Source organism: Methylomonas aurea, from assembly GCF_024505045.1.
Taxonomy (GTDB): Bacteria; Pseudomonadota; Gammaproteobacteria; order Methylococcales; family Methylomonadaceae; genus Methylomonas; species Methylomonas aurea.
Window position 1 is genome coordinate 1 of record NZ_JANIBM010000020.1, and the last position, 57,671, is coordinate 57,671.

The window sequence follows — 57,671 nt, forward strand, 5'->3', positions numbered from 1 at the left end:
CCCCAACTGCTTGGCGCAGGTTTTATAGTCGTCGTGGGTCAGTTTCTTGAAGATTTTGCTGTGCAAGGCCACGCTGCGGCGGCGCATTTCCAGGTAATCGGCGGGGGTAAATACGATTTCATTCATTACGTTCTGGAATGTCCAAGGTAAAAGGTAACTGGTTAGGCCCGCGAGTGCCTTAATTTTTGCTCGATCCGCTCTATTAACCCGGTCCTCTGTTTAAGGCTAAGTCGGCATGCTTCGCTCGTCTTGCCTGTTTTGAGATCGTGCAAAAGCGATTTGAAATGCGCAGCAAGCTTAAGCGCTCTTCGCGCTGCTTCGTCGCTGTCTTGAGTTCTGAGGCTGTGGAAAATTTCGCGAGTTTTGATGATTTCGCGAAGGTCGGCGGGAACGCCGAGGCGGAAATAAAAGACGTTTTTTCGTCTTACGAGGTATGGAATTTTTGCCATAACAACAGCCCCTTTGTAGCACGGTCTTGTAGCAAAAGCCGTTTCTACTCAGGGGTTATTGTCATTAATCTTTTAAAAACAAAGATTTATGTTTTGGCGGAGAAAGAGGGATTCGAACCCTCGATACGTTTCCGTATACACACTTTCCAGGCGTGCGCCTTCGACCGCTCGGCCATCTCTCCAAAATCTTGATCAGCCGCATTGTTGCCGAAGGCAAATTTCGCATTGGCATATTGCTTGCTGATCCAATCCCCATAGGATAATTCAAAAGGTGTCGAATTGCAATCGACGCTTTGATCGGCACTTCAAATGCGAAACCGGCGGTTTGCGGATAAATCAGGCTGGCCGTTACCCGGAGTGCGTCCGATTGCGGCTAGGCGAGAATTTGGCTAATCTTACTTTTGCGCTTCCGCCGCTTTTATGGGAAGCGGCAGTTTGCTCAGCCGAAACGACTTACCTCCGCATGGACGATACCAATCCCAATAAACCCAGAATTCTGATCGTCGACGACGTTAATGAAAATCTGCATACGTTACTGAACATTCTGCGCGGAAAATATGCGATCCAGGCGGCGACCAGCGGCAGTAAAGCGTTGGAAATCGCCAGCCATGTGCCGCCGCCCGATTTGATTCTGCTCGATATTCTGATGCCGGAAATGGACGGCTACCAGGTGCTGCAAAAGCTGAGGAACCAAGCCGCTACCGCCGATATACCGGTGATTTTCGTGACGGCGGCCGGAGAAAATCAGGACGCGGCCCGAGGTTACGCGCTTGGCGCTGCCGATTACGTCGCCAAACCGGTGGTGGCAGAAATCTTACTGGCACGCGTTGAGGCGCATTTGGAACTGGCGGCCTATCGCAAACGCTACGGCCGGCTATAATCAAACGCTTACACCCTCGAACAACCCTTTCCCGAATTCAGACCGATGAGCAGAGACGACAGCGCAGTGCCGAGCGGCAGGCCGACCATTTTGGTCGTAGACGATTTGCCGGAAAACATCCACGGTCTTCTCGAGGCTTTGAAAGACGACTATAGCATTTTGGTGGCGACCGACGGTCCGAAAGCCGTGGAGCTTGCGCAAGGGCCGACACCGCCGGATCTGGTGTTGCTGGACGTGAAAATGCCCGGAATGGACGGTTACGAAGTGTGCCGGCGGCTGAAAAGCAGCCCGAAGACCTGCAATATTCCGATTCTGTTCGTGACTATCGTCGATGCCTCCGGCGAGAAAATTCGCGGTTTCTCGCTCGGCGCCGCCGATTTCATCACCAAACCCTTCGATATCGACGAAGTCCGTGCCAGAGTCAAAACCCATCTCGAGCTCGGCCGCTTGCGCCGGGTGTTGGAAGGCCGGGTGGAGCGGCTCAACGAATACAAACACGCGGCCGACGTATCCAATATTGTTTCCAGAACCGATCCGGAGGGTGTCATCACCTACGTCAACGACGCGTTTGTCGATACCTACGGCTATACGCGCGAGGAACTGATCGGCAAAACCCATCGTATGATCTGCGATCCGAGCACGCCGCCGGGCCTGATCCGGGAGATGTGGAGCACGATTCTGTCCGGAGCGATATGGCGCGGCACCTTCAGCAATCTTAGCAAAGCCGGCGAAGAGGTCTACGTCAACAACACCATCGTGCCGATTCTGAACCCTGATGGCAGCATCCGCGAATTCATTTCCACCAGCGTAAACGTCACTTATCTGATCAAACAGGAAGAATTGATCCGCCAGCAAACCACCGACGCCTTGACCGGCCTGCCGAATCGGGTCAAGTTGATGCAGGATTTGGGCAAGGCCTCCAACCAGGCGATGCTCGGCATGATCAATATCGATCAATTCAAGGCGATCAACGATTTTTACGGGCTGTGCAACGGCGACAAAGTGCTGCTGGAAATCGGCGACCGCCTGCAAAAAATGGCGGCCGGGCGCGCTTCGGCCTACCGGATCGGCGGCGATCTGTTCGCGCTGTTTGCCGAGAACCAGGGCGAAACGGCCGACTTCGAAAATTTGATTGCCGGCATCGTCAACCAACTGGAATCGGTGGCCGTCGATTGCGGCGACGACAAAATCAATATCCGCGTCACCGCCGGTATTTGTTTCGGCCGCGACAATACCTACACCCATGCCGCACTGGCCTTGGAGCGGGCGCGGATCGAGCGCCGCGATTATTTGGTCTATACCGACCAGATGGAGATCAAATCGCATTACAAGGACAATATCCGCTGGAGCCAGAAAATCCGCAACGCCTTGAACGATGGCCGCATCGTGCCGTTTTTTCAACCCATCGTCGACAACCGTAGCGGCAAGGTCTGCAAACACGAGGCTTTGATGCGGATGATAGACGAGGACGGCGAAGTCATTGCCCCGACCTTTTTGCAGGCGGCCAAACTGTCCCGCCAATACGCGGCCTTGACCAAAGCCATCGTCGAGCAGGCGGTGGCGGTTTTGGCAGAGTGCAGCGGCGAGGTCGCCATCAATCTGACTGTGGAAGACATTCTGGACAGCAACACGGCCGCCTTTATCGACCAAAAACTGGCGCAACCCGGTATCGGCAGCCGCGTCGTATTGGAAATAACCGAAACCGAGGGCATCGAAAATTACGAGGAAGTCCGCCTGTTCGTCGACCGGATGAAAACCTACGGCTGTAAATTTGCGATCGACGATTTCGGCAGCGGTTATTCCAATTTCGTGCACTTGCTGCGCTTGAAAATCGATTATCTGAAAATCGACGGCTCGATCATCATGAACATCATCGACGATCCGGATTCGGAAGCGATTGCCCAAGTCATCGTCGACGCCGCGCGCCGTCTGGGGATGCGCACGGTGGCGGAATACGTCGGCAGCGCCGATATTCAAATCAAGGCCAAGGAATTGGGCATCGATTTCTCGCAAGGGTACTATATCGGCAAGCCCTTGCCCAAGCCTCTATCCGGCGGATATGCGAATTAAGGCGGCGACGGCCGGCGGGCGATTTTGGGCCGGCGCTAGTTAATCCGGACCGCGCGATGTCTCGGTTACTGCACCGGTTAGCCCTTGCCACCCTTTGCGGCGGAGTGCTTTGCCCATCGGTTCGCGCCGACATCAGCACGGCGATGATACGCGGCCAAGTCCAGCTCGGCGACGGTGGCGACCAGGCCGGAACGCAGATCATTGTGACCAACCTGCAACGCGGCTTCTCGACCCGTACCTTCCCCCGCGCCGACGGCTCTTACGTACTGATGGCGTTAAAGCCCGGACGCTACCGGCTTTCGGTGCTGGCTGCGGACGGCCGGCGGGCGGAACAGGAGCTGACGCTGCAGGTCGGCCAGACCGCCTTGCTCGACATTACGCTCGATCCGAAACCCGATACCGCCAGCGCGGCCGCCGAACCGGCCGAACAAAATTCGTCGGAACTGGCGACCTACTTGACGCCGGAGCAAATGCAACGCTTGCCGCAAGTCAACCGCAATTTCCTGAATTACGCCGACCTGGCGCCCGGAGTGAATGTCGTCAACGGCGAGGAGGGCACTACCCGCCTACAGAGCGGGGGCCAAAGGCCGGACAGCGTCAATCTGTTCATCGACGGCGTCAGCCAGAAAAACTATGTGGTTCGTGGCGGCGTGGCTGGTCAGGATTCCAGCAAAGGCAACGTGTTCCCGGAATCGGCCGTGGCCGAATACAAGGTGATCAGCCAAAACTACAAAGCCGAATTCGATCAAGTTGCTGCCGCAGCGGTTTCGGTCCAAACCAAATCAGGCGGCAACCGGTTCCAGGGCGAAGCCTTTTACGACCACACCAACCAGGATTTGCGCTCGGCTACGCCCAGTGAACAACTCGCCGGCAAGCGCGATTCCGAGCAGGCCCAGTACGGCGTAACCTTGAGCGGTCCCATCGTCAAAGACGTCGCCCATTTCTTCATGGCCTACGAACGCAAGGTCAACGACGACTTCGCCAACGTCGCCGCCGGTGACGGCGGGCCGCTACCGGCGGCTTACCAGCCTTTACTCGGCGCATTCAACCGGCCGTTCGAGCAGGACTTGTTTTTCGGCAAATTGGATTGGGCGCTCGGTGCCAGGCATCTGCTGGAGGCCTCGTTCAAGTTCCGCGACGAAACCGAAAGTTTGGGAATCGGCGGCATCAATGCCCGCACCTATGCGCTGGAGAAAGGCAACAGCGAGCATCGGCTGGACTTCAAATACCAATATAGCGCCGAACATTGGGTCAACGAGGCCCGCTTCACTCACGAGGACGCCAACTGGCAGCAAACGCCTGCCGAAAACTCGCCCGGCATCTTGTTGCAGCGCCTGGACGGCAGTCTGAGCGGCAACACGCTGGCCAGCCGCTCGGTGTTGAACGCGGGCGGCAGTACCAATTACCAAAAGAAAGGCCAGAACGGACCGGGCCTGCAAAACGATTTAACCTTCAGCGATTTGCATTGGTACGGCGAGCATATCGCCAAAGTCGGCGCCAAACTGAAGCGGATCGAACTCAGTGCGCTGGAGCGCGACCCTTACCATCCGCAGTTCAGTTTCAACTTGAACAACCCGGCCGGCAACCCATACCGGGTGCGCTGGGCTTCGGCGCTGGCCGGTGCCGGCGACGGCAGTACCGCCAGCGATGTGACCCAATTGGGCGTTTATTTGCAGGACGATTGGCAGGTCGACAAACATCTGAGTTTGAATCTGGGTTTGCGCTGGGATTACGAATACAACCCCGGTTACTTGAATTTCGTCACGCCGGCTGACGTGGCGGGCGCTTTGCGCGGCTGGAGCAATCTGCATAACGGCAACGCCGGTTACGATATCGAAAACTTCATCAGCAACGGCGACAACCGCAGCGCCGACAGCAACAACATCGCGCCGCGCTTGGGCTTTGCCTACGATCTATTGGCCGACCAGCGTCATGTCCTATTCGGCGGTTTTGCCCGGGCCTACGATCGCAATATCTACGACGTGTTGCAACTGGAACGGACCAAGGGCACTTACCCGAGCTACAGCGTCAATTTTCAGGGCGATCCCAACTACGATTGCGCCGCGGCAGCCGATTGCATCGCCTGGGCGCCGGAATACCTGAATTACTCGCCGGCGCAGTTGACGGCGTTGACCGGCGCCGTTCCGGGGACCAGCCGAGAAATCAACCTGATCCGCAACAACTTGAAAACGCCGTTCTCCGACCAGTTCAGCCTGGGCATGCGCAACCGGATCGGCGACTGGTTCACCGAAATCGCCTTTTCGCACGTGGTCAGCTACAACGGCGTGGTCGGGCTATTGGGCGGCCGCAATGCCGACGGCAGCTTCTATGCGCCGGGTTCGGCGTTCGGCGGTACCTTCCAGGCCTTGCCGGGCTACGGCCAACTGATTCTGTTCGATAACGGTGTGCAGACCAAAACCAATTCGATCTTCCTGAAAGCCGAAAAGCCTTACCACCCGGACAGCGGTTGGGGCATGACCTTTGCCTATACCTTTACCGATTCGGAAGAAAACAAACCGCAATCGTTTGCCGACAACAGCAGCTACCTGTTCGAATACCCCAATACCCATAGCGTCGGCTGGCTGGACACCGCTGGCGTGCGCAAACATAAAATCGTCGCCAGCGGCAGCGTCGATTTGCCGTGGGACCTGATTTTCTCCGCCAAACTGACCTTGGCCACGCCGGAAACTCGCTCCGGCGTCAACTGCAACGGCGGCTGCCGCTTCGATACCTTTACGCCGCGCGGCCAAGACTTTATTTTTCCCGGCAATTGGTGGGGTTACCGCCAGGTCGACGTCGCCTTGATCAAAAGTTTCGATACTCCGCACGACACGCGTATGAAACTGCGCCTGGATGTGCTGAATCTGTTCGATTTCAAAAACTACGCGGGGTTTAACTCGGATTTCGCCTCGCCGAATTTCGGCTCGCCGCTGGGCACATTGGCCGGGCCGGGATTCACGCTTAAGCTGACCGCGCGGTTGGAGTTTTGATGGCCGATTTCGCACCGACACCGCGGCGACGTTGCCCAGCGCCGATCCGGCTGCTGGGATTGGTGTTCGGCTTGCTGCTGCAGACCGGCCATGCCGACGATGCGGAGGAGGCCAAAACCAAAGCGAACTACCTGTACAACTTTACCAAGTTCGTCGAATGGCCGGCGCCGGCGGCCGATACGCTGCACATTTGCGTGGTCGGTTCCGAAGCGGTCGTCAACATCTTGAGCGACCTGGCCAGCCGCGACACCAAGGGCCGCCTGCTGCAGATCTGGTCGGGAGTCGATGACCCGCACGTTTGCCAGATCTTGTATGTCGAGCGCACGGTCGCGGAATTGCCGGCGCTGATGCGCGAGGTCAGCGGTACTCCGGTGTTGACGGTCAGCGATGCCGACGCTTTTGCCGAGCAGGGCGGGGCCGTCGGATTTTATAGCGAGAATGGACAGATCAAGCTCAGCGTCAATCCGGAAGCAGTACGCAAAGCTCAACTGAAAATCAACGCCCTGCTGATGGAAATAGCCCGTATCGTCCGGTGATGAACGCGAGACCCCAGCCATGATCGATATCAAAAGCGATATGAACATCAAAACCAAACTGGTGCTGATCATGCTGGCGACCAGCTGCGTCGCCTTGGTGCTGGCCGGCGCCGGTTTTATCGCCTACGAGCACGTCCGCGTCAAATCCGACATGGACCGCGATTTACGCTCGTTGGCGCGTATCGTCGCCAACCGCAGCACCGTTGCTCTGTCATTCAACGACAGCGGCGTCGCTGCCGCCACACTGGCCGCGCTCAGCGTGAAAAGCAGCATAGTCTCGGCTTGCATTTACGACCGGACAGACCATTTATTTGCCGAATACCGCCGCGACGAGACTTGCCCGCCGCTATATCCGGGCTTGTTCGGCGAAGGCGGCGTCCTGGTTTACGAGCGATACAGCAACGTCGGCGAGGACATTGTGTTGGACGGCCAGATTTTGGGCAAAGTCTGGATCAAAGCCAGCCTGAACGAACTGGTCGGCTTGTGGCGCGAGTTTCTGCTGGCGGCGGCAGCGATCATCGCCTTGTCGGCGACGATTGCGCTGTTATTGGCTTCCCGCTTGCAGCGCGTGGTGTCGGTGCCGCTGATGCAGCTGAAAAAAACCGTCGAGACCATCAATAGCCAGAAAAACTACACACTGCGCGCCGCGGTGGACAGCGACGACGAATTCGGCGCGTTGAACCGGGCCTTCAACACGATGATCGCCACAATCGAAGCCCGCGACCGGGAGCTGTTGGCCGCCAATCGGCAACTGGCCGAAAACGAAAAACAACTGGCCGGCATCAACGAAGCGCTGGAAGAAAGGGTGGCGGCGCGTACCGCCGAATTGGCCGACAGCAACGCCAAACTGGCGCACAACAGCGTCATCTTGGCGACGGTACTGGACAGCATGTCGCAGGGCTTGATCGCATTCGACGGTAATCTGAAACTGTTGGTATGGAATAAGCAGCTCAGCGAAGTGCGCGGTTATCCGGATACCATGTTGCAGGTCGGCCGCGACCACGCCGAATTCGTCCGCTTCGATCTGGACCACGAAACCCTGCGCTTCAAAAACCCGGACGGCGCCCTTAACGAATTGTTCGCACAGATTGCCCGGTTTCAGCCGCACCGTTTCACCCGCACCCGGCTCGACGGCCGCGTCATCGAAATCGCCGGCGGTCCGATTGCCGACGGCGGCTTCGTCAGTACCTACGAAGACGTCACGCTAAGGATCCAGGCCGAGGCCGCATTGAAAGAAGCCCGCGACGCCGCCGAATCCGCCACCCAGACCAAGAGCCAATTCCTGGCCAATATGTCGCACGAGATCCGCACGCCGATGAACGGCGTGCTGGGCATGCTGCATCTGGCGCTGCAAACCGATTTGAACGCGTCGCAACGCAATTACCTGGCCAAGGCGCACAGCTCGGCGCGAGCTCTGCTCGGGATTTTGAACGACATCCTGGATTTCTCGAAAATAGAAGCCGGCAAACTGGTGCTGGAATGCATCGAGTTTCAGTTCGACAGCGTGGTCGAACAACTGGCCGACACGATCGGCTACCAGGCCGGCCAGAAGGGTATCGAGTTCTTGATCCGACACGATCCGCAAATTCCGCCGATTCTGGTCGGCGACCCGTTGCGCTTCGGCCAGATATTGACCAACTTGTGCGGCAACGCCTTGAAATTCACCGAAGCCGGCGAACTGGAACTGGCGTTTTATTGCACGGCCAAGACCGAGCAGAGTATCGACTTGCGGGTTTCGGTACGCGACACCGGCATCGGCATGACAGCCGCCGACAAAGACAAATTGTTCAAGGAATTCACCCAGGCCGACCAGGGCACCAGCCGCCGCTTCGGCGGTACCGGGCTGGGCTTGGCCATTTGTAAAACCCTGGTGGAAATGATGCACGGCCGGATCTGGATCGAGCATTCGGAGCCGGGCAAAGGCACCACATTCTGTTTTACCGTGCAATTGGGCGTAGCCGGCGAAACCCTGGCCCGGCAACGGGCGATGCAGCGCAGCATCGGCGCGCTGCTGGCCGACGTCCGCGTATTGGTGGTGGACGACAACGCCGCCTCGCGGGAAATCATTGCCGACATGTTGCGGCCGTTTCATTTACGCATCGATTGCGCCGCCAGTGCCGCCGCCGCATTGAATCGGATCGGCCAAGCCGGCGCCGAAGCCTACGATGTGGTGCTGATGGATTGGAAAATGCCCGGCATGAACGGCGACGAAGCGGTGCACCGGATTCGGGCCGACTCCGGACTGGCGCGGCAACCGAAAGTGATCATGGTCACCGCTTACGGCAGCGAAGACGTCATGCACGCGGCGGGCCGAGCCGGAATCGACGGTTTTTTGGTCAAACCGGTATCGCCGTCCTCCTTGCTGGATGCGATCCTGTCGGCCTTGGGCCGCGGCCGGGTGCAGGCCATGGCCGACAAATTCAAACAGATCGGCCTCGGGACCGCCGGCAACATCGAGCATTTGCAGGGTATCCGCCTGTTGTTGGTGGAGGACAACGAAATCAACCGCGAATTTGCGTTGGAGTTGTTGCGCAGCCATGGGATGGAAGTCGACGAAGCGGTCAATGGCGAAGAAGCGGTCAACATGGTGCAGCAACAAACTTACGATGCGGTGTTGATGGACATCCAAATGCCGGTCCTGGATGGCTTGCAAGCCAGCCGCAGGATCCGGGAACTGGCGGCAGTGACCGGCGACGGCCGTTACGCCAGGGTGCCGATTATTGCAATGACCGCGCATGCAATGGCGCGCGACGTCGAAAAAAGCCTGGAGGCCGGAATGAACGACCACATCACCAAACCCATCGATCCGGAGCGGCTCTTGTCGGCACTGGCGACTTGGGTGCCGTTGCCGCAACGCGAAGCCGGCGCCAATCCGAACGGCCAGCCCGATTTACCGGCCGATTTGGCGGGACTGACCGCCGTCGACGCCGCGCAAGGCATTCGCCGCATCGGCGGCAACGCCGACGCCTACCGCAAACAACTGCAACGGTTTGCCGCGCATTATCCCGGCGCCGTGGTCGAGATTGGCCGCTTGGTCGACGCCGGCGACCTGAAAACCGCCGAAGAGCGTTGCCATGCCCTGAAAGGCGTCAGCGGCAACCTGGCGGCAGTGGCGCTGTTCGAAGCGGCGGCCGAGGTCGACAGCCTGCTGAAACAAAACCGATGCCCGGACCCCGGCCAATTGCAGCGGATGGACCGCTTGTTGGCCGATTTACTGGCCGAAATCGGCAATCTGCCCGCCGCCGGGCATGCCGCCACGCCGGCGGAGAACGTAACGGCCAAGCCGCAGGCGGAGATCGCCGTGTTACTGGAAAAATTGGCATACGCCCTGGATCACGATCTGGGCGCGGCGGAAGATTTGATGGAACAAGTGCGCGCCAGTCTGGCGGACAGCCGTTACCGGGCGACGGTGGCCGAAATCGGCAAAAACCTGGACCGCTTTGCGATCGACGATGCCCAAGCTCAACTGGCCGAACTACGCCGGCTGATAGCGCAAGGTTAGCCGCTTGTCCCATTGTTTTTCCGTCTCGCTTCAATGAGGCCCCGGCGGGTGGCCGGGGAATGCACGCCACCGCTGGCTTGGCTTTGCTTTTTGATTGCGCTTCAATGAGGCCCCGGCGGGTAGCCGGGGAATGCTAGAGACTCTACCCTTTCAGGTTGACCTCGACGTTGCTTCAATGAGGCCCCGGCGGGTAGCCGGGGAATGCCGGCTCACTGGCATGTAACCCGCGTCGATATCACGGGGCTTCAATGAGGCCCCGGCGGGTAGCCGGGGAATGCGATATGGGGGTGCTGGTCAAACAATGGACCCATCAAGCTTCAATGAGGCCCCGGCGGGTGGCCGGGGAATGCCCGAGCAAACGCGGCCGCGATGCGCTCGGGTTTCAACGCTTCAATGAGGCCCCGGCGGGTGGCCGGGGAATGCCCGACTCAAGCGCCAAGGCCAGCGCGTCGTATTCGGGCTTCAATGAGGCCCCGGCGGGTGGCCGGGGAATGCGTGGGCATCACCGGCAGCTTGTCGGCCGATCAGATCGCTTCAATGAGGCCCCGGCGGGTGGCCGGGGAATGCGAATTGCTTAAAATTCCTTGCATAGCCAATGCGGCGCTTCAATGAGGCCCCGGCGGGTGGCCGGGGAATGCCCATCGTTCAGCAGTTCTGGGCCATCTTCGACTACTTGCTTCAATGAGGCCCCGGCGGGTGGCCGGGGAATGCACGACTTCGAGATCGCGACCATTCTGGCGTCGCTGGCTTCAATGAGGCCCCGGCGGGTGGCCGGGGAATGCGGCGCTCGCGGTCCGGGTGAGGGGTGTTGGCGTGCCAGCTTCAATGAGGCCCCGGCGGGTGGCCGGGGAATGCGGCAAGCATCGATAAAAGAAGAGAAACTAAAGGAAAGGCTTCAATGAGGCCCCGGCGGGTGGCCGGGGAATGCCCCGAGCAAAGCGCTGTGATTGCCAACCAACAGGCCCGCTTCAATGAGGCCCCGGCGGGTGGCCGGGGAATGCGGCCAAAGAGGCGGAAAACCTGGACGAAGAAGACGAGCTTCAATGAGGCCCCGGCGGGTGGCCGGGGAATGCATTGATAGCCGTTTACCGTGAACAGCCCACGCGATGGCTTCAATGAGGCCCCGGCGGGTGGCCGGGGAATGCCCGAGCAAACGCGGCCGCGATGCGCTCGGGTTTCAACGCTTCAATGAGGCCCCGGCGGGTGGCCGGGGAATGCAAGGCCGCACGCGAAAGACTGTTTAAGCGATTTCACGAGCTTCAATGAGGCCCCGGCGGGTGGCCGGGGAATGCGCCGGTAAGCGAGAGTTAGTCAGAAACTTAGCGGCCCAGCTTCAATGAGGCCCCGGCGGGTGGCCGGGGAATGCCGGACAACTCCTCGGCTGGCGGACTGTTTGCGCCGTTGCTTCAATGAGGCCCCGGCGGGTGGCCGGGGAATGCAGCAAGTACGACCTTCTTCAGGGACCGCTTTGTCATCGCTTCAATGAGGCCCCGGCGGGTGGCCGGGGAATGCTTTGACCGGAAAGAGTTGCAAGACATATATTCAACGCTTCAATGAGGCCCCGGCGGGTGGCCGGGGAATGCCGTCATTGGCTCCGGGTAGGGTGCTGGCATCGCTCGGCTTCAATGAGGCCCCGGCGGGTGGCCGGGGAATGCAGCGGCTCCGACCGCGAGCCAAAGCTGAAAAAGATCGCTTCAATGAGGCCCCGGCGGGTGGCCGGGGAATGCGCCCTGACGTTTTCTATCTGCGCCATAAGCCCTTCTGCTTCAATGAGGCCCCGGCGGGTGGCCGGGGAATGCGTTTCTGATCCAAGGCGCATTGGAAGCAAACAAAAAGCTTGCTTCAATGAGGCCCCGGCGGGTGGCCGGGGAATGCTGGGTAAGGGAATACTTGACCAGCAACCGAGCAAGAGGCTTCAATGAGGCCCCGGCGGGTGGCCGGGGAATGCGCCGGATGTTTGGTGGTTGTATTGTCCGCGCACTGCGGCTTCAATGAGGCCCCGGCGGGTGGCCGGGGAATGCGGAGTGAATTATTGCGTTGACATGACTTTGTTTTTGGTAGCTTCAATGAGGCCCCGGCGGGTGGCCGGGGAATGCGCTTGCCTTACCAGATACTCAACACCACCAACACGATCGCTTCAATGAGGCCCCGGCGGGTGGCCGGGGAATGCAGCCATTTGAAAGCCGTATTTCGTCGCGATAAAAGCGCTTCAATGAGGCCCCGGCGGGTGGCCGGGGAATGCTCCTGCATCGTGATTTTTTGTCGCCACACACCGCCAGCTTCAATGAGGCCCCGGCGGGTGGCCGGGGAATGCCAAAAAATTGACGGGAAGGTTGTAGAGCGAGAATTGCTTCAATGAGGCCCCGGCGGGTGGCCGGGGAATGCGCATCAGGTCCATTATGCAACGTCTCCTTCGCGTACAGCTTCAATGAGGCCCCGGCGGGTGGCCGGGGAATGCTGGTGGCGCCTTGCTGCGGCAACCAGATACCACGATGCTTCAATGAGGCCCCGGCGGGTGGCCGGGGAATGCGTGCCGGACGCCTGGACGCCAGCGCCGTTATCCGCGCTTCAATGAGGCCCCGGCGGGTGGCCGGGGAATGCCAGTTTATTTGCAAAGCGGAATTCGCCGGCAATGCCGCTTCAATGAGGCCCCGGCGGGTGGCCGGGGAATGCGGCCAACGATGCCAAAGTGACATCCGCATCGGTGGTGCTTCAATGAGGCCCCGGCGGGTGGCCGGGGAATGCCTTCTATGACTGAGCAAAGATTAAGTACTGGTTCAAGCTTCAATGAGGCCCCGGCGGGTGGCCGGGGAATGCTTAGGCGACCTGGCGCAAAATTACGACGAATACTGGGCTTCAATGAGGCCCCGGCGGGTGGCCGGGGAATGCGAGAAATGATGGCAAAGGCATTGACTGAATTTTGGGGCTTCAATGAGGCCCCGGCGGGTGGCCGGGGAATGCGAGAAATGATGGCAAAGGCATTGACTGAATTTTGGGGCTTCAATGAGGCCCCGGCGGGTGGCCGGGGAATGCTCAAAGCGATTGACATTAAACCGAATGCGATTCTTAGCGCTTCAATGAGGCCCCGGCGGGTGGCCGGGGAATGCAGGACACAAGGATTTGCGCTCGCTGATGATTTACTAGCTTCAATGAGGCCCCGGCGGGTGGCCGGGGAATGCGTCGGGCCAGTTGAAGAGCTAGAGCCGCAAGAGCACGCTTCAATGAGGCCCCGGCGGGTGGCCGGGGAATGCGCCGATGACAAAGTGAGTCTTGACCGGCTCGTCATAGCTTCAATGAGGCCCCGGCGGGTGGCCGGGGAATGCTGTTGTTCTGTTGTTAATAAATAATAACTAGACCAATGCTTCAATGAGGCCCCGGCGGGTGGCCGGGGAATGCGACGCAACGCTCGCCCCTACTGCATCGTTTGGCACGTGCTTCAATGAGGCCCCGGCGGGTGGCCGGGGAATGCGTCAGTTCTGACATTTTTGTCTTCCCTCCGCCCATTTTTGCTTCAATGAGGCCCCGGCGGGTGGCCGGGGAATGCTAGTCCACCATTTGCGGCATTTGGGATTGACGCAGTTGCTTCAATGAGGCCCCGGCGGGTGGCCGGGGAATGCGGGTGCAATCGTTTGACGCTGAGATTCATCGGGCTGGCTTCAATGAGGCCCCGGCGGGTGGCCGGGGAATGCTGGGAAATTCAGTATATTAAGGGGGGGTTGATGTGAATGCTTCAATGAGGCCCCGGCGGGTGGCCGGGGAATGCGGCTCAATCAGCATCCAATCGAATCTGGATCGTTTCGGCGCTTCAATGAGGCCCCGGCGGGTGGCCGGGGAATGCAAAGTAAATCGAGCATCTCCGCCGCCGAATAAACCCGGCTTCAATGAGGCCCCGGCGGGTGGCCGGGGAATGCCTATCAAGACGAAGAAACGGCGCGGGTTGAGCAGTTTGCTTCAATGAGGCCCCGGCGGGTGGCCGGGGAATGCAACGTAGGTCGGCAGAATCAGGTTGACATCAGCAACGCTTCAATGAGGCCCCGGCGGGTGGCCGGGGAATGCGCGAGACTTGTCCGGTTTGCAAGCTTGTGAACTAGCGCTTCAATGAGGCCCCGGCGGGTGGCCGGGGAATGCCGATCAGAACGGAATTGCGCGCGGGCGATGCTACACCGCTTCAATGAGGCCCCGGCGGGTGGCCGGGGAATGCTGCCGCAACACTCAAGATACAAGCGCAGGCCAATAAACGCTTCAATGAGGCCCCGGCGGGTGGCCGGGGAATGCGACATCGACGCCGGCAATGGTGTGGTGCTGGTCGTTGCGGCTTCAATGAGGCCCCGGCGGGTGGCCGGGGAATGCTATCGATGAATCGAGAACCGGCTTGATCGAAGCCATCGCTTCAATGAGGCCCCGGCGGGTGGCCGGGGAATGCGGATCAACCGGTTCAGCCGGGACGCGTCGCAATTCGGGCTTCAATGAGGCCCCGGCGGGTGGCCGGGGAATGCGCCGAACGTGCACGCGCGGCCAAAACAATCAGCGCCGCTTCAATGAGGCCCCGGCGGGTGGCCGGGGAATGCCAGGGTACGCAAGGCTATTTAGTCGCGCAGCACTTAGGCTTCAATGAGGCCCCGGCGGGTGGCCGGGGAATGCTTATTTTGTCAATTAGTGAATATGCCGATTGCGCCATAGCTTCAATGAGGCCCCGGCGGGTGGCCGGGGAATGCGGTTTCGGTGGTTTGTTCAACCGGCGCGGACAATGCCGCTTCAATGAGGCCCCGGCGGGTGGCCGGGGAATGCGTTCCAAAACACACTTCGCCATCGAGGGCGGTCGTTTCGCTTCAATGAGGCCCCGGCGGGTGGCCGGGGAATGCTACATTACCGGAAAGGGGACCATACGATTTTCAGGTGCTTCAATGAGGCCCCGGCGGGTGGCCGGGGAATGCGGTGCGGGTTTGCCGGGCGGCACATTTTCCAGCATAGCTTCAATGAGGCCCCGGCGGGTGGCCGGGGAATGCTCGCCGCGCAAGTGCAAGCCGAGTCGGGCGGTAATCCGCTTCAATGAGGCCCCGGCGGGTGGCCGGGGAATGCTGCGATTCTGGACGTTGAACAAACGCCAGAACCTATCGCTTCAATGAGGCCCCGGCGGGTGGCCGGGGAATGCAAAATCAGACCGTCGCGTAACGGTGTATACGCTTTGCTTCAATGAGGCCCCGGCGGGTGGCCGGGGAATGCGCTGATTGTAAGGCTAGGCACCGATGACACTTGTGGCTTCAATGAGGCCCCGGCGGGTGGCCGGGGAATGCAAACGAAGAATGGGTGAAGCGTTGTCAATCGATGACGCTTCAATGAGGCCCCGGCGGGTGGCCGGGGAATGCGCGATGGACGCCGACGTTGACAACCAACAGCTCGAGCTTCAATGAGGCCCCGGCGGGTGGCCGGGGAATGCCTCAAATCACCGTCAGCGGCGAGCGGTACCGATTCGCTTCAATGAGGCCCCGGCGGGTGGCCGGGGAATGCGCGAACATCAACGCAGCGGCCGGCCTGGACATCTCGCTTCAATGAGGCCCCGGCGGGTGGCCGGGGAATGCCTTGTGTGCGGCTCAAACTACCTATCAGGCTTTGGCGGCTTCAATGAGGCCCCGGCGGGTGGCCGGGGAATGCGGGCGGAACGCTGTTTCGGCGTTGCGTCGAATCCGCAGCTTCAATGAGGCCCCGGCGGGTGGCCGGGGAATGCGCGTACATCTGCAATCAGGTCGATCCGGCAAATTCGGCTTCAATGAGGCCCCGGCGGGTGGCCGGGGAATGCTCAGCGAACATTTCCGCCAATCCGCTGATTTGCTTCGCTTCAATGAGGCCCCGGCGGGTGGCCGGGGAATGCGCCAGATGTTTCTGCGGCGTGCCTTCGCTGGTAATGTTCGCTTCAATGAGGCCCCGGCGGGTGGCCGGGGAATGCGTATCGCCGTGTTCGCCAGCCGGGATATATCGGCGGTGCTTCAATGAGGCCCCGGCGGGTGGCCGGGGAATGCGCGGACCGGGTGGAGAAGATCAAAACCGTGGCAACGCTTCAATGAGGCCCCGGCGGGTGGCCGGGGAATGCGAAATTAAATCGCTCGAATCGGTTGATATACACTGGGCTTCAATGAGGCCCCGGCGGGTGGCCGGGGAATGCGTTGAACGGCTGCGGCCCAGCAACCACCGGTTGAGCGCTTCAATGAGGCCCCGGCGGGTGGCCGGGGAATGCGCATGGTTGCATGGCACGTCGCTGGCTGGGATGACGTGCTTCAATGAGGCCCCGGCGGGTGGCCGGGGAATGCAAGCGCTGGACGGCGCTGCGCTGCAACACATTGAAGGGTTGCTTCAATGAGGCCCCGGCGGGTGGCCGGGGAATGCAGGTTGGAGCGCGCAGATTCGTTTGCAGCCAGCCGAGCTTCAATGAGGCCCCGGCGGGTGGCCGGGGAATGCGCGTGGCGCGATACGCCGATGCGAGCCGTTTAAGCGCTTGCTTCAATGAGGCCCCGGCGGGTGGCCGGGGAATGCTTCGGCACACCAAGTTTTTTGCCGGCGGTGCCCCGTTCGCTTCAATGAGGCCCCGGCGGGTGGCCGGGGAATGCAATCAATGGGGTAGCGAATGTCGCTTAGTACACCTTGCTTCAATGAGGCCCCGGCGGGTGGCCGGGGAATGCGCGCCGTCGCCGCGTAACCATCCGTACAGCCGCGGGCTTCAATGAGGCCCCGGCGGGTGGCCGGGGAATGCGGTACTGGGTCATTCGCAGCGCAAAATTGCGCCGCGCTTCAATGAGGCCCCGGCGGGTGGCCGGGGAATGCATCCGCCACAACCGTGCGCGCGGTAAACATCGAATTGCTTCAATGAGGCCCCGGCGGGTGGCCGGGGAATGCACCACCAAGACGGCGAACCGGTGGCGACCGTCGCCGGCTTCAATGAGGCCCCGGCGGGTGGCCGGGGAATGCTCGAAATACCGGAAAAAGCTGGGTCGGATGATCCAGGCTTCAATGAGGCCCCGGCGGGTGGCCGGGGAATGCAACGACGCATTGAACCATGCGATATTAAGCGCCAAGGCTTCAATGAGGCCCCGGCGGGTGGCCGGGGAATGCTGAGGAACCTGACCAGGCGAAACTCAGCCAGGAATGGCTTCAATGAGGCCCCGGCGGGTGGCCGGGGAATGCATCGTTTCGTTTTCTTTACCGACTCGGTGCCGGTGGCTTCAATGAGGCCCCGGCGGGTGGCCGGGGAATGCCGTTGGGCGACAAACTCATGAGGATATTCAAATGGCAGCTTCAATGAGGCCCCGGCGGGTGGCCGGGGAATGCCGGACGACGGTGCGAATATGCGATATTCAGTCAGGCTTCAATGAGGCCCCGGCGGGTGGCCGGGGAATGCCGCATCGGTTGGCTGGAATAGCCGCTGAACATGCCTCGCTTCAATGAGGCCCCGGCGGGTGGCCGGGGAATGCGTGTTGGCACCGGACGAGGTGCGGGAAAATCTGGCGCTTCAATGAGGCCCCGGCGGGTGGCCGGGGAATGCTTGGCCGATAACTGGGATGCCTTCGAGCAGTTGGGCGGGCTTCAATGAGGCCCCGGCGGGTGGCCGGGGAATGCTATGTGAATGCCGGCAAGCCTGCGTTCTATGCGCTCAAGCTTCAATGAGGCCCCGGCGGGTGGCCGGGGAATGCTTCAGCACAGTAACACCGTCGGATTGAATCCAACCGCTTCAATGAGGCCCCGGCGGGTGGCCGGGGAATGCATCAGTGCATAGATTTTTTTCATTTGAAAGACTCCAGCTTCAATGAGGCCCCGGCGGGTGGCCGGGGAATGCTTTAGACAAATTGGTTTGTTACGCTAGCACATGTAGTGCTTCAATGAGGCCCCGGCGGGTGGCCGGGGAATGCAACCCACTGCTAAACGGAAATAACGCGTCCGGGTCGCTTCAATGAGGCCCCGGCGGGTGGCCGGGGAATGCATTCAGCACAGCCGGAAAGCAACGAGGAAAAGCTGACGCTTCAATGAGGCCCCGGCGGGTGGCCGGGGAATGCGGCGGTCAGTAAAGCCAAACCTGCCGAAACGGCTCCGCGCTTCAATGAGGCCCCGGCGGGTGGCCGGGGAATGCGCTATCGGCAATGGCCTGGCTCGATAGTGCATCATCGCTTCAATGAGGCCCCGGCGGGTGGCCGGGGAATGCGCGGTACGGATCAAGATGTTGCGGATGCGATCTGGTCGCTTCAATGAGGCCCCGGCGGGTGGCCGGGGAATGCATCGCAACACCAGGGCCGACGACCGGCACCAGATACGGCTTCAATGAGGCCCCGGCGGGTGGCCGGGGAATGCGGCGCAATATCCGTTTTATCAACCGGGTATGGAGTTCGCTTCAATGAGGCCCCGGCGGGTGGCCGGGGAATGCAGCGCGGGCTGGAGGCCTTGATTGGCGCGGCCTGCGCGGGCCGTTTGCGAGGGCTGAGCCAAACGGCGGGGCAAATTTAGCGGAAAAGCCTGTTAAGCGCCAATCGAAATATCTAAGTGCCTGATTGTTAAAGAGCGCAGGGCTCGCGAGACCTGCCCGGCTTTTGCGCGGCACCGCAGCGCTCGCGCCGGCTCGGCGGAAATCCGAGCGTGGCGTCACACGATCACCGGCTGCCGTTCCACCACCTCGAAATCCTTGCCCAAACTGACCACCGACGGCTTGACGGTGTCCGCCGGGCCGATGTTGACGATCAAGATGTGGTCTTCGTTATGGTGAATGATGCCGTCCAACAGCGCAATCAATTCGGCGTGGCGCTTGCGGCTGAGCCGGCATTGGAACACCGATAATTGCAGCCATTCGCCATAGCCTTTCATCAACCGGAATACCCGGCGCCAGCGCTTGGCGTCGCGGATGTCGTAGGTGATGATGTAAAGATGTTCGTAGGCCGCCATCAGCGCGTGGTGAAATTGGGATATTCCGGCAATTCGCCCAGCAAATAACGGCCGAACAAGCGGGCCTGGATTTCGAACAGGCGCCGGTAATCGACTTTATAGCCGAACAGCGGATGGGTGATTTCCTGGCTCATGCGGCGTTCGAAGGCGGCGATGAAGCGCTTGCGGCCGCCTTCGTTCAAGTTGACACTGCCGGCGGCGCTGACGAAATCGGTGGGACGCACCTCGCCGTTGTTGATGACTTGCAATACGGTGGAATCGGCGACTATGGGCCGGAACGGTTCCATCAAATCCAATGCCAGCGCCGGCCGGCCATAGCGCGGCTGGTGGTAAAAGCCGCGATACGGGTCCAAACCGACCGCGCTCAAATTCATGGTCCAGGTGCGGGTCAGCATCGCATAGGCAAACGACAGCATGGCGTTGACCGGATCGGTGGGTGGGCGGCGGTTGCGGGTGTTGAAGTCAAAACTCAGCTGCTTGCTGTCGTCCGGTTTTTTGATCAATTGATCGAAGGCGGCGAAATATTGGGCCGCCGCCCCGCCTTCTATGCCCAGCAATTGCGGCAAATCGACGGCGCGCAAGGCTTTGTCGGCCAGGTTTTTCAAGGCCTCCAGCAAGGGTTCTACCGGCGCGTCGGAGCGCCAGTTGCGCCGCGCTAAAGTGCGGCTGTTCTGGATTTTGGCGCGCACCAGATTGCGGGCGATCGCCAGACAGGTTTTGTCGTCGAAACTGGCTTTATATTGGGCGGTGCGCAACTCGACGTTCTTGTGGCCGGTGCCGACGGTGTGGCCGACAAACCAGCCGCCGTAACTGTGCCAACTGACCGGAATCTCGCGCTTCATCAAGTCTTGCAAACACGGCGTGGTGATGTAGACGTTGCCCATCACTACCACTTGGGAAACATCCACCAGCCGCGCGGTCTGCACCTTTTCGTCGTCGATGCTGATCTCCAGCTCCTCGCCCTTTTTGCCGATCTTGGCCTTGTAGGCCTGCACGTAAACCGGCAGGGCTTCGTCGCGCATCACTGCCAGCGGCCGGGGTTCCAGGTCGGCGTGGCGCAAGTAATTGACTTCGTCCGGTAGACATATACCCACCAGCGAGCAACCGGCGCATTTCGGGCTGTCCCGCAGCGGATCGGGAATGTGGCCGCCGGCGGCGATCAGGCGCAGGCCGTTGATGGCGTTGGCGGTGAGTTGCTGCAGCTCGTCGTCGAACACCACCCGCACCCGTTCCCGGCTTTGCACGTAATACAGTGCGCCTTCTTCGCAGACGTAGCCGTGTTCGCGCAGCACCATGGCCTGCACGCAGAGTTGCACCCGCTCCGGGTCGTAAGCGCCGCGCGCCACGTGCGGACGCTTGCCGCGCTTGTAATCGATCGGTGTGACCACGCCGTCCTCGGCTTCGATCAAATCCAGCTTGGCGATCAAACCCAAACGATTGGACGATAGTGTGATCGAGCGGCCGTGCAATTTCTCGGTTTCATCCAGTTCGTCGGCTTCCGGAAATCTTTTGGACGGCTTATCCACCCGACGGTGGGCGTGGTCGCCTTCCACGGTGTCGGCCGACGCCGCCCATTCGCCTTGCACCCACTCCAGATAGGCCAAACGCGGGCAGTACTGGTACTCGTTAATCATCCGCGCCGGCAGCAACGGCATGTCGCCGGACAATTCCGGGAACGGCAGCGGTAGCTCCAGTTGGATGGGCGGGCGTTCGTCATTCATTTTGTAATACAATTTGTCATCATCAACGTATTACCTGGAGTCCGCCATGCCTGCCATCAGCCTGCGTTTACCCGACGATGTGGAAGCCAATCTCAAAGCCGAAGCCCAACTGGCAGGCAAAAGCCAGTCGGAAATCGCCCGCTTGGCGATCACCGAATACCTGGCCCGCCGCGAGCGCGAGCGGTTTATGGCGGAAATGGTGGAAGCGGCACGCGCCTTGGCCAACGATCCGCAAGCCAGGGCGGAAGCGCTGCAAATTGCCGCAGATTTCGACGCGGTGGACGATGGCCTGGACCGTTTGATTGCCGAAGAGCGCGCCGCCGGTATCGACCCCGACGAAAAATGGTGGGAATGATGAAGCGCGGCGAGGTGTGGACCGCCAATCTGAATCCCAACAAGGGCGCCGAAATCGGCAAGATCAGGCCGGTGCTGGTGTTGCAGGACAACGCGATGATTACCGGCGGCCTGCCCACGATTGTGGTGGTGCCGTTGACCAGCCAGTTTCGGCCAAGCTTGGCGCCGCTGCGGATACCGATTGCACCGCAAGGCCGGCTGAAAGCCGACAGTTACGTCATGGCCGAACAACCGCGCGCCATCGACCGCTCCCGCTTCGGCGAAGGCCCGCTCGCCACCGTCACCGCCGAGGAACTGGCGGCGGTGGAGAAGAGTTTGCGGGGGCTTATGGGGTTGTGGTGAGCTTTTGCACTCCGGGTTGCTGCTCACATCCAATTTCAGAATTGCTAACACCATATGTCATCCTTAAGTTTGCTGCCAAACCAACTGGGCCGGACGAAATAGGCCATAGCCTTGCCCGAATTCCGAGCGGATGGAGCTGTAAACAGCAGTGACACCTCGTTGCGCTAAATCCTCTTCGTTTTCCAAATTGGCAATTAACAGAGACTTCAAAGTATCCAAACTTATTGGGGCTTGCCACAGCGGCCATCGGAAGACGTTTTCTCGATTAAGGCGAACAAACCCTGAAGTGGTTAACCGGCCTCGTTTGTCGGGAAAGACCGGATACAGCGGGAGCGATTCCAAAGCCAAACGCACGGCGGCGCTGACACTGGTCGGCGCTTCTTCTCCCGGTTTTTTGTGCCGCAATGAATATATTCGTTCGGCGGCAGGGTCCCATCCCAGTGCGTGTTGCTTATCTCGGTATAACCACGGGCCGAATAGTGCTTCACGAATTTTTTCAAGCTGATCTTTTTTAAAAGATTCAGCCAACTCTAGGGCGCTGCTGAGAAATTTTTGTTGACCTGAAGTCATGTAAAACGCGGTTGGTTTGACTAGGCCCTTGGCATTGTCAACCGCCATTTCAGACGCAAACGCCGCAAGGTAGTCGCAAGACCGACGATTGACACTGCTAGCATCGCTTAGAGATTGCTGAAGAACTTGGCAATAGTCCGATTTTTGGACACGGATGTCATCCGCCCAAGCGAAAACCTGGCAGGATTGTTGCTTCAGGTGGTCGCGTAACAATCCAGGTAGAGAATCTCGGTCAATAGCATCCGATACCTCCAAAACGGCAATCCAATCGTCTTCTCGGCGCCATGCCAATCTGGCTTCTTTCAGGACGGGTATCTCCGCGCACAAGCGCAGCAGGCCAAATGCGGCTAACGCGCCAATCGGACTACTGCCGGTCAAGCCACTCAACTCGATGTCAGTCGTTTGTTTCATTTTTGCTCTCCCATTCCGAACGCTGTTGATCGGCTAATCGCACGAGAGTCTCTAAAAAGCTCAAGCCCCAATAGCCGTAGCGCCTTATCAACCGCCAAAACAACTCCGGCCACCCGGCATCAAGCCGCTCAAGATTATGTACTCCGCAAAAACGTATAGACTGATTGTCGAAGGTTAAATCGATGTCGGTTCCTTCGTCGGAAATCGCCGGCATCCATGGACGACCATGACCGTGATGGCTGCCGACCAAGTATTCCGTCAATTCCGGGTCGCCAGAAAACTCAAGGAGTTGGGGATTTGCCCGTAATAGAGCCGCGCTATAGCATTCGTGGCGTTGGCCGCTAGGGTATGCTGCAATTTTCCGGGCTAGTTGGCGAGCGATTCTATCAGCCGCGTTAATGCCGCTTTTTGCCAGCCATTTATCGTGTCGGGCTACCCCACCTTGTAACATTGCCTGAAATCTTGGGTCAGCTTTGCCTAGGTCGTGATAAAGCGCCGCTTTTTCGATGCTGGCAACAAGATCAGGCGGCAAGCCTAGGCCGAGTGAAAAATCCCGCGCCAAACCTGCAACTCCTCGGGAATGTTGTTCCAAACCAATTTCTCGGCTCAAGGACAGCGCATCACCGTCATCAACCAGAGTTTGAGCAACATTGCGCTTCGAAACCAACAATACGCCCTTGCTGGCATCGCGTTCTCCATAAGGGATTGCACTAAATTTTTCTCGTAACAAGGCTTCGATTACAGTTCGATAGTTTGACGATAGGGACTCGCTATCTAAGGCGATTCCCAAAACTTCGTGGTACAAAGCCGCTAATTCGGTCTCGCCGTCATCCAGTCGCGGTTGCCAGTTTGCAATTAATCTTTGAATTTCAGCCACGACATTGTCCGAGCCGGATTCGAACCAATACGAAACCAATGCGGGATGCAAACGTAGATAGTATTTTCCTCGCTTTGTCAGGCAGTCCAGTTCGGCAACATCGCTGACAGGTATTGTTTTGGTTGGATACCAGCCGAATTCATCCGCGCCGCCGTAAATCGCTGGTAATACCACCAGATCACCCGGTCGTACACGATTGGCGGAAACCATTTCTGCGCCATTCGCACCCCGCCAAACAGCAACCGGTTTGCCGATCTCGGTGAATTCGATTGTTTCGCCGGTCTCAGCTAGCCCCTCTAAGTCGTTGGCATCGGCTTCGCCTATTTGTTGCAAAAATGCTCGGAAAGCTGACAATGGAATCGCCAAGGCTTCGTGGCCGACGGGAGGTAACGCTTGAAGTATCGCCAAATCCTCGATCAGAAAATTTTTCGGCACATCGGCTCGCCAAACCACTTGCACATCTTCCTCTCGGCTATTCGGTCCATGTAACAACAAAGCGGGATCTGGCGACACACGCGGGTTTGGCGAAGTTTGAACTAGAACATCAAGATGAGTCGGCAACAACACCGGCGCATCAACCGGCAACATGTAAAGTGACGAGACATTGCTCTTCGCCAGCAATCCGTTAAGCCTTAGGATGCCAAAATCGAATCCTTTGCTTTTTTTGCCTTTAATCTTTTCGCTGTGTTCGTTAAGCCATTTCCAAGTTTCAGTGAGTGCCTTACCGTATATCGGATCATCTTTATTTGATTTGGCATGGATAACGGCTGCCAGGCAATGCGGCCTTTCACCTAACCGGTTAAGTCGGCCGAAACGTTGCCGTAACGCATCCAGCGCGGCTGACTCTGTCACTAATCCGTCGAAATCCAGGTCGGCGCCGACTTCAATTGTCTGGGTGGCAACTACAAATAACGGTTTTGAATTCCCTGCCTCCGCTCCGCTACGTCCCGCTTTCATTCTCGGCAAGTGTTTTTTTAGTATATGGTCTCGATCTGCTGGCCGGAGTCGTCCGGTCAGTAAGATTATCTCGGCCGAATCCGATTGCCTTTTCAATCTCTCGAATACTTCGCGCGCAGTAGCGACACGATTAGCAACAATACCAATTACCGGAGCAGGCAAAGTTTTTCCAAGCTGTGCGAACAGGTCGATAGCCTTATCAGCGAGTACGCTAGCTAGCGCACTAGCATCCTTGACTTCTTCAAGCTCGGCAGGCTTCGCGCTTTGCAAGCGTTGTTGTAATAGTTCATGCCCATAATCTTTGTCGTTCAATTCGAACGCATCTGTTGCATCGCCGGGTGTTGCGGTCATCTGCACCACGGCATGCGGAAGTCGGATTTGCCGTTCACTCCAATCGGCAGATCGATAACGAGCAACGGCTTTCAGAGTTTGTAAGAATGGCTGAGACATATGCGCTTCATCAAGCAGAATCAGACTATCCATCGCCGTCAAGGCTGCATGGATTGGGCGCATGTTGGCGCTCACGCCGTACCCTCGAAACAATAGGCGTGATCCGACTTGGTCCACCGTTGTCAAAATAACTGCCGGTTGTAGTGGATTGCCGAGAAAGGCTCGTTCCATTGGCAGGCCGCCGCGCAATCGTCGGACAACTAAAGGTTGCTTGGCTCCCTCACCGGCCAAATTTAATAATCCGGCTGCGGCGTCAGCCAGAATACCGCTCCCGCCCTGAGCGTTGGCAAGCGCTTCGGCTATTTTTATGGCGCGCTGGTAGGCTTCGTCTACGACTAGACGACGGTCGACTACGAAAAAAATCCGCCGGGGCGCTCGACGTTGCGCGGGTGGTTGCGCCGCTTCCACGATTAAATGGAAAAGAGCGGCATCTAAAGCTGCCGTTTTACCCGCCGAAGTTGGTAGGTTCAAAACCTGCGGCCAAGTCCCTGTGTCGCCAAGCTGTTTCGCCAAGCGCGCTTGCCAAGGGAACGGTGGTTTGCCGTGCAACGCCATGAAAAATGCATCGAAATCTTCAACCCGCATGAGCGATCTCCTTAGGTCGATACGGTCGGCATAAACCCAAACCTAAAAAACGGCCGGCACCCAATATCACCGGACCGCTTACGGGGCGATCGAAACTAAGCTCGATATGTGCCAACAATTTATCTTTCAGATAATGGCAGCGTTGCAGGTCGGCACTCTGTTTGAATTCTCCGGCTAGCGGCACAGCGTGGAACTTACCGGCGCGAACAATATTGACGCTAACCGGTTCGGGCAGACCGATGTCTCGACAGTTTTGAGCTATTAATGCCCACACATCCTTTCCAGTCTGTTTTTTGGGATGACGGCCGAATGCTACCGGCGTTACCGAGGCCCAGTGCTGACTGGAATCGATATAAGTATCAGGCCTTAAGGTTTTAGCAATGCCTGCGAACGCCTCGCTCTCTATCAAACTTAATCGCCAAGTTCCAAAAATACCCAGTTTCAAAGTGTCCAATCTTTTCAAGCCTTGTTCTAACTGTTTGCGCTCGGTAGCGGCGGCATTTTCCGGGAATAAAACCGCAATACCCATGATGTTCCCATCGGCGTGACGATGGCCGACATTCGCGAGTGGAATGACAGACATATGCGGTTCTGGTGAAGGATTGCCGTTTTCTAAATGGCCGCTGATACTTGCTGGCAACGGATCGGCGCAACGTTCCATCAAAGCGCTTCGCACCAGCGAACATAAACCGAACGCGGCTTCCACAGGCAAGCGGCAGCCCTGTTCCTTGCGCAAAACATAAATGTGTTGAAAAAAGCCACGTGGAACCGAGGTTTCGTTTGTACCGGCCAATCGGTATTCGCTAACTCGTCCCAAACGAGGCTGTAAACCGGCATTTTCGATGCGGCGCTGATGTAGGTTTTCCAAATATTCCAAGCGGCCTTGCGCGGTTGTCCGCAACAAGATAGAACCGCGAGGATCGGGTTCCAAAGTGGGCGCTTTTTGCGAGGGGACATCGAGATACACGGCGACACGCACTGGCGACATCGAGTGTCCCAAATAACTGACGTTTTGAGCTACCTCTTGCAAGGCTTGTTCGGTTTGTGAGTCGATTGAAACTTCGTCCCAAATAAAGTAAACGTGGCTATCGGTGGGCGTAAACGCCGGAAACCAGCGAGGTTGCCGAGACCGTCGATCCGGAAAAAGTTTAATGGTATTTCTCTTGGGATCATTAACCGGCACAAATACGTCGTGAGTGTCGCGCCCAAGCCCTTTAATTTGCGGAGGGTCCGCATAAATCTTCGGCTCAGGGAGAGTTTCCAACCATTGCAAGGCTTGACGGACCGATTCGCCGAATTCGCATTCTTTGTACGCCGCAACCAAAGCGGCGAATAATCGTGCCGGATGCGGCGGCCATTCGACCTTTCGCCTGTCGTCATGGCAGGCCGCTATGACCCGCCCCATCAAATATTCCACTTCCAGGGCCAACATCGCTTATGCCTCGGACAAATGGCCGGCTTGACGGCTCTTCCTGACCAGTTCCAGTAAATCGGAGGTTGGCTGCAACCGGATTTTTTGGGTGTTCCACACTAGGCCCAATTCCGCCGCGTTAGCCACCGCAGCACTAAACAAAGCGTCGGCTTCTTCAATGGTCAGCGTAAAACGACGACTTTCGCCGTAATTATCGAGCAATTCGAAAGTAAATTTTCCGTCGGCAACCAATAGGCATCGAGAGCGCAAATCGTAGCCGTTTTCCAACTGGTGAACGATTGCCGTCAGCCCTAATGCCGCTAAAACCGTTCTGGCGGCGATATTGATTTGCGCGGACAACTCGCCATTGACCGGAAAATTCAATCGGCGCAAGGCGGGCAGCGAAAGCACAGTTGTTTGATGGGCGTAATCAATGGTTACGCCGCCACGAATATATTCGTCTCCTTTCTCGCTTTTTTCGATGGTCGGCGGGATATTGGAATGATTGACTTCAGACGGTTTGATTTTGACCGGTTCGCCTTTTTTATCGGTCTTTGCCATAGCCTTGTCTGTAGTCCAGCCGCCTGAATCAGTTGCATAAATTTCAACGGTTTTAATACCGAGCGGATCGAGCCGGGAACTGGTTAGTACGCCGGCTTCAGCTTTGATGCCGATAATCTCCGATACCAAGGCTCGTTGGAATTTATTGCCCAAACCGCCAGCCGAGCCCGTCGAATCCCAGATACCGAATACCAGTGCGTGGGGGCAATACTGATATAACGCGGTTGCGTTACGCTGGTTCGCGGCGGCGTAAGCTTTAGCAATGTCGGTTTCGGGGAATTTTTTTCCGTCTAACAGACTATCCCGAAAGATTGCGTCGGCAATTCGATGCGGAGCATCTAGCGTGGTAATTTCGCCAACGTCCGCGAATTCGCCGCCAAAGTCCACCGCCAATAATGGAAAATTTAGTTGACCGTTTTGATGGGCTTCCTTCAATGCCTGTTCCATGCGATTGGCTTGCGACTGTACAGAATCTAGCAAGACGGTTTTAACCACTTCGCCGCCGTCGATTAGCCGGGTTTCCCAAGCGTATTTACCTTCCGAGTGCGTCGGCGGAAAAACTTTGCTACCTGGGCCGCCAGCCGGTTGTAGTTTGGCAATCAGTCGGATTGCGGAACAACCCGAGGTAACAGCGGAAGTAAGCGTTTCTAAATTTAATTCGACGGTTTCTTGGCTCATCTGGATTTCCTTTGGTTGGTTTATGACTAGGATTACTCTTTTCTAACTTACAACATGTCGGTCTCAAAACCCGATACCGAGAATTTTTAGGTACAAATTTTTTTTGCCTCATCGATAAACCGCCAACAACTTTTCCGCTTCTTGCCTGACCAATTCCCGCAAAAATTCCGGCGCTACTACCTCCACCTCGGCGCCGTATTTCAAAACGTCCATCAGTAGTTCTTCGTGGCGGTTGAAGGGGATGCGCAGTTGATAGCGGCCGTCGGTTAGCCACTCGCATTGTTGTTGGCTGTGCCAGGTTTCGTCGGATACCCAGCGACCGGCCTTGGCGGAGAAGTTGAGAACGGCGGTGTGTTCAGGCGTGCCGGCGAAGATGCCGTAGGACGAGCCGAAATGTTGTTGCAGCGTGGCCGGGTCCAGCAGATGCGCCGGTTCGCCGCTGGCGGTTGCCGATCTGATCCGGTCCAGCGCAAAGGTGCGCGGTTCCTCGCGGTGGTGGCAAAAAGCATCCAAATACCAGTTGTCTTTGTACAAGATCAGGTTTTGCGGCGATACCGGCCGTTCGCTGGTCTGGTTGTCGCTGCGGGCGTGATAATGAATCAACAGCCGTTGTTGTGCGAACAGGGCTTGGACCAAGGTCAGGAACAAGTCGTCGTTGCGGCTGCGGTAGGCCTGGCTGAGGATTTTGATGCGGCCAAGTTGCGGGGTTTTGATGCCCGGCGAGCGGTCCAGCAGTTTCTCCAGGTGACTGCGGAGTTGGCCAATTTCGTTGCGCAACAGGCCCGGCGCCAGATTGCCTAACAGATGCTGGCAGGCGACCAGGGCTTGCAGTTCCTCCGCGCTGAGCCAGATGCCGGGCAATTCGAATGGGTGGCGCGGGTCGTCGCGGTCGTAGTAATAGCCGACGCCGGGTTCGCAGAACAGCGGTGCGTTCAAGCGGTAGCGCAGTTCGTTTACCAGGCGTTGGCGGGTGGCTTTCGAGCAAGCCAGTAGTCTTTCTATTTCCGGCCCCGAAATCGGCGTGCGCCGGTTTTTCAGTAGGTTGTGGAGTTTGATGAGTTTATCGAGGTGTTGCATCTGAGCGTCTTCCCTGAGCGAGTGAAAGTTCTAGCGTCTTAACTGTCGGGGAAAATTAGCCGATTCCGGGCTGTTTTGCCAGTAGCTGTCGCTTCGGCCGGCGGGGGCGGTAGATTTTCGCCCGGTCCGGTCCGTCGGCGCCGTTGCGCGGCGGGAGGGATGCAATTTAATTTACCTGCCGCGCGGCAATATCTTACAATTCGCCGGCCCTTGGCTCTGACAATAACTATTTTTAGGAGGATGGTATGTTCAAATTTCGCCTGCTGGTTTCCGCGATTGCGCTGACCGGTTCTATGTCCGTAATGGCGGCCGAGCCGCTGCCGAGCGTGGCCCCGGCTCCTGCCGACAACCCGACCACGCTGGAAAAAGTCACGTTGGGAAAAATGCTGTACCACGATCCGCGGTTGTCTTCCACCGGCACCGTATCCTGTGCCTCTTGCCATAACACCATGCTGGGCGGCGAAGACAACCGCTCGGTGGCAATGGGTGTCAACGGCCAGACCGGTGGCCGTAGCGCGCCGACCGTCTGGAACGCGGCCTTCAATAAAGTTCAGTTCTGGGACGGCCGCGCCGAGAGTCTGGAGGCCCAAGCTGCCGGCCCGGTGACCAATCCGATCGAGATGGGCATGAAGAGCTGGGACGACGTGGTCGCCCGTCTGAAAACCATCGAAGGTTACCAAGACGCGTTCGAAAAAGCTTTCGGTAAAGATTCGATTTCCAAGGAAAACGCCACTAAAGCCATCGCAGCCTACGAAAGAACCCTGATCACGCCGAACAGCCCGTACGACAAATACGTCGGCGGCGATAAAGACGCGATGACCAAGCAGCAGATCCGCGGCATGGAAAAAGCTGTCGAGATCGGTTGCACCAGTTGCCATAGTGGCCCGGCGTTCAACGGTCCAGGTATGTTCCAGAAATTCCCGGTCAATTCCAACGGCTATTTCGAGGCGCAATACCATTTCCTGAAAGACAAAGGCTTGGCGGAAGTGACCAAGAAAGACAGCGACGCCCACATGTGGAAAGTGCCGACCTTGCGCAACGTGGCTCTGACCGCGCCTTACTTCCACAACGGTTCTGTGAAAACTCTGGATAGGGCGGTCTGGCTGATGGCCAAATTGCAGTTGAACAAAGAGTTGTCCGACGGCGACGTCGCCGACATCGTCGCGTTCCTGAACGCGTTGACCGGCGAATTCCCGACCCAAACCATGCCGCAATTGCCGGGCACTCCGGGTTCCACCTTCAACTAAGCGCCGGGCTTTTGCCGGTGCTGCATAAAGGGGCCTTTCGGCCCCTTTTTCTTGGCCGGGGTTTTGACCGTACCGAATTTACCCTTGGTTTCGGTTAAGCGATAAAAAGCCTTTTCTGCATATGGTATTGGCCGCTTTCTTGGGCCATACTTTAGGAAACTTCTAAAAATTGCACTGCGATAAATTCGGTGCGAACGGTACCCCTTATAAATCAGAGCAGTATCCGTTCCTGCCGAGCGTGGCGAAGCATGAACGGATACTTTTTAAAGGTTTCCTTTAGCCAGCGGAAAATTTAGTTAAATTCGATAGTTAAAAAACTTACTAGCAATCCGAACTAACGACCATGTCAATCAATAAGAAAATCCACCTGTCGGCGCGGGTGGGGGAATATGCGATCCCGCCCTTGAAAGATATGCTGGTGCTGGGCAACCAATCGCCGATCGGCTGTATCGCCATGCGGCGCGCCATCGAGCTGTTGATCAAAACTCCTTTCGAACATATCGAGCTACAGGACGACGTGATTTCCGATATTTTGGTGCGCCACCATATTTTGCGGCGGGTGTCGCGCGACGGTTTGATCGATTTCGTCATGGCCAATTTAAAGCCGATGATGGGGCCGGACGAAGTGTTGCACGCGGAACTGGACGTCAGCGTGTACTTGTCGGACGGCGACTGACCGGCCGATGGAACGTTTGCTGGTTCGCGATTGCCTATGCGACCCGGTCGTGCGGGTGCTGGAAGAGGAACGGCCGGACTATGCCTCGGCCAACCTGCCGCTGTATGCGGTATTCCGCGACTCGACCACGACCGGCGCGTTCTGCGGCTTGGTCGCGCCGCAAGACATCATCCAGCATCCGAATTGGATTTTTGCCGATCTTACCGAACATCGCGAGTGTCTTAGCGTCGGACCGACCGCCGAAGTGCGCCGCGCCATGACACTGATGAACCAGCAAGGCTTGGAAGCGTTGGCGGTATTGGACGGGCCGAATTTTGTCGGCGCGGTCAGCCGGCAGAGCATCCTCGAGACCCTGCTCAAACGGGAACGCCTGCTGTTGCTGCAGTCGCGCCGGTTGAACCGGTCGCTGGAAACCGAACGCAACCGGATCCGCTCCTGGTCCGACAAACTCGCCCGCTTACACGAAGCTTCGCGCAGTTTATTGACGGTTCTGAAGCATACCTCGTTACAAAACGATTTGTTCGAGACCGGTATCGATGCGTTGACCCGGCTGCTGGAGGCGCGCTACGGCGCGATCGGTATCCTCGACGAGGCCGGTAAGCTCAGCCATTTCGTCTATACCGGCATTAGCCCCGAACTGGCGCAACGCATCGGCCAGTTTCCGCAAGGCAAGGGCCTGTTGGGCGTCGTGATTCAGGATAACGTGTCGTTGCGGCTGGCCGACTTGTCCACCCACCCCAGCAGCAGTGGTTTCCCCGCTCACCACCCGCCGATGAAATCGTTGCTGGCCGTGCCGATTTCGCACCAGGGCCACGTCTACGGCCGTATCTACCTGTGCGATAAAGAAAACGGCGAGCCGTTCAGCGCCAACGATGAAGAGCTGGCGCTGAGTTTTGCCTATTCGCTGTCTTTGATTCTGGACAACGCCCGCGAAATCGAAGAAGTCAAACAAGCTCGAAAAAGCCTGAATTACATGGCCCATTTCGATGCGTTGACCGGGTTGCCGAACCGGACCCTGTTGAAAGACCGCTTCGAACAGGCTATATCCCATGCCCACCGCAGTAAGGAGAAAGTCGGCGTCCTATTTTTGGATCTGGACAATTTCAAGGTGGTTAACGATACCATCGGCCATACCTCGGGCGACGCTTTGCTAAGGGCGGTGGCGTCGCGGATCGGCCAGTGCCTGCGCGACGGCGATACTGCGGCGCGTCTGGGTGGCGACGAGTTTATCGTCATGCTGCCGGATTTGTCCGAGGTGCAGGACGCGGCCAAGGTCGCCGGCAAAATCCTGGAGTCGTTGCATAGCTCGTTCGATATCGACCGCCACGAGGTGTTCGTCAGTTTCAGTATCGGTATCAGCGTTTATCCGGACGATTCCAAGGATATGGAAGGTCTGCTCGCCAACGCCGACAGCGCGATGTATTACGCCAAAAAGCTGGGTAAAAACAATTACCAGTTCTTCACGCCGGAAATGAACCGCACCGCGCAGAATTACATGAAGCTGGAAAAGCATTTGCGGCGGGCCATGGAGCAGGGCGAAATCGAGCTTTACTATCAACCGCAGATCGATTTGGCTACCGGCAAAGTCATTTGCATGGAGGCGTTGATCCGCTGGTTCAGCGCCGAATTGGGAGCGGTGCCGCCGGGCGATTTCATTCCGTTTGCCGAGGAATCCGGCTTGATTCTCCCGATCGGCGCCTGGGTGTTGAAAACGGCCTGCGCCCAGGCCAAGCTTTGGGAAACGGCAGGGCTGGCGATCCGCGTTGCGGTGAATCTGTCCAGCCGCCAATTCCATCAGGTGCAAACCGCGCAACACGCGCGGCATCCGTTGCTCGACGCGGTGCTGGACGCGCTGGACGCCAGCGGCTTGCCGCCGGCTTTGCTGGAATTGGAAATCACCGAAGGCATCTTGATGCGTCAGCTCGATTCGACCATGGAAATCCTGAATATCCTGAAAGACATCGGCGTCAGGATTTCGATCGACGATTTCGGCACCGGTTATTCGTCGCTGAGCTACCTGAAGCGGTTTCCGATCGACGTGCTGAAAATCGACAAATCCTTTGTCAACGACATAACCAAAGACCCGAACGACAAGGCGATCGTATCGGCGATTACCGTGATGGCGCAGCAACTCAAGCTGGAAGTGGTGGCGGAGGGCGTGGAAAGTACCGCCCAAATGACCTATTTGCGCGAGTTGCGCTGCAATTACGTGCAGGGCTATTTTTTCAGCAAGCCGCTGGCGACCGGCCAGGTCTTGCCGTTCTTACGCCAGAGCGCCGCGGCAACGGATTGAACCCGGCGTTGGCCTCAGGCTTCGAAACCGGTTTCGAAACAGTTGCGGCCGGATTCGTCGCCGTAAATCAACGATAAACCCTGCGGATCGGGAGCGGACGTCCGCACGGCGGAATAGGCCACCAGCAGCGGCGCGATATGCCTGGACGATTTCGGGCTGGTATAGACCCAATAGCAGGAGCCGTCGTCGGCCCAATGGCCGAACATCGCCATGCCGTCGGGGCCGTTGCGCGCCACGTAGGCGGCGCGAAAGGCGCCCATCAACACGGCGATTTCGCCGGACTGGTAATCCTGGCTGGACAATTTGATGCGGTGCCAACTGTGGATGGTTGCCGATGCCACGGTAGTCTCCCGGTTCGATTAAAGACTGAGCGGTTGTGTACAGGTTGGGCGACGCAAGCTCGATAGGCAATCGCTGCCCCGGTCAGGTTTCGGTGGTGACCCGCAGCACCTCTTCCAGCGTGGTAATGCCTTGCAAGGCCTTGCCGACGCCGTCCTCGTACATGGTCTGCATGCCTTCCTCGATTGCGGTTTGCTGGATGACGAAGGCTTCTTCGTGTTTCATGATTTGTTTGCGGATCGTGTCGGTCATCGTCAAAAATTCGATGATCGCCAGCCGGCCTTTATAACCGATGCCGTTACAGGCCGGGCATCCCACCGGTTTGTAAAAACGGATGTCGCCGCTCGGTTGCCAGCGCCGCAACTGCATTTCCTCGATCACGGCATCGGCCGCGGGATGGGCCTGCTTGCAGTGCGGGCACAGCCTTCTGACCAGGCGTTGGGCCAGGATGCCGTTGATGGTCGAGCTGAGCAGATATTCTTCCAGGCCCATATCCTGCAGCCGGGTGACGCCGGCCGCCGCGTCGTTGGTGTGCAGCGTGGACAATACCAAGTGGCCGGTCAGCGCCGATTGTACGGCGATCTTCGCGGTTTCCAGATCGCGCATCTCGCCGATCATGATCACATCCGGGTCCTGGCGGACGATGGACCGTAAGGCCGAGGCGAAGGTCAGGCCGATCTGCGGCTTGGCTTGAATCTGGTTGATGCCTTCCAGTTGGTATTCGACCGGGTCCTCGACCGTGATGATCTTGCGTTCCGGCGTGTTCAGGGTTTTCAGCGCGGCGTACAACGAGGTGGATTTACCGCTACCGGTCGGGCCGGTAATCAATAAAATGCCGTGCGGTTGCGCCAGCACCTCCATGAAGCGCTCGGCCTGCCGGCCGACAAAACCCAGGGTTTCGAAGTCCAGCACTGCGTTTTCCTTGTCCAGCAAACGGATCACCACGCTTTCGCCGTGCAAGGTCGGAATCGTCGACACCCGCAGATCCAGTTCCTTGCCGATCATCTGCAGCTTGATCCGGCCGTCCTGCGGCAGCCGGCGTTCGGCGATATTCAGCTTGGCCATGATTTTGATCCGCGACAGCACCGCGGCGGTGGATGCGACCGGCGGCGAATCGATGTCCTGTAACACGCCGTCGATGCGCAGCCGCACTTTCAGGCTTTGCTCGAACGGCTCGATATGCACGTCGGAGGCCCGGCTTTCCACGGCTCTTTGCAGGATGTAGTTAACCATCTTGATGATCGGCGCTTCGGAGGCTAGGTCTTTCAGATGTTCCAAATCCTCGCTGCCCTCCTGTTCCACGTCCAGATTGTCGCGCAGTTTATCCATTTGCGATTTGCCTTCGCCGTATTGCAATTCCAACGCGGCGTCGATTTCGGCGAGTTGGCCGATCTGCAGCCTGACGGTTTTGCCGGTAGCCAATTCCAGGGCTTGGGCGACGTAACTGTCGGCCGGGTCCATTACCGCGATTTCGATTTGGTTGTCGTCGGCGGCCAGCCCCACTGCGTGGTGCTGCTTTAAAAAACGTTGGGAAATGCTGTCAGGCAACGGCGATTGCGGCGGATAGCGTTCTGCGCTGACGCGGGCAATCCCCGTGGCTGCGGCGAAACTGTTGGCGATATCGTTGTCGGAACACAAGCCGAGTTTGACCAACAATTGCGGCAGCGAGTCGTCCGGCGTCGATTTTTGCATGCGCCTGACTTTGCCCAAGTCGCTGTCCGACAGTTTGCCGTTGCTTTTCAGTAGGTTGATAAACGTTGCATATTTTGCGGAGTGTTCCGCCAAGTCCATGTCCATCGGATTTGCCGTAAAAGGTTGCTGAATTGGTCAAGCATTGTAGCCATTTTCGCAGTATTCTGAAGGCTATTCAAACCCGCAGCCGGCCGCTTACGACCCGGTAAAACCACGGAGTTAAAACCATGAATGGAGTCCGCAGTTTAAGCCTGGCGCTATGCGTGTTGGCCGGTGCCGGTTGCAGTGCCGACTGGGCGCAGCGCTTTGCCTTCCACGCCGTCGAAAACGCCGGCCAGTTGCAATGCCAAAAAGCCATGGCCAACGACTGCGAGCGCCGGCCCGGCTACGACCAGTACCAAAAGGAGCGGCGCGAGTTGGAACGTTAGCGGCGGTGCCGATCAAATCTCGTTCAACAAGGCCAATTCCGCCGGATGCGGTTGCATGTAGAACGAGTTGTCGATGAAACTGTCCGGCTGGCGGCGGAAATGGTGGCGCAGCAGCGTCAACGGTACGATCAGCGGTACCTGGCCGCTGCGGTAGTTTTCGATGGTTTCGGACAATTCCTGTTTGTCGTCGCTGTCCAGTGCCCGTTTCAAATAACCTTGAATGTGTTGCAGCACGTTGACGTGGTTACCGCGGCTGGCGACGATTTTCAGACAGGCCATCAATTCGGTTATGTATTCGGCTGCAATCGCCTCGACCCGGGTGTCGGTGGCGCCGGCAACGATCCGGCCGAGGTTGCGGGCCCGGTTTTGGTCGTGGCTCATCGCGATCAGTTTGTGTCGGCTATGAAACGTAATCAAGCCGTGGGCGCTGAGGCCGTCCTCGCAGAGCTGTCGCCAGCGGCGATAGACAAAAACCCGTTGAATGAAGTTTTCCCGCAAACCCGGATCGCCGAGTCGGCCCTCTTCTTCCACCGGTAGGTTAGGGAAGGCGGATTGCAGATAGCCGGCAAATATACCGGTGCCGTTCCGGACCGGCACCTCGTGTTTATAGACCTTGACCCGGGTCATGCCGCAACTGGGCGAGTCTTTTTTCAGGATGTAGCCGCACAGGCCGTCCAGCCAGCCGGCTTGGCGGGCTGCGGCGTCGCGCAAGCGCTCGGTGACGTCGAAGCTGTGGTCCTTGACGCCGACGCAGCGTATGCCTTCGGCCGTTTCCCGCAGTTGCACGCAGGGACGGGGAATGCCGAGGCCGGCTTCCACCTCCGGGCAAAACGGCTTGAACTCGAAATAGCGGCCCAGCGTACGTTCGATGTAGCTGTGGTATTTGTGTGCGCCGTCGTAACGGACTTCGTGGCCCAACAGGCAACTGCTGATACCGACCGGAATATTGTGCATGGGAGTCCTTGGAGTCAATGCCGGGGCGCGGCGAAAATCAGTTGGTCGGTGGCGAAACCCTGGCTGCGGGCCTGCTCCAGCAAACTGTCCAGGATCGGCTGCGCCAGATCGGGCGTGCGCGCCAGAATCCATAAATAGTCGCGGTCCGGGCCGGCGACCATCGCATATTGGTAAGCGGCTTTGTCCAGCGCGATGATGTTGTAGGCGCCGTAAAACGGTCCGAAAAACGATACTTTCAGCCGGCCCCGGTCCGGGCCGTCGATAAAGTAGGCCTTCCCTTCGGCGCTGCGGCGCTGGTTGGTTTCGGCGTCGAAACCGCTGTTCAGCACTCTGACGCCGCCGTCCTCGCGCAGGCTGTACTCGGCGCGGATCTCGCTCAGGCCGCGTTCGAAGCGGTGGTCCAATCGGGCGATCTCGTGCCAGGTGCCCAGATAGCGCGGCAATTCGAAACCGTCGACCACGGTCAAGCCTTCCGGTATGCCGGTGCAGCCGGTCAAGAGCGGCAACGTGAGTAGCAGTATCTGGAATAATCGCATCGGTTCAGGTCGGTTGGTTGGAAAGTAAGGTTTGGTACTCGGCTTTGATGCTGCGGCTTTGCTCGGCATGATTCACCCTTGGCGGCGGATAATCGCCGGCCAGCGGCGCCTTTTCCCAGTTGTGGATGGCTTTGGCCGAATAGCGCTGTAACTCCGGCAGCCAGGTCTTGATGTAGCGGCAGTCGGGATCGAACTTTTTTTGTTGCAGCCAGGGATTGAAAATCCTGAAATAGGGTTGGGCGTCGCAGCCGGTTGACGCCGCCCACTGCCAGTTGCCGTTGTTGACGCAGGGATCGTAATCGAGCAGATGTTGGGCGAAGTAACGTTCGCCCCAGCGCCAGGATACATGCAGATCCTTGACCAGGAACGAGGCGACGACCATCCGCAGCCGGTTATGCATCCAGCCGGTCTGGTTCAGCTCCCGCATCGCCGCGTCGACGATGGGAAATCCGGTTTGGCCGTTGGCCCAGGCCCAGAAGTCGTCCTGGGCGTTGCGCCAGCGCAGCCCATCCAGGCGGCGGTCGAAAGCGTGGCCGAATACATGCGGATAATGGTACGCGATGTGGCTGAAAAAATCGCGCCAGTACAATTGTCGCAATAGCGCGTGGTCCGGCCCGAGTTGAACCTGGATAGCCTGATAGGCTTCGCGCACCGAGCAGCAGCCGAACTTCAGATAGGGGGACAAATGGCTGGTGGCGTCGAGCTCCGGAAAATCCCGGGTTTGGCTGTAATCGCGCCGCGCAGCCAACGCCGTTAAGTGTTGTAGGGCCGCCTGGCGGCCACCGGAGAAGGCATTCCGTTGCGGCCGGCTCAAGCTTTGCAGCAATTCCGGCTGGTCGGACTCCACCGCTGTATTGAACAGTCGGCCGCCAGCCAGGCCGTCCGGGGCGGCCACCGGATTTTGCACGGCTTTTTTATAGAAGGCGGTAAACACCTGGTAGGGCAAGCCTTTGTCGGTCAGTACCCGTTCCGGTTCGTTCAATAGCAGGTCGGCATGGCTATGAAAATCCAGCCCCAGTTTTTGGCAGCATTGCTGAATCTCCATGTCGCGCTGGCGGGCGAACGGGGTGTAATCGCGGTTGACGAAGACTGCTTCGATACTGAGTTGCCGTTGCAGGCGTTCGACCACCGCTTCCGGACGCTCGCCGAACAGGTACAACCGGCCGCCTTGCGCCAGACAGCGGGTTTGCAAGTCATGTAGCGACTCCAGCATGAATTGCAGCGCAGGCCGGCTTTGATAAGGGTGGGCCTCGATCTGGCGCGGATCGAAAATGAAGCAGGCCAAGACCCGCTGCGAGTTTTTCAATGCCGCGTTAAATGCGGTGTTGTCTTCCAAACGCAAGTCGCGGCGGAAAACAAATAAAGAAGTTCTGTAGCGCGGTTTGCTCATTTCGATCAGCAGTCGCCCCAATGGATGGTCATCTGTTGGCAGTTGAAGAAAATGTTGGGGTAATACTGGTAAATCACCCAGCGCAACAATAAGTCCAGCAAGGCCGCCACAGTCATTAATCGGGCCAGCACGGCCCAGCGGTGAGAGCCGGTTTTATCCGAGCAGCGCCAGACCGCGCCGGTCCAATAAATCAACGGCATCGCCATGATGATATGCATGGTGACCCAACTGGCGACGGTGAACTCGCCTTCCTGAACTCGATAATCGATCAGAAATAGCACCGCGTTGTACAAGATGAAAAACGGATAGAACGCATCCTGCAAACGCAGGTAACCCAGCCAGCTCCATTGCAGGTAGAAATACAGGCTGGGCGGTTCGCGCTCATCCCATTCTTTGGCCGGTTCCGGTGTCAGGTAATACACCAATGCGCCAAGGCAGACCGCCACCAGCAAAGCTTCGTACCATCTGATGAACGAGGTAAAGGCAAATAACGCGGACAGGCTGTCGATTAACATAGCAATACCGATTTATCGGGTCAGGAGTTGTGCAAAATCGCGTCGAGCGCGGGCCTGAGCTGACTATACTGAAACTGGAAGCCGTGCGCCAACAAGCGCTCCGGTTTCACCCGCTGGCTGCCCAGCACCAAGGCGGACATTTCTCCGAGCAAGAGCTTGAGCAAGAAGGCCGGCAGCGGCAGCAACATCGGTCGGCCCAACACTGCGGCCAAGGTCCGGCTGAACTCGCGGTTAGTGGCCGGCTCCGGCGCCGTGGCGTTGTAGGCGCCGCTCATGGCGGGATCGGCGATCATCGCTTCGGCGGCGGCAAGCCAATCTTCCAGATGAATCCACGACATCCATTGCCGGCCGTCACCCATGCTGCCGCCCAGGCCGAGCCGGAACGCCGGCAACATGCGCTGCAATAAACCGCCGCCGCGCCCTAACACCAGACCGGTGCGGATCAGGCAGACCCGACTGCCGTGGTCGGCCGCGGCCAATGCCGCAGCCTCCCAGTCGGCGCACAATTGTTGGGCGAAATCGGCTTTGGCCGGACTGGCCTCGCTGAGCAAGGTATCGCCTTGGTCGCCGTAGACGCCGATAGCGGAGCCGTTGACCAATACCGGCGCTTTGCTGCCGGCCGCGATCCAGGTTACAAGCTCCCGGGTCAACTCGATCCGGCTGTCGCGCAGTACCTTTTTTCGCGGCTCGGTCCAGTAACGGTCGAAGATGCCCGCACCGGCCAGATTGACCACGGCGTCGAACGCGCCGGCGTCGGGCAGGTCGGCGAAGCGGGTTGCCGCGCCGACGTCGGCGCCGAATTGCTTGCGAATTTTGTCCGCGTCGCGGCCGAATACGGTCACGGCATATTGTTTGGCCGACAGGCGGCGGGCGAGGGCGCTGCCCAAAAAGCCGGTGCCGCCGGTGATCAAGATCGAGGTCGGGTTCATGGTCGGTTCTCCAAAGCTAACGGTAACGGCGAGAGCGGGTCACTCTGCGCGGTCCGGGCTGGCCGCTCGCGGTTTGGCTGTTACGGCTGGCCCATACCTGCGGTTTTTCAGCCATACCAGGCCGCGGAAGCCCATCAACATACCCAGTACCAGCAGGTAGAACAGGGGTTCCGCTAAATTGCCCTTCAACTGCCAAAAGTAATGCAGAATGGCCGCCCCAGCGGCCAGATAGATATAGCGGTGCAGTTTTTTCCAGGATTTGCCCAGCCGTTTCTTCGCGGCCTTGGGCGAGGTTACGGCCAACAGCAGCAGAATCAGGTAAGCCACCAAGCCGAACCACAAATAACTGCTCTGCAGGATATCGAGGGCGATCATCGGCCAAGCCCACGCGTGGTCGGCGCTCAAATAGCCCAGCAGGTGCAGGGTGGCGTAAAAAAACGCGGTCAAGCCGAAAAGTTGGCGGTAGTCGGTCATACCGCGCCATTGGGTCATGGTTTGCACAGGGGTGATGGCTAAGGTGATACATAAAAAGCGTAGCGCCCAGTCGCCGAGAAATATATGCATGGCCTGGATCGGGTTCGATCCGAGATGGTTCAAACCGATGGCGACCAGCAGCCAAAGTAACGGTGCGGTGCAGAAGGCGATGGTAATCGGCCAAAGCCGGCTAATCAGCGCGTCCATCAGAAAAAATGCCTAAGGTTCATGCCGCTATACAGCCCGGCAACCTGTTCGCCGTAACCGTTGAACAGTTCGGTCGGCCGCCGCGGCGTGAAGAAATCTGAGCCCAGGGGGCGCTCGCTGGCCTGGCTCCAGCGCGGATGCGGTACCGCCGGGTTGACGTTGGCGTAGAAGCCGTATTCGTCGGGCGCGTAGCGGTTCCAACTGGTTAACGGCGGCTGCCGGCACAACTCGATTCTGACGATGGCTTTGGCGCTCTTGAAACCGTATTTCCAAGGTACGACCAGCCGCAGCGGCGCGCCGTTCTGTTTGGGCAGCGTCTCGCCGTAAGCGCCGACCGCCAGTATCGTCAGCGGGTGGCCGGCTTCGTCGATACGCAGACCTTCTTCGTAAGGCCAGGCCAGCATGGCTTGTTGTCGCAGCCGCGGCATCGCCTCCGGCTGACTGGCACTGGTGAATTTGACGAATTTGGCCGACGACAGAGGCTGCGCCAGCTTTAACAAATCGCTCAGTGCAAAGCCGACCCAAGGTACGACCATGGACCAGCCTTCCACGCAGCGGAAGCGATACAGGTATTCGCGCAACACGCAGTGTTGCAGCAAATCCTCCAGTCGGTAGCTGGCCGGACGTTCCACCTCGCCGCCGATGACCACCGACCACGGATCGATGCGTAGCCCTTGCGCTAGACGGGTGGCGTCTTCCTTGTTGAAAGCGAATTCGTAATAGTTGGTGTAATTGCCGACCAATTCCGCCGGGGTTGGAGTCAAGACGGGGGTGGGCGGATTGCCCGCGTCCAGGTCCGGCCAAGTGCGGGGGCGGGCGGCAACGCTATCGCTGCCGGCCGCGCCGATGGCCAGCGCCGCCATCGCCTTCAGCAATGTCCGCCGTTGCTTGAACAGTGCAGGGTCGGTAATCTCGCTGCTCGGGATTCGTTTCTGGGTATTGATTAACATATTGGCGACCGGCAGTTGCAGACTGGGGCGTTAAGGCTCCGCGGGGCGCGGTCTCACTTCTTGCCTTTCGGAATCCAACCCAGCAATTGGCGGATTTTCCGTTCGGTGATAAAGGCCAGTGAAAACAACTGGATGAAGTTTTCGGCTTCGATCAGGTCCAGGCCGATGCTGGCCGGGACCAACTCTTTACGGGTGCCGAAGATGCGGTCCCAGACCGCCAGTACGATGCCGTAGTTGCTGTCGTGTTCGCTGCGCAGTTTGGAATGGTGGGTGCGGTGCAACGATGGGGTGATGATGAACTGCGACAGCGCTTCTTCGTTGGGTACCCGGATGTTGGCGTGGTGGAAAAAAATGAAGAACAATTCGACGATTTCGATCGACAGCACCAGGTAGGCGTCGACGCCGAACACGACCACGAACAGGCATTTGTAGCCGATTTCCAACAACAGATCGAACACGTGAAACCGAAAGCCGGTCGATACGTTAAACGACTTGTCGCTGTGGTGAATTTTGTGGAAACGCCACAAATACTCCGATTGGTGGCTGGCGTAGTGCCAGGCGTAAATTGCCAGGTCGAAACAGGCGAATGCCAACAGCCATTTGATAGGCCCGTTCGGCATCGAGCTCAGCAAACCGTAGCCGGCAAACTGTTGGGCGACCAGGAATAAAGACGATGCTCGCAGTACCGTCAGGATCAGGTTATTTACGAGGAACGCCATGGTGTTGGTGACGATGGACTCCTTGTAAACCTTGGGCGGAAAATAGCGGTAAGGCCGTTTCTTCTCCAGCGCCAGCAACAACAAAAAAGCCAGAATCGCCAGGCCGAACAGGGCTTGGTTGAATAATATGCCGTTTTCAGTGCCGATTGCGTTCATGGCGTCACCGCAGGATTGGGTATCATGTTTTGGGCAAGGCGTTCAACAAATTCGTCAAACTCTTGATTTCGTTGTCTGCGTCTACCTGCTGGGTAATGTCGTACTGCACGCCCAGGTAGTAGATGACGCGTTGTTTGCGGTCGAACAACGGTACGATTTTCAACCGGTTGTGAAACAAAGTGCCGTCCTTGCGGTAGTTGCGTAACGTGACCTCCACCGCTTCGTGGCGCTTCATCGCATCGGCGATCTGGAAACGCGCCTCTTGGTTTCGGTCGGAGCCCTGGAGAAATCGGCAGTTGTGGCCGATGATTTCGTCGCGGCTGTATCCGGTCAAACGTTCGAACGCCTTATTGGCGTATATGATCGGCGCGTCTTCCAGGTCGGGGTCGGCGAGCGTCACACCATTCACGCACTCGTCGAGAATGGCAGACAATACTTGCGGAATCAATCCGTTATCTTTTTCAACGACAAAAGCCATAAGTCCCCCCTAAATCTGGGCTGTTGTATTGGATTTGAACGAAATCAGGTTTTTGATCTGCTCTACGGTGTTCTCGGCACCATCTTCGATCGCGCAGCGGATCAGTTTTTCGAACGGCCGCATAAATATTTCCAGTTTCAGAAACTCGAAGCGGAAGGTGAGCCGGGTCGGCGGGTGGCCGCCTTCGGTCTGTAACAGATAACTCTGCCGGTAGGGTTGGGTCAGGCCTTGCACAGCCAGTTTGGTGAGCGGTTGATACTCGGCGATCTCGAATACAGACTCAACTTCTTCGCCGCCATCCTGGCGAGTCTGCTTGGCCTTGGCGCCGACAAAGACTTCTTTGCCGTCCAGCGGTTCGAAATCGACCAGATCGGTTGCCCACTTCGGATAGTTGTCGAAAAACCCCCGGCCGACGAACTCGAATACCTGCTCTAAAGGCTGATCGATTTCGATGCTGGCCTCGGCGGCCACCGGCCTGTTGGCGTCGAACGGTAGTTTGATTTGCATTTGCTGGTCCCCCTGGTTGGCTGCGCACTGAAAGCGCTTGGTAAAGCCGGGCTTCCCGCCCGGACTTCTACGATCGGTGCTGCGGTTCGCGCAAAGCCGCGAATCCGCCAAAGACTAGGTGCGATAGTCCGGAATAAACCAAAAGCCGACGGTAGTTATCGTCCACCTCGATCTGGTTGATCGAGCAGTAAAACTCCAACGCGGCGATCAAAAGCAAAAGAAATATGCCTAGTGCCGCCAAAGCCTCCGGCCGATTGTCCAGTTTGTAAAAACTATAGACGGCAACTTGTATCAAGCATAGGTAAAACATCATCAATCGCATGTTATTGGCCAACGGCCCGTATAAATCGCTGTTATCGGCAAAAAAAAACGGGTTGCCGATTATCGTTGCCACTCCGCTGATCAGTAGCGTTATGACGGCAGCGTTAAAATTGACCTGCAAGATCAACTGCAGCAGATTCAATGTTCTGGATGTAACGGTTAGGTTTTGCATAATGGTAGCCTCTGCAAAAAGATACCCTCCGCGAGTACTGCGTTCGGAGGGTACATAGAGGAGGACTATTAAGAAGCGAGTGCGCTTCCTTGACCGATTTGACCGTCGGTGTCTCCGGAAGATTCCGGCAGATCCGCTACGGCTTCAATGTTGACTTCAGGCTCAGGTTGCGGAGGAGCAATCATGCGGCCCTGCATCAATTCGTCGATTTGGAATTTATCGATGGTCTCCCAGTCCATCAGGGCTTGCGCCATGTTGTGCAGGATCTCGATGTTTTCCTTCAGGATGTTCTCGGCGCGTTTGTAATTGCTGTCGATCACATGCCTGATTTCTTCGTCTATGGTTTGTGCCATTTTTTCCGACATCGGCTTGGCTTGCGGCCCCATGTAGCCGCCTTCGCTGTCGCCGTAGTCCATCGGACCCAGCCGCTCAGATAAGCCCCATTTTGTCACCATGTTGCGAGCCAATTGGGTGGCACGCATGATGTCGTTGGAGGCGCCGGTGGTGACCTTGTTCTTACCGTAGATCAGCTCTTCCGCGACCCGGCCGCCGAACAAGCTGGCGATTTGGCTTTCCAATTTGTCTTTGGAGGCACTGTACTGGTCGCGCTCCGGCAGGAACATGGTGATACCCAAAGCGCCGCCGCGCGGCATGATGCTGACCTTATAAACCGGGTCGTGCTCCGGCACCTTGCGGCCGACGATGGCGTGTCCGGCTTCGTGGTAGGCGGTCATCAACAGATCTTCTTTGGACATGATCATCGTGCGTTTTTCGGCGCCCATGATCATTTTGTCGCGAGCTTTGTCCAGGTCGTTCATGGTCACGACTTTCTTGTTATTGCGTGCCGCGAACAAGGCGCCTTCGTTGATCAGATTCGCCAGTTCGGCGCCGGAGAAACCTGGCGTGCCGCGGGCCAAATCGTTCAAATTGACGTCTTCGGCCAAAGGCACCCGGTCGCCGTGTACTTTCAGGATTTGCTCGCGGCCTTTAATGTCGGGTAGGCCGACTTGCACTTGGCGGTCGAAACGGCCAGGTCTTAGTAAAGCTTTATCCAAAATGTCGGAGCGGTTGGTGGCGGCGATGACAATGATGCCTTCGCTGCCGCTGAAGCCGTCCATTTCCACCAGCAACTGGTTCAAAGTTTGTTCGCGTTCCTCGTTGCCGCCGCCCATGCCGGCGCCGCCGCGTTGGCGGCCGACTGCGTCGATCTCGTCGATGAAGATGATGCAAGGCGCTCGTTTTTTGGCTTCGGTGAACATGTCCCGTACCCTTGCAGCACCGACGCCGACGAACATTTCCACGAAATCGGAACCGGAGATCGAGAAGAACGGTACGCCTGCCTCGCCGGCGATCGCTTTGGCTAGCAGGGTTTTACCGGTACCCGGAGGGCCGACCATCAATACGCCGCGCGGGATTTTGCCGCCCAGAGCTTCGTATTTGCCGGGATCGCGCAGGAAGTCCACCATCTCCACCACGTCGTGCTTGGCTTCTTCGCAGCCGGCGACGTCTTTGAAGCGGATTTTGATCTGGTCCTCGGCCATCAATTTGGCCCGGCTCTTACCGAAACCCATCTGGCCGTCGCGGCCGCCCATGGCCGCGGCCTGCTTACGCATGAAGTAGACCAGCACGGCGATCAGTAGCAGGGTAGGAGCCCAAGAGATGAAAATTTGCATCAGCGTCGACGGCTGTTGCGGTTTTTCCACCTTGATTTTTACGCCGTATTCCAGCAACTCGTCGATCATGCGCGAGTCGTTGGGATTGTAGGTCGAGAAACGGGTGCCGTTCGGCCGGCGGCCGTCGACGTAATTGCCGTCGATCACGACTTCTTCCACCGCCTTGTTGCGCACGTCTTCGATAAAGTCCGAGTACGAGATTTCGTAGTGCGGGTCGTATTGCGGCATGCTGCGGTTGAAGATGGCCGACACGATCAAGGCGACCGCCGCGAAAATCGTCAGAACAATGAAATACTTTTTCATGATTTTGCTCCGGCCTTATTTCTCGCTGGAGAAATATTTGAAGAAGTCCGAATTCGGTTTCAACACCAGGGTGTCCTGAGTTTTTTCGAACGAGGTTTGGTAAGCCTGCAAGCTGCGGTAAAAGGCATAAAACTCGGGATTTTTGCCGAAGCTTTTCGCATAGATCTCGGCCGACTGCGCATCGCCCCGACCGCGGATATTTTCGGCATCGCGCTGGGCGTTGGCGACGATCACGTGTTTCTGTTTATCGGCCTCGGCGCTGATCTGCTCGGCGCTTTCCGCACCTTGCGAGCGGAATTCGCGGGCAACGCGTTCCCGCTCGGCGCGCATGCGCTGAAATACCGAGCTACTGACTTCCTGCGGCAGGTCGATGCGTTTGATGCGGATATCGATCAGCTCGATGCCGAATTTCTGGGCGGTCGGCGACAGCTTGGCCAACAGCGTTTCGCGCAGTTCGCTACGGTCTTCCGAGATCAGTTGCTTAATGGTGCGCACGCCGAATTCGCTGCGCATCGCGTCTTTCATGATTTGGTCGAGGCGTAAATTGGCCTGGAATTCGTCGCCGCCGACCGTGGTGTAAAAGAGGCCCACATCACCTATCCGCCATTTGGCGAACGAATCGACAATAACGTTCTTCTTTTCGGAGGTAAGAAAACGCTCGGACTTGGCGTCCAAGGTCAGCACGCGCGCATCAAACGTACTGACATTATTGATGAGGGGGGCCTTAAAATGGAGTCCGGGCTTGTAGTCGGATTCGACCATTTCGCCGAGACGAAACAGGATGGCTTTCTCGTGTTCTTTGACGTAAAAAACCGACATGTAACCGAGTACCAACAGGGACAAACCGGCTGGAATCAAAATTTGGGTTTTGCTGTTCATTGTTTGCTCCTGCTTGGGCGTAATTCGTTGCCGGAGGTTTTACGCATGCCGTTCTTGTCGGCGGTGTGCGGTTCGCTTACCGGTTCCGCTTCGTTACTGCCGACCGGGTTGGCGCCATGTTGCTGCAACGTCTGCGGCATCGGCATGTACAGCATCGGATTGGTTTGGTCCGCTTCCAGCATTACCTTGTTGGTGCTGCTATACAATTTTTCCTTGGCTTCCAGGTACAGGCGTTTGCGGGTGATAGCCGGGCTCTTCTCGTATTCCACCAGCAGTTGGTCGAAGCGCTCGGTTTCGCCTTTGGCTTTGGCGATTTTTTCGGCTTCGTAGGCTTCGGCTTCCTGGATGATCCGGGAGGCGGCGCCGCGGGCTTTCGGAATCACTTCGTTGGCGTAGGCTTCGGCTTCATTGATCAGGCGTTGTTTATCCTCGCGGGCACGAATCGCATCCTCGAATGCGCCTTGCACTTCCTCCGGCGGCTGAGCATCCTGCAGGTTGACGCTGGCGATGCTGATACCGGTTTTATATTCGTCCATGCCGGCCTGGATCTGCTCCTTGATTTCGGCGACGATCTGGCTACGGCCCTCGGTTAACACAAAGTCCATGTTATTGCGGCCGATCACAGCGCGTTCGACGCTTTCGGTCAGTTGTTTCAACGTGTTTTCGTTGTTTTTCACGTTGAACAGATAGTCCCTGGCGTTATTGATTTGGTACTGTACGGCCAGCCGCACCGCGATGATGTTTTCGTCGGCGGTCAACATTAACGATTCTTGCGGAATCATCGACGATTTGTTGACGCGGCTACTGTCTGTGTAACCCACTTCGATGAAACGTTGTTGCTCGACGTTGACGATGGCGACGTTCTCAAACGGCACCGGAATGTGCCAGTTCGGGCCCGGCATCGTGGTTTCCGAGTAGGCGCCGAAGCGGGTTACCACGCCGCGGTTGCCCTGGTCGACGATATAAAAACCGCTGGCGAGCCACACGACCGCGAGGGTGCCGCCCACGGCAGACGCCACCTTACCGGCGGAAAACATGCTTTTGTGGCCGTTAAAAAAATCGCCGGTCTTTTCCGATACCTGCTTCCAATACTTGTCTATCTCCAGCCTCCAATCGGGCTGCGGCGTCTGCTTACTGGTGTTGTGTTTTTCTGATGACATAATCACTCCTCTTGTAGTGTTAGCCTGACCTGGGTCATTGATTGTTATTGTTAGCCGTCCTTGGGTTCGAGAAATAGCATAAGGTCAAAGCCGAACTGTTGTTTCAATTTTTTTAACGCCTCGTTCTGGATTTGCCGGACTCGTTCCCGAGTAACATGCAGTTGGTCGGCAACGGCTTGCAGGGTCATTTCCGTATGGTCGCGCAAGCCGAAGCGCATCGTCAGAATCGCTGCCTGTTTTTCCGGTAACGATGCCACCGCTTTGTCGACGTATTGAGCTAGATCGTTGTCGATTAGTTCATCGAGCGGCAGACTGAACTGGTGCTGTTGCATTTTCGCCATCAGATCCAGCCCGTCGTCTTCGTCGCCGATAGTGGCGTCCAGGGAGTGTGTCGATTGGTAGTAACTGCTGATGGTTTTGATCTCTTGTTCGGTCAGATCGCAGCAGGCTTTCAATTCCGCAACGCTGGGCCAGCGCTCGGTTTTCAGGTAGCAAATACGCATGGCCTCGAACACTACCGAGGCTTTTTCCGCCAGAGCAACTGGTAAGCGCACGATTTTTTCCTGTTTGACGATCAGGCGGGATATGGCCTGTTTGATCCAGTAAATGGCGTAGGTCGAAAAGCAGATGCCGCGCTCGGCATCGAATCGGTCCACCGCCTTTATTAAACCTACCAAGCCTTCCTGCATCAGGTCGTCGAAGCTCAGGTTATTGGTTTTGTACTTATGTGCCACAAATGCAACCAATCCGGTGTTGGCCGAAATGGTCTGTTGGCGGATGTTCTTCAATTCCCGAAGCGCCGCCTTCAGTTCGGCTTTGTAGTCGTCTAGGTTGGCTGTTTCGGCCGGCAGGCTTTTCACGATTTCGCCGGCGGTATCCATCAGGAATACCGGCAGCAAATGCAGGCTGTACAACAACTGGTTTACCGTGCGCCGGTGCGGGTCCAAAAGCTGTACAATGTTTTGCGCTTGTACAACTTCATCCGCCACTTCTCCAGGCAGCAACGGAACGTGTACAGCGATTTCCTGCTTGTACAACAATTCGATCAGGCGTTTGGCTTCGTCCGAGTTTTTGGCGATCATCAGCTCGGAACAATCGATGCCGCGCTGCAGTTCGTTCAACAAACGCTTGGCAACCAACGGGCTAACTTGCTGATTATCAAGCAATAACTGGTTAAGGCGGCTGCGGGCCTGCTCCATGCGCACGCTCAATGTGGCGGGCTCGGCATCCACGATAGTAACTGTCTCGCTAGCAAAGGATAGTGCGGCTGTATTAGACATGATCTTTTCGCTCTTCGAATAAGTTGTTGGCAATTACGTTACTAGATTGTAGAATGTTTGTCAAAATAAAATATGTACAAAACGTGAACAATGTACTCAATTAAAGCCATTACATCGTTAACGGGTTTGACACCGGAAACGTTAAGAGCCTGGGAACGCCGTTACGCCTGCGTGACGCCGGCGCGTAACGACACCGGCAGGCGTTTCTATTCGCAGCAGGATCTGGACAAATTGACGCTGCTGGTCAACTTAACCGGGCAGGGGCACTCGATCGGCAAGTTGGCCGGCTTGAGTTGGCAGCAACTCAACGAACTGCAAAACCAATCTGCTGCACAGCAACGGCCCGAACCGGCGCCGTTTCTGGAGCAAATCGCCGATGCTCTGCGCGAGTACCGCATCGAACGTTGCGAGCAGTTGTTGAAGAAGGCGCTGTTGGTCAACGAGCCGTTGGACTATGCCCGCGACGTTTTGTTGCCGGCGATGCAGAAAGTGGGGAATTTATGGCACCAAGGCAAAATCAATATTGCCCAGGAGCATATGTTCTCGTCTTGCGTGAAACGTATCGTGCTGAGTATGGTGAACAACTTGCACCGCCATTCGCGCAACAATCCGGCCATCATGCTGGCAACTCCCAGCGGCGAGCCGCACGAATTCGGTATTTTGGTCAGTTGTTTGGTCGCTGCGGCGCAGAACTACAATTGTTATTACCTAGGCGCCGATTTGCCGGCGGAAGACATACTCGAAGCAGCGCGTCACTTGGCGCCTGATTTGTTGGTGATCGGGATGGTGAAAACTCCGCCGGAAACGGTCACCGTCGAGCATCTGCATCGGTTGCTGGAGGGGGCCCAGCAGAATGATTTGCAGGTGTGGCTGGGCGGCGCCGGGGCTTTGTATTTAAAGGGTGACGGCGACGCGTTGATCGGCACTGTCGAGGTCGTTGTCGATATCGACCAGTTCAATGCCAAAATCCGGCAGCAAAGGATTTCGCACTGAGGCGGCGGAGTAGGAAGGGTCGATTAGGCCGATCTCCAAATCGAAAAAGGCTGATTAATACCCGCGAGACGGTTGCTGCGCCGGTAGCGGCGATGTCGAAAAAATCGCCCATATGCGTGACTGCAATGACTGGAGCGAGTGCATTTGATGGCTACGCGACGACAAGGATAGCCGGCCGATCGCGCCGAAAACACCGTTTTCACAATCCAACGAAAACCGCAAGCGGCCAATGTTGCGGGTGTCAAAACCCTATTTGGCCGGCTCGCCGCGGTTTGCCATGCCGGCGTCCGGCCACCATTGACTGATGTGCACTGCAATGGGAGGGACTTGTCTCGTCCCGAGGCGTCTTTGTTTGGGCCAGTTTTTGCCTTAACCGTGAAGACGGGGGCGATTACAACAAAATCAGTCGCGTACTCAAAACCAGTGGCTGGTTATTGATCGTTTTCGGTTGATTGCAATCCGCAAAACCGGCCTTTTTCTTTCATCGCCAAATGCATTAACACCGGTTTGCATCCTTTTTGCGTCGGCGTATAGCTGGTTCAGATGCGACTCAAGTTACGGAGGAATGTTTGCCATCCTCCCGCTGAAGCGACAATGGCGCGCCGGCATCGCGCCGTTGCCTGATGGGAACGGTTTTAGCGGCAATCGAACTGTTTCGGCCAGTCGCGGTAATTGAACACCTGGCCGACGTTGCGCACGGTTTCCACCGAGGCCAGGTCGAGGTCGGCGTAGACCCATTGTGCTTTGTTGTATTCGCCGATCGCTAAAATGCCGTCGTTCGGGAAGCCCCGGTCCACCGGCGTGTAGATCGCCGCGGCGCCGCAGTTGACATCGACCGCTTCCGACCATTCCGCATTGCCGACCAGCGAGGCCTGTACCACGTAGCATTGGTTTTCCAGTGCGCGGGCCTGGCAGCCGATTCGGACCCGGTAATAGCCGGCCTCGGTATCGGTACAGCTCGGCACCAGAATCAAGGTGGCGCCGCGTTCGGTTTGCTGGCGGGCATAGTGCGGGAATTCGCTGTCGTAGCAGATGTTGATCGCAACCTTGCCGAATACGGTATCGAATACCTTAATTTCCAGGCCGCGGGAAATATGCCATTGCTCGTTTTCGAAGCGGGTCATCGTCAATTTTTCCTGAAAATCGACGTCGCCTTGCGGGGTGAAGAAATAAGCGTGGTTGCGGAACTCGCCGTTGTCGTGTTTGACCGGAAAAGTGCCGGCCTGAATGTAAACCCGGTGTTGCGCGGCCAGGGATTTGAACAAGTCCAGGTACTGCGGCAACAAGCTTTGCAGGGCTTCCAACTGGCCCGACAAAGACTGGTAGATTTCCGGCGGGAACAGCGAGGCCAATTCCATGCAGGCGTATTCCGGGAACAGCAGGATATCGGCCTGGTTATCGGCGGCTTCCTTGACCCAGCGGCGGGCCTTGGCTTCGAAGTTTTCCCAGGTTTCCAGGAAGCCGATATCGTATTGGGCGCTGGCGACTTTAGGCATTGCCTTCCTCCTTCAACCAAAATGTCATCGGCTTGGGCGTTTCTGCTTCATCGTCCAGATCCTTCCAGGAGTAGGTGGTCTTCAGCTCCGGATGCTTGAAATAGCTGCGTTTGTTCCAGAACGCGTCCAGCGGCACGTAGTCGGCCGGCCGGCGCGGATGGTCGATTGGGCGCTCGACGCAGCAGAAGGTGATGTGTTTGAAGCCGCCCAGGTCTGCCGCGTGGGCTTCGCGCTGTTCGAAGAACTTCACACCGATACCCAAGCCGCGGTAGGCTTTGTTCAATACCGATTCGCCACAATAAAATACCTCGTCCGGGTTGTAGCCGTGTTCGACGAACGGCTTTTTGACCTCGTCGGTTTCGTATTTCAGCGGGATCGCAGTCGAAGCGCCGATGATCTTGTCGCCGTCGAAGGCCAGCACAATTACGCTGTCCGGGCAGTCGATGTAGGTTTGCAGGTATTTTTTCTCGTACTCGTAATCGCCGTCGTACAGGTAAGGAAAATCGCGGAATACTTCGATGCGCAGGCGCGCCAATTCCGGGATGTATTGAACCAAGGCTTCGCCGCTGAGGCGCTGGATGCGGATATCTTTGCTCATGTGGATATGCGGTTGGGTTGAAACAAAACGCAACCGGACCGGGCGGCCGGTTGTAGGGCGCTATTGTATTGCAGGCAGGGTCGGGTTGCCTATGCAAAGCTGAGCTTGCGGAAAGCGCCCGATCCTCGTGGGCGGATAACGGTGGCGTCGGGGCTGGTCGATTGGCGAGGCCGTGCAGCGATTGGGCGGTGCCGGCGCGACGCCAACTGCGGGCTAAGCCGCCACGGGCGTTGCCGCAGCAATTGGCGGGAAGCTAAGGCAGCGAACTCTTGGGTATGCCCAAATAGAAGCCTTGAGCGTAATCGATGCCGATGTCCTGTAAAACCGCCAGAATTTCGGCCGACTCGACATATTCGCCGATGGTCAAAGTTCCCAAGTCCCGGCACAGGCGCGACAGATTGGATACCAAGGCCAGATCGATTTTGGAGTCGACAATGTTGCGGACGAAAGCGCCGTCGATTTTGACGTATTCGAAATGTAATTCCCGCAGGTAGTGGAAAGAGTTATAGCCGCTGCCGAAATCGTCCAATGCGAAGGCAAAACCTTGTTTGCGCAGATTCGCCAGAAACTTGCCCATGTGGCTCATGTCGCCGATCGCATCGCGCTCCAGAATTTCGAAAACGATGCTACTGGGCGGAACGCCAAGGCGTTCGCAGAGCTGCTCGGCAAAGCCGAGAATGCCGCGCCCCTGAATTTCCTGGGCGGACAGATTGATGAACAGCCGTTGCGGCGCGCCGTGCAGGATGATGTTGGCTTTGTTGGCTTCGATCACTTTACGGACGATGATCCGGTCCAGTTCCCGGCTAAGGCCGTATTTCTCGATCGTTTCGATAAACGTACCCGCGGCTACGGTGGTCTGGTCGGCTCTGAACAGTCGCGCGACCGACTCGTAAGCGAAAATTTCTCCGGTCTTGCAATCTACGATAGGCTGGAAATAGGGTTGGAATCGGTCTTCGGTTAAGGCTTGGCGCAGTTCTTCGACAAAACTGCGGCTGTCTTGCAGCGCTTGCGGGGTGTTGGCGTCGGCATCGAACACGCATACTTCGTTTTTACCTAACTGCTTGGCCCGGTAAAGCGCAATATCGACACCGCTCATCAGATCCGACACGCTTTGTGCGTCTCTGGGGTAACAAATGACTCCGACCGAGGTACTGACATGAAAGGTTTTGCCGTCCGGGGTTTCGAAACTCATGCCGTGCAGGCCGCTCCTGATCGATTCGGCGACGTCTTTGGCGCCTTGCAACGGGGTTTCCGGCAAGATGATGGCGAATTCGTCGCCGCCCATGCGCACCGGGATATCGCCTTTTCGCAGCCGGCTGCTGATGGTCGCGGCGATTTTGATCAACACGCTGTCGCCGACCGGATGACCGTAGGAATCGTTGATGTCCTTGAAGTCATCCAAATCCAGCAACAAAACCGAGAATTCGTGGTTGTGCCGTTCGGAACGCGGAATTTCGTATTCCAGCATATCGTTGAAATAGCGCCGGTTGTGGATGCCGGTCAGCGGGTCGTGGGTCGAATAGTATTCCAGCTCGGACAGAGTCCGGCTCAGCACCTTGCTGGAACCGACGATCATGACCATGACCGACAGCAGCGAGCGGATGATGCTCTGTTCCTGGTGGCTCAAAGGCACCACGGAAGCGAAGGCCACGCCCAGCAAGCCGGCGAGTCCCGGAGTATGTTCAGGGACCGCGACCGAAATCAGCTTGACCTCTTCGATCGTCAGCAATTTGCTGTTTTTGGCCGGAATGGTGAATTCCTCGATATTCAGTGGAGCATCGTCCGGCAAGGCCAGTTGCATCAACAAATCCTTGGTGGTCTTGCTGCGCACCATGCCGCGAATCTCGTCGCTGTAATCGCCCATATAGTAGAAGTAAAGCGATAGCTCGTTTTGTTCGGCAAAGGCGATGAAAAAGAAATTGAACGGAAATATCGAGTGGAAGCCGCTCAGTATTTGCTGCACAAACTCCTTCCACTGCGACACCTTTTCGTGGGACAGGATAATGTTTTCGAGCACGCTGCTTTGGCGCTCGAACAAATCTTTTTCTACCAAGACCGACGCCAGATACTGGGTAGTGGCGTTGAAATCGTCGATGACGCGCTGCAATTGCGCGCCGTTTTTTCGCCATTGCCGCTGCCGTTCGTTGGTTAATTTGACGAATGCCTGGTCCAGGTTTGCGCATCTCGACAATGTGGTCTGCAGCAACCGGCTCATGGCGCCTTGGTCGCCGACCAAATCCAGACTGGCGCGGATCTCGGCAAGCATTGCGCCGTGTTCGCGCAGGATTTGATTGCTGATGCTGCTGGCGAAAATGCGGGTCCGGGTCTGGCTTTCCAGCAAAGCGGTAAGTTCGGCGATCACCAGCTTGCGCAGTTGTTGCATGTCCTGCGGAAACCGATCCTGCTCGGTTCCAGCGCGCGTCGGGTACGCTAGCGGGCCGGCGGCTTGTCCGGAACGGAGCATGGCTATTTCTCCCTGCGGAAATAACCGCTTTTTTCCATCAAATCGATACCGCATTCCAGTTGTCGAAACCATTCCAGAAACTCCATCACTGCCCGGCCCCGGTAGATCGGACCGTGCTGCGGTGCGATCATGGCGATATCCAGTGCCGAAACCGCGTCGACCCATAACCGCGCCGCCTTGTTCGAACCCATGTAGCGGCGGTGGAAGGCGTCGATATAGGGCAGATGTGCCGCAAAGTCGTCGACGAATTCGTATTCGATCTCGGCCGGCAGCATCGCCGCCCCGATATCGCCGGTAAACAGGATTTTCGAAACCGGATCGTAGACGTTGATCTGGCCTTCTGAATGCAGAAAATGCGCCGGCAGCAGTTGCAAAGTAAATCCGGGGGCAATCTCGCAGTCCATGCCGCAATCCGGCACACCGACGAATTGGGTCATGTCGGTAATACCGTAATGCGGCAGAAACCGCAGCCAGATACTGGAGACATAAATCGGCACCTGTATCAACTCAATCCAGGTGGCGAGGCCGCCGACGATGTCCGGATCTTGGTGAGCCAATACGATGGCTTTGATCCGGTCGGTCCGGATATGGTGCAACAGCTCGGTCAAGACGCTGGGCATGACGCCGAATCCGCCCGGATCAAGCAGTACGCCGTCGCCGTTATGCATGGCTAAAAACTGGTTGGAGCGGATGCCTTCTTCCTCGCCCGGCTCGCTCTCGTTCAATAGAACGAATTTGTGCTGCTTGTCGTTGAATAAAACGATGTTTCTCATAAACGGCATCTCTTAATTGTTCTTCTTGTTCCAGATGGACGGGGCAGGGACTTATACACCAAAAGACCTAGTGCTTCAGGGGGAATTACGCTTAGTTTGAAATATATCGCAAGATTACCGGCGAAAATCATTCGCTATTTGGTGATTTTGCCGGGCTGTTCTCGGCAGAAGCGGGGCAACTCGGCTGTGGCTCTATGATGGAACAATAATGATTGGCGACTATTCGGGTTATACCCTAAGTCGCCGATATCCGCGGTCCTGGCATCGACGTGCCGAGAGTTGTTAGTTTTATGTGGTGCCTTCCTTTGAATCCGCGTCGCCACGCGGAACCATGGAGCTAAATTCGCGACGTTGCCAATTCCCGGATGCCGCGCCGCGTAAACGGAGCGTTTGAGCGAATCCGCTTGTTGGGGCGGTGTAGGGTCGTACTGCGTTGACGAAGGGGGCGTTCCTTTCGTCAACCTCTCTCAACAGCTGCCGAGGGCGGAGAATATAGTATTTCCGGGTGTCATTTCATTTCGATACTTTTCTTTGAGGGTAGAGACAAAACAAACTAGCCGGTTAACCGAACTGCAAGCATTTTAGCCTCTGTCAGCCGAACGCTGGCTGCAGCGACATGAGGCAGGCGGTCTCGGCTATTCGGGCCGAGCCCCGACTTCTCCAGATTCGGCAACATGACGTTTTAACTCACCTAGTGCTGGCATTGACAAAGTAGGCGTATTTATCGGCGTTCCGGCAAAAACGTTCAATCATCAGAGGCCGAGTCAATAAATCGACTCTCGCGGCAGTGACAAATCACTAGGTAACTTAATATTGGCTAACTCTTACTCCGCCGAATAAACCGGAAATCTAGCACACAACAAATGCACCTTCTCCCTCACCGCATCAATCACGCTCTCATCTTCGATGTTATCCATCACATCGCACATCAAATGCGCGACTTCGCGGACCTCGTCCTCTTTAAAGCCACGTGAGGTCGGGGCAGGGGTGCCGACGCGGATGCCGCTGGTGACGAACGGCGATTGCGGGTCGTTGGGTACCGCGTTTTTGTTGACGGTGATGTGGGCGCGGCCCAATGCGGCGTCGGCGGCTTTGCCGGTGATGCCTTTCGGGATGAGCGAAACCAGCATCAGATGGTTGTCGGTGCCGCCGGAGACCACGTCGTAACCGCGCTTGATGAACACCTCGGCCATCGCTTGTGCGTTTTTGACGACTTGTTGCTGATAGGTTTTGAATTCCGGCGTCATCGCTTCTTTAAAGGCCACAGCTTTGGCGGCAATGACGTGCATTAGCGGGCCGCCCTGGATACCAGGGAAGATGTTGGAATTGATCTTTTTCTCCAGTTCCGGGTTGTGCTTGGCCAATATCAAGCCGCCGCGCGGGCCGCGGAGCGACTTGTGGGTGGTACTGGTGACGACGTCGGCGATCGGTACCGGATTGGGGTATAAACCGGCGGCGACCAGACCGGCGACGTGGGCCATATCCACCACCAAATAGGCACCGACCTTGTCGGCGATGTCGCGGAAACGCTGCCAGTCCCAGATTCTGGAATAGGCGGAAAAGCCGGCGATGATCAATTTGGGTTTGTGTTCCACAGCCAGCGCTTCGACTTGCTCGTAATCGATTTCGCCGGTGTCTTTGTTCAAGCCGTATTGGATGGCGTTATAGATTTTGCCGGAGAAGTTGGGTTTGGCGCCGTGAGTCAAGTGGCCGCCATCCGCCAGACTCA

The 57,671-nt window shown here is 57.4% G+C and carries 42 protein-coding genes, 1 tRNA gene and 1 CRISPR repeat array (1 of these 44 running past the window's edge); of the genes, 12 read left to right on the forward strand and 31 right to left on the reverse strand.

The window, feature by feature from the left end; translation table 11 throughout:
- Positions 1-161: 161 nt before the first annotated feature.
- Positions 162-449, reverse strand: a complete 288-nt coding sequence (locus tag NP603_RS13970) for a DUF6538 domain-containing protein (protein ID WP_256611516.1) — start codon at positions 447-449, stop codon at positions 162-164.
- 94 nt (positions 450-543) lie between these two features.
- A tRNA-Ser gene (locus NP603_RS13975) sits at positions 544-631 on the reverse strand.
- Positions 632-912: 281 nt separating this feature from the next.
- Between NP603_RS13975 and NP603_RS13980 the strand changes: the two genes are divergently transcribed.
- The 5 genes from NP603_RS13980 to NP603_RS14000 are packed head-to-tail and all read left to right on the forward strand — an operon-like array spanning position 913 to position 10,427.
- Complete coding sequence (locus NP603_RS13980; RefSeq protein ID WP_256611517.1) at positions 913-1,329, forward strand: response regulator; 417 nt, start codon at positions 913-915, stop codon at positions 1,327-1,329.
- A 45-nt stretch (positions 1,330-1,374) separates the two neighbouring features.
- Positions 1,375-3,399: an EAL domain-containing protein gene (locus NP603_RS13985; protein WP_256611518.1), complete on the forward strand. Its 2,025-nt coding sequence runs from the start codon at positions 1,375-1,377 to the stop codon at positions 3,397-3,399.
- A 56-nt stretch (positions 3,400-3,455) separates the two neighbouring features.
- Entirely contained in the window at positions 3,456-6,389 is a 2,934-nt protein-coding gene (locus NP603_RS13990) for a TonB-dependent receptor (RefSeq protein ID WP_256611519.1), read from the forward strand.
- Positions 6,389-6,925, forward strand: coding sequence for a YfiR family protein (locus NP603_RS13995; protein ID WP_256611520.1), 537 nt, complete (start codon positions 6,389-6,391; stop codon positions 6,923-6,925). Before NP603_RS13990 ends, NP603_RS13995 begins: the two co-directional genes overlap by 1 nt.
- Before the next feature lie 19 nt (positions 6,926-6,944).
- Positions 6,945-10,427 (forward strand): response regulator, encoded by a 3,483-nt coding sequence (locus NP603_RS14000; RefSeq protein ID WP_256611521.1) that lies wholly within the window; start codon positions 6,945-6,947, stop codon positions 10,425-10,427.
- Positions 10,428-10,454: 27 nt separating this feature from the next.
- A CRISPR array of direct repeats spans positions 10,455-18,834; the repeat unit is 36 nt; unit sequence GCTTCAATGAGGCCCCGGCGGGTGGCCGGGGAATGC.
- Between the two features lie 215 nt (positions 18,835-19,049).
- Here NP603_RS14000 and cas2 read toward each other — a convergent pair.
- Positions 19,050-19,346 carry a CRISPR-associated endonuclease Cas2 gene (cas2, locus tag NP603_RS14005; RefSeq protein ID WP_256611522.1) on the reverse strand — a complete coding sequence of 99 codons (297 nt, stop codon included), beginning with the start codon at positions 19,344-19,346 and terminating at the stop codon, positions 19,050-19,052.
- The gene (gene cas4g/cas1g, locus NP603_RS14010) at positions 19,346-21,067 is read right to left on the reverse strand and encodes a CRISPR-associated endonuclease Cas4g/Cas1g (RefSeq protein ID WP_256611523.1); all 1,722 of its coding nucleotides are present in this window, start codon (positions 21,065-21,067) and stop codon (positions 19,346-19,348) included. The genes cas2 and cas4g/cas1g overlap by 1 nt, the downstream gene beginning before the upstream one ends.
- Before the next feature lie 46 nt (positions 21,068-21,113).
- Here cas4g/cas1g and NP603_RS14015 point away from each other — a divergent pair, with 46 nt between their 5' ends.
- Together NP603_RS14015 and NP603_RS14020 are read left to right on the forward strand one after the other, a co-directional pair.
- Complete coding sequence (locus NP603_RS14015) at positions 21,114-21,422, forward strand: ribbon-helix-helix protein, CopG family (protein ID WP_256611524.1); 309 nt, start codon at positions 21,114-21,116, stop codon at positions 21,420-21,422.
- Positions 21,419-21,763 carry a type II toxin-antitoxin system PemK/MazF family toxin gene (locus NP603_RS14020; RefSeq protein ID WP_256611525.1) on the forward strand — a complete coding sequence of 115 codons (345 nt, stop codon included), beginning with the start codon at positions 21,419-21,421 and terminating at the stop codon, positions 21,761-21,763. Before NP603_RS14015 ends, NP603_RS14020 begins: the two co-directional genes overlap by 4 nt.
- A 63-nt stretch (positions 21,764-21,826) precedes the next feature.
- Here the strand turns inward: NP603_RS14020 and NP603_RS14025 are convergent, their stop codons facing one another.
- From NP603_RS14025 to NP603_RS14045, 5 genes are all read right to left on the reverse strand, one after another.
- Entirely contained in the window at positions 21,827-22,744 is a 918-nt protein-coding gene (locus tag NP603_RS14025; protein WP_256611526.1) for a type I-G CRISPR-associated protein, Cas3-extension family, read from the reverse strand.
- On the reverse strand, positions 22,728-25,613 hold the full coding sequence (gene cas3g, locus NP603_RS14030) for a type I-G CRISPR-associated helicase/endonuclease Cas3g (protein WP_256611527.1): 2,886 nt from the start codon (positions 25,611-25,613) through the stop codon (positions 22,728-22,730). Before cas3g ends, NP603_RS14025 begins: the two co-directional genes overlap by 17 nt.
- Positions 25,603-27,045 (reverse strand): type I-G CRISPR-associated protein Csb2, encoded by a 1,443-nt coding sequence (gene csb2 / locus NP603_RS14035; RefSeq protein WP_256611528.1) that lies wholly within the window; start codon positions 27,043-27,045, stop codon positions 25,603-25,605. Before csb2 ends, cas3g begins: the two co-directional genes overlap by 11 nt.
- Before the next feature lie 3 nt (positions 27,046-27,048).
- A complete protein-coding gene (gene cas7g, locus NP603_RS14040) occupies positions 27,049-28,263 on the reverse strand; it encodes a type I-G CRISPR-associated RAMP protein Csb1/Cas7g (protein WP_256611529.1) in 1,215 nt (404 codons plus the stop codon).
- A gap of 108 nt (positions 28,264-28,371) precedes the next feature.
- Positions 28,372-29,340 (reverse strand): helix-turn-helix transcriptional regulator, encoded by a 969-nt coding sequence (locus NP603_RS14045; protein WP_256611530.1) that lies wholly within the window; start codon positions 29,338-29,340, stop codon positions 28,372-28,374.
- A 245-nt stretch (positions 29,341-29,585) separates the two neighbouring features.
- On the opposite strand from NP603_RS14045, the gene NP603_RS14050 reads away from it, so the two are divergent.
- From NP603_RS14050 to NP603_RS14060, 3 genes are all read left to right on the forward strand, one after another.
- Positions 29,586-30,587: a cytochrome-c peroxidase gene (locus NP603_RS14050; RefSeq protein ID WP_256611531.1), complete on the forward strand. Its 1,002-nt coding sequence runs from the start codon at positions 29,586-29,588 to the stop codon at positions 30,585-30,587.
- Between the two features lie 343 nt (positions 30,588-30,930).
- Complete coding sequence (locus NP603_RS14055; RefSeq protein ID WP_256611532.1) at positions 30,931-31,263, forward strand: hypothetical protein; 333 nt, start codon at positions 30,931-30,933, stop codon at positions 31,261-31,263.
- Between the two features lie 7 nt (positions 31,264-31,270).
- Positions 31,271-33,556, forward strand: coding sequence for an EAL domain-containing protein (locus NP603_RS14060; protein WP_256611533.1), 2,286 nt, complete (start codon positions 31,271-31,273; stop codon positions 33,554-33,556).
- 14 nt (positions 33,557-33,570) lie between these two features.
- Here the strand turns inward: NP603_RS14060 and NP603_RS14065 are convergent, their stop codons facing one another.
- Positions 33,571-33,897 carry a hypothetical protein gene (locus NP603_RS14065; RefSeq protein ID WP_256611534.1) on the reverse strand — a complete coding sequence of 109 codons (327 nt, stop codon included), beginning with the start codon at positions 33,895-33,897 and terminating at the stop codon, positions 33,571-33,573.
- An 82-nt stretch (positions 33,898-33,979) separates the two neighbouring features.
- Complete coding sequence (gene gspE / locus NP603_RS14070) at positions 33,980-35,692, reverse strand: type II secretion system ATPase GspE (protein WP_256611536.1); 1,713 nt, start codon at positions 35,690-35,692, stop codon at positions 33,980-33,982.
- A gap of 122 nt (positions 35,693-35,814) precedes the next feature.
- Here gspE and NP603_RS14075 point away from each other — a divergent pair, with 122 nt between their 5' ends.
- A complete protein-coding gene (locus NP603_RS14075; protein WP_256611537.1) occupies positions 35,815-36,015 on the forward strand; it encodes a hypothetical protein in 201 nt (66 codons plus the stop codon).
- Between the two features lie 12 nt (positions 36,016-36,027).
- On the opposite strand, the gene NP603_RS14080 is transcribed toward NP603_RS14075, so the two are convergent.
- From NP603_RS14080 to NP603_RS14150, 15 genes are all read right to left on the reverse strand, one after another.
- Positions 36,028-36,969 (reverse strand): YbgA family protein, encoded by a 942-nt coding sequence (locus NP603_RS14080; protein ID WP_256611538.1) that lies wholly within the window; start codon positions 36,967-36,969, stop codon positions 36,028-36,030.
- A 14-nt stretch (positions 36,970-36,983) separates the two neighbouring features.
- A complete protein-coding gene (locus NP603_RS14085) occupies positions 36,984-37,505 on the reverse strand; it encodes a lipocalin family protein (RefSeq protein WP_256611539.1) in 522 nt (173 codons plus the stop codon).
- 4 nt (positions 37,506-37,509) lie between these two features.
- Positions 37,510-38,895 (reverse strand): cryptochrome/photolyase family protein, encoded by a 1,386-nt coding sequence (locus NP603_RS14090; RefSeq protein WP_256611540.1) that lies wholly within the window; start codon positions 38,893-38,895, stop codon positions 37,510-37,512.
- A gap of 5 nt (positions 38,896-38,900) precedes the next feature.
- Positions 38,901-39,410, reverse strand: a complete 510-nt coding sequence (locus NP603_RS14095) for a hypothetical protein (RefSeq protein ID WP_256611541.1) — start codon at positions 39,408-39,410, stop codon at positions 38,901-38,903.
- 20 nt (positions 39,411-39,430) lie between these two features.
- Positions 39,431-40,339 (reverse strand): TIGR01777 family oxidoreductase, encoded by a 909-nt coding sequence (locus NP603_RS14100; protein ID WP_256611542.1) that lies wholly within the window; start codon positions 40,337-40,339, stop codon positions 39,431-39,433.
- 39 nt (positions 40,340-40,378) lie between these two features.
- Positions 40,379-41,020 carry a protein-methionine-sulfoxide reductase heme-binding subunit MsrQ gene (msrQ, locus tag NP603_RS14105; protein ID WP_256611543.1) on the reverse strand — a complete coding sequence of 214 codons (642 nt, stop codon included), beginning with the start codon at positions 41,018-41,020 and terminating at the stop codon, positions 40,379-40,381.
- Positions 41,020-41,970 carry a protein-methionine-sulfoxide reductase catalytic subunit MsrP gene (gene msrP / locus NP603_RS14110; RefSeq protein WP_256611544.1) on the reverse strand — a complete coding sequence of 317 codons (951 nt, stop codon included), beginning with the start codon at positions 41,968-41,970 and terminating at the stop codon, positions 41,020-41,022. The genes msrQ and msrP overlap by 1 nt, the downstream gene beginning before the upstream one ends.
- A gap of 53 nt (positions 41,971-42,023) precedes the next feature.
- Entirely contained in the window at positions 42,024-42,845 is an 822-nt protein-coding gene (locus NP603_RS14115; protein ID WP_256611545.1) for a sterol desaturase family protein, read from the reverse strand.
- A gap of 22 nt (positions 42,846-42,867) precedes the next feature.
- Positions 42,868-43,323 carry a PAS domain-containing protein gene (locus NP603_RS14120; protein WP_256611546.1) on the reverse strand — a complete coding sequence of 152 codons (456 nt, stop codon included), beginning with the start codon at positions 43,321-43,323 and terminating at the stop codon, positions 42,868-42,870.
- A gap of 9 nt (positions 43,324-43,332) precedes the next feature.
- Positions 43,333-43,830: an SRPBCC family protein gene (locus NP603_RS14125; protein ID WP_256611547.1), complete on the reverse strand. Its 498-nt coding sequence runs from the start codon at positions 43,828-43,830 to the stop codon at positions 43,333-43,335.
- Positions 43,831-43,897: 67 nt separating this feature from the next.
- On the reverse strand, positions 43,898-44,323 hold the full coding sequence (locus NP603_RS14130; protein ID WP_256611548.1) for a hypothetical protein: 426 nt from the start codon (positions 44,321-44,323) through the stop codon (positions 43,898-43,900).
- A gap of 68 nt (positions 44,324-44,391) precedes the next feature.
- The gene (gene ftsH, locus NP603_RS14135; protein WP_256611549.1) at positions 44,392-46,299 is read right to left on the reverse strand and encodes an ATP-dependent zinc metalloprotease FtsH; all 1,908 of its coding nucleotides are present in this window, start codon (positions 46,297-46,299) and stop codon (positions 44,392-44,394) included.
- A gap of 15 nt (positions 46,300-46,314) precedes the next feature.
- A complete protein-coding gene (gene hflC, locus NP603_RS14140; RefSeq protein WP_256611550.1) occupies positions 46,315-47,178 on the reverse strand; it encodes a protease modulator HflC in 864 nt (287 codons plus the stop codon).
- A complete protein-coding gene (gene hflK / locus NP603_RS14145; protein ID WP_256611551.1) occupies positions 47,175-48,338 on the reverse strand; it encodes an FtsH protease activity modulator HflK in 1,164 nt (387 codons plus the stop codon). Before hflK ends, hflC begins: the two co-directional genes overlap by 4 nt.
- A 50-nt stretch (positions 48,339-48,388) precedes the next feature.
- Positions 48,389-49,618 carry a sigma-70 family RNA polymerase sigma factor gene (locus tag NP603_RS14150; protein WP_256611552.1) on the reverse strand — a complete coding sequence of 410 codons (1,230 nt, stop codon included), beginning with the start codon at positions 49,616-49,618 and terminating at the stop codon, positions 48,389-48,391.
- Positions 49,619-49,708: 90 nt separating this feature from the next.
- Between NP603_RS14150 and NP603_RS14155 the strand changes: the two genes are divergently transcribed.
- On the forward strand, positions 49,709-50,611 hold the full coding sequence (locus NP603_RS14155; protein ID WP_256611553.1) for a MerR family transcriptional regulator: 903 nt from the start codon (positions 49,709-49,711) through the stop codon (positions 50,609-50,611).
- 635 nt (positions 50,612-51,246) lie between these two features.
- Here the strand turns inward: NP603_RS14155 and NP603_RS14160 are convergent.
- From NP603_RS14160 to glyA, 5 genes are all read right to left on the reverse strand, one after another.
- A complete protein-coding gene (locus NP603_RS14160; protein WP_256611554.1) occupies positions 51,247-52,107 on the reverse strand; it encodes a carbon-nitrogen hydrolase family protein in 861 nt (286 codons plus the stop codon).
- Positions 52,100-52,705 carry a GNAT family N-acetyltransferase gene (locus tag NP603_RS14165; protein WP_256611555.1) on the reverse strand — a complete coding sequence of 202 codons (606 nt, stop codon included), beginning with the start codon at positions 52,703-52,705 and terminating at the stop codon, positions 52,100-52,102. The genes NP603_RS14160 and NP603_RS14165 overlap by 8 nt, the downstream gene beginning before the upstream one ends.
- Positions 52,706-52,958: 253 nt before the next feature.
- Positions 52,959-55,169, reverse strand: coding sequence for a putative bifunctional diguanylate cyclase/phosphodiesterase (locus NP603_RS14170; RefSeq protein ID WP_256611556.1), 2,211 nt, complete (start codon positions 55,167-55,169; stop codon positions 52,959-52,961).
- Between the two features lie 2 nt (positions 55,170-55,171).
- A complete protein-coding gene (locus NP603_RS14175; RefSeq protein WP_256611557.1) occupies positions 55,172-55,942 on the reverse strand; it encodes an oxygen-binding di-iron domain-containing protein in 771 nt (256 codons plus the stop codon).
- An 824-nt stretch (positions 55,943-56,766) separates the two neighbouring features.
- Positions 56,767-57,671 carry the 3' portion of a serine hydroxymethyltransferase gene (gene glyA, locus NP603_RS14180; protein ID WP_256611558.1) on the reverse strand. It continues 355 nt past the right edge of the window, so the window shows 905 of its 1,260 coding nt (coding positions 356-1,260); the start codon falls outside the window, past its right edge — the gene reads right to left on this strand; its stop codon occupies positions 56,767-56,769.

Excerpts from the sequence above, each read along its gene's own strand:
- NP603_RS13970 (WP_256611516.1), bottom strand. The coding sequence starts at position 449 with ATGGCAAAAATTCCATACCTCGTAAGACGAAAAAACGTCTTTTATTTC.
- NP603_RS13980 (WP_256611517.1), top strand. The coding sequence starts at position 913 with ATGGACGATACCAATCCCAATAAACCCAGAATTCTGATCGTCGACGAC.
- NP603_RS13985 (WP_256611518.1), top strand. The coding sequence starts at position 1,375 with ATGAGCAGAGACGACAGCGCAGTGCCGAGCGGCAGGCCGACCATTTTG.
- NP603_RS13990 (WP_256611519.1), top strand. The coding sequence starts at position 3,456 with ATGTCTCGGTTACTGCACCGGTTAGCCCTTGCCACCCTTTGCGGCGGA.
- NP603_RS13995 (WP_256611520.1), top strand. The coding sequence starts at position 6,389 with ATGGCCGATTTCGCACCGACACCGCGGCGACGTTGCCCAGCGCCGATC.
- NP603_RS14000 (WP_256611521.1), top strand. The coding sequence starts at position 6,945 with ATGATCGATATCAAAAGCGATATGAACATCAAAACCAAACTGGTGCTG.
- cas2 (WP_256611522.1), bottom strand. The coding sequence starts at position 19,346 with ATGGCGGCCTACGAACATCTTTACATCATCACCTACGACATCCGCGAC.
- cas4g/cas1g (WP_256611523.1), bottom strand. The coding sequence starts at position 21,067 with ATGAATGACGAACGCCCGCCCATCCAACTGGAGCTACCGCTGCCGTTC.
- NP603_RS14015 (WP_256611524.1), top strand. The coding sequence starts at position 21,114 with ATGCCTGCCATCAGCCTGCGTTTACCCGACGATGTGGAAGCCAATCTC.
- NP603_RS14020 (WP_256611525.1), top strand. The coding sequence starts at position 21,419 with ATGATGAAGCGCGGCGAGGTGTGGACCGCCAATCTGAATCCCAACAAG.
- NP603_RS14025 (WP_256611526.1), bottom strand. The coding sequence starts at position 22,744 with ATGAAACAAACGACTGACATCGAGTTGAGTGGCTTGACCGGCAGTAGT.
- cas3g (WP_256611527.1), bottom strand. The coding sequence starts at position 25,613 with ATGCGGGTTGAAGATTTCGATGCATTTTTCATGGCGTTGCACGGCAAA.
- csb2 (WP_256611528.1), bottom strand. The coding sequence starts at position 27,045 with ATGTTGGCCCTGGAAGTGGAATATTTGATGGGGCGGGTCATAGCGGCC.
- cas7g (WP_256611529.1), bottom strand. The coding sequence starts at position 28,263 with ATGAGCCAAGAAACCGTCGAATTAAATTTAGAAACGCTTACTTCCGCT.
- NP603_RS14045 (WP_256611530.1), bottom strand. The coding sequence starts at position 29,340 with ATGCAACACCTCGATAAACTCATCAAACTCCACAACCTACTGAAAAAC.
- NP603_RS14050 (WP_256611531.1), top strand. The coding sequence starts at position 29,586 with ATGTTCAAATTTCGCCTGCTGGTTTCCGCGATTGCGCTGACCGGTTCT.
- NP603_RS14055 (WP_256611532.1), top strand. The coding sequence starts at position 30,931 with ATGTCAATCAATAAGAAAATCCACCTGTCGGCGCGGGTGGGGGAATAT.
- NP603_RS14060 (WP_256611533.1), top strand. The coding sequence starts at position 31,271 with ATGGAACGTTTGCTGGTTCGCGATTGCCTATGCGACCCGGTCGTGCGG.
- gspE (WP_256611536.1), bottom strand. The coding sequence starts at position 35,692 with ATGGACATGGACTTGGCGGAACACTCCGCAAAATATGCAACGTTTATC.
- NP603_RS14075 (WP_256611537.1), top strand. The coding sequence starts at position 35,815 with ATGAATGGAGTCCGCAGTTTAAGCCTGGCGCTATGCGTGTTGGCCGGT.
- NP603_RS14080 (WP_256611538.1), bottom strand. The coding sequence starts at position 36,969 with ATGCACAATATTCCGGTCGGTATCAGCAGTTGCCTGTTGGGCCACGAA.
- NP603_RS14085 (WP_256611539.1), bottom strand. The coding sequence starts at position 37,505 with ATGCGATTATTCCAGATACTGCTACTCACGTTGCCGCTCTTGACCGGC.
- NP603_RS14090 (WP_256611540.1), bottom strand. The coding sequence starts at position 38,895 with ATGAGCAAACCGCGCTACAGAACTTCTTTATTTGTTTTCCGCCGCGAC.
- NP603_RS14095 (WP_256611541.1), bottom strand. The coding sequence starts at position 39,410 with ATGTTAATCGACAGCCTGTCCGCGTTATTTGCCTTTACCTCGTTCATC.
- NP603_RS14100 (WP_256611542.1), bottom strand. The coding sequence starts at position 40,339 with ATGAACCCGACCTCGATCTTGATCACCGGCGGCACCGGCTTTTTGGGC.
- msrQ (WP_256611543.1), bottom strand. The coding sequence starts at position 41,020 with ATGGACGCGCTGATTAGCCGGCTTTGGCCGATTACCATCGCCTTCTGC.
- msrP (WP_256611544.1), bottom strand. The coding sequence starts at position 41,970 with ATGTTAATCAATACCCAGAAACGAATCCCGAGCAGCGAGATTACCGAC.
- NP603_RS14115 (WP_256611545.1), bottom strand. The coding sequence starts at position 42,845 with ATGAACGCAATCGGCACTGAAAACGGCATATTATTCAACCAAGCCCTG.
- NP603_RS14120 (WP_256611546.1), bottom strand. The coding sequence starts at position 43,323 with ATGGCTTTTGTCGTTGAAAAAGATAACGGATTGATTCCGCAAGTATTG.
- NP603_RS14125 (WP_256611547.1), bottom strand. The coding sequence starts at position 43,830 with ATGCAAATCAAACTACCGTTCGACGCCAACAGGCCGGTGGCCGCCGAG.
- NP603_RS14130 (WP_256611548.1), bottom strand. The coding sequence starts at position 44,323 with ATGCAAAACCTAACCGTTACATCCAGAACATTGAATCTGCTGCAGTTG.
- ftsH (WP_256611549.1), bottom strand. The coding sequence starts at position 46,299 with ATGAAAAAGTATTTCATTGTTCTGACGATTTTCGCGGCGGTCGCCTTG.
- hflC (WP_256611550.1), bottom strand. The coding sequence starts at position 47,178 with ATGAACAGCAAAACCCAAATTTTGATTCCAGCCGGTTTGTCCCTGTTG.
- hflK (WP_256611551.1), bottom strand. The coding sequence starts at position 48,338 with ATGTCATCAGAAAAACACAACACCAGTAAGCAGACGCCGCAGCCCGAT.
- NP603_RS14150 (WP_256611552.1), bottom strand. The coding sequence starts at position 49,618 with ATGTCTAATACAGCCGCACTATCCTTTGCTAGCGAGACAGTTACTATC.
- NP603_RS14155 (WP_256611553.1), top strand. The coding sequence starts at position 49,709 with ATGTACTCAATTAAAGCCATTACATCGTTAACGGGTTTGACACCGGAA.
- NP603_RS14160 (WP_256611554.1), bottom strand. The coding sequence starts at position 52,107 with ATGCCTAAAGTCGCCAGCGCCCAATACGATATCGGCTTCCTGGAAACC.
- NP603_RS14165 (WP_256611555.1), bottom strand. The coding sequence starts at position 52,705 with ATGAGCAAAGATATCCGCATCCAGCGCCTCAGCGGCGAAGCCTTGGTT.
- NP603_RS14170 (WP_256611556.1), bottom strand. The coding sequence starts at position 55,169 with ATGCTCCGTTCCGGACAAGCCGCCGGCCCGCTAGCGTACCCGACGCGC.
- NP603_RS14175 (WP_256611557.1), bottom strand. The coding sequence starts at position 55,942 with ATGAGAAACATCGTTTTATTCAACGACAAGCAGCACAAATTCGTTCTA.